The organism is Actinacidiphila sp. bgisy160 (genome assembly GCF_057707815.1).
Genome location: NZ_JBYIQW010000023.1, coordinates 1 through 54750 on the forward strand (window position 1 = coordinate 1; position 54750 = coordinate 54750).

Annotated in this window: 55 protein-coding genes and 6 pseudogenes (1 of these 61 only partly in view); 36 read left to right on the forward strand and 25 right to left on the reverse strand. The window is 73.3% G+C overall.

Annotated elements, in window-relative coordinates; genetic code table 11:
• Positions 1–101 precede the first annotated feature (101 nt).
• Positions 102–551, reverse strand: a complete 450-nt coding sequence (locus AC3EUJ_RS19260; protein ID WP_431962914.1) for a lamin tail domain-containing protein — start codon at positions 549–551, stop codon at positions 102–104.
• Positions 552–877: 326 nt separating this feature from the next.
• On the opposite strand from AC3EUJ_RS19260, the gene AC3EUJ_RS19265 reads away from it, so the two are divergent.
• Positions 878–1741 (forward strand): class I SAM-dependent methyltransferase, encoded by an 864-nt coding sequence (locus AC3EUJ_RS19265; protein WP_431962916.1) that lies wholly within the window; start codon positions 878–880, stop codon positions 1739–1741.
• Between the two features lie 105 nt (positions 1742–1846).
• Here AC3EUJ_RS19265 and AC3EUJ_RS19270 read toward each other — a convergent pair.
• Positions 1847–2293, reverse strand: a pseudogene (locus AC3EUJ_RS19270) (TIGR03086 family metal-binding protein); the annotation flags it as partial.
• A 209-nt stretch (positions 2294–2502) separates the two neighbouring features.
• Between AC3EUJ_RS19270 and AC3EUJ_RS19275 the strand changes: the two are divergent.
• Entirely contained in the window at positions 2503–4938 is a 2436-nt protein-coding gene (locus tag AC3EUJ_RS19275; RefSeq protein WP_431962918.1) for a SpoIIE family protein phosphatase, read from the forward strand.
• Positions 4939–5010: 72 nt separating this feature from the next.
• A complete protein-coding gene (locus AC3EUJ_RS19280; RefSeq protein ID WP_431962920.1) occupies positions 5011–5235 on the forward strand; it encodes a hypothetical protein in 225 nt (74 codons plus the stop codon).
• 20 nt (positions 5236–5255) lie between these two features.
• On the opposite strand, the gene AC3EUJ_RS19285 is transcribed toward AC3EUJ_RS19280, so the two are convergent.
• From AC3EUJ_RS19285 to AC3EUJ_RS19295, 3 genes are all read right to left on the reverse strand, one after another.
• The gene (locus AC3EUJ_RS19285) at positions 5256–7370 is read right to left on the reverse strand and encodes a protein kinase domain-containing protein (RefSeq protein WP_431962922.1); all 2115 of its coding nucleotides are present in this window, start codon (positions 7368–7370) and stop codon (positions 5256–5258) included.
• A 116-nt stretch (positions 7371–7486) separates the two neighbouring features.
• Positions 7487–8569: a PP2C family protein-serine/threonine phosphatase gene (locus AC3EUJ_RS19290; RefSeq protein WP_431963105.1), complete on the reverse strand. Its 1083-nt coding sequence runs from the start codon at positions 8567–8569 to the stop codon at positions 7487–7489.
• A gap of 152 nt (positions 8570–8721) precedes the next feature.
• On the reverse strand, positions 8722–9480 hold the full coding sequence (locus AC3EUJ_RS19295; protein WP_431962924.1) for an IclR family transcriptional regulator: 759 nt from the start codon (positions 9478–9480) through the stop codon (positions 8722–8724).
• A 938-nt stretch (positions 9481–10418) separates the two neighbouring features.
• Here AC3EUJ_RS19295 and AC3EUJ_RS19300 point away from each other — a divergent pair.
• Both AC3EUJ_RS19300 and AC3EUJ_RS19305 read left to right on the forward strand, forming a co-directional pair.
• Positions 10419–11156, forward strand: a complete 738-nt coding sequence (locus AC3EUJ_RS19300) for a dienelactone hydrolase family protein (RefSeq protein ID WP_431962926.1) — start codon at positions 10419–10421, stop codon at positions 11154–11156.
• Positions 11156–11446, forward strand: coding sequence for a DUF6295 family protein (locus tag AC3EUJ_RS19305; RefSeq protein WP_431962928.1), 291 nt, complete (start codon positions 11156–11158; stop codon positions 11444–11446). Before AC3EUJ_RS19300 ends, AC3EUJ_RS19305 begins: the two co-directional genes overlap by 1 nt.
• A gap of 12 nt (positions 11447–11458) precedes the next feature.
• Here the strand turns inward: AC3EUJ_RS19305 and AC3EUJ_RS19310 are convergent, their stop codons facing one another.
• Positions 11459–12652 carry a damage-control phosphatase ARMT1 family protein gene (locus AC3EUJ_RS19310; RefSeq protein WP_431962930.1) on the reverse strand — a complete coding sequence of 398 codons (1194 nt, stop codon included), beginning with the start codon at positions 12650–12652 and terminating at the stop codon, positions 11459–11461.
• Positions 12653–13281: 629 nt separating this feature from the next.
• On the opposite strand from AC3EUJ_RS19310, the gene AC3EUJ_RS19315 reads away from it, so the two are divergent.
• From AC3EUJ_RS19315 to AC3EUJ_RS19345, 7 genes and pseudogenes are all read left to right on the forward strand, one after another.
• Positions 13282–13737 (forward strand): hypothetical protein, encoded by a 456-nt coding sequence (locus tag AC3EUJ_RS19315; RefSeq protein WP_431962932.1) that lies wholly within the window; start codon positions 13282–13284, stop codon positions 13735–13737.
• A 361-nt stretch (positions 13738–14098) separates the two neighbouring features.
• Positions 14099–14844 (forward strand): annotated as a pseudogene (ku, locus tag AC3EUJ_RS19320) (non-homologous end joining protein Ku).
• 11 nt (positions 14845–14855) lie between these two features.
• The gene (locus AC3EUJ_RS19325) at positions 14856–15413 is read left to right on the forward strand and encodes a DNA polymerase ligase N-terminal domain-containing protein (RefSeq protein ID WP_431962934.1); all 558 of its coding nucleotides are present in this window, start codon (positions 14856–14858) and stop codon (positions 15411–15413) included.
• 169 nt (positions 15414–15582) lie between these two features.
• The gene (locus AC3EUJ_RS19330; RefSeq protein WP_431962936.1) at positions 15583–16074 is read left to right on the forward strand and encodes a GNAT family N-acetyltransferase; all 492 of its coding nucleotides are present in this window, start codon (positions 15583–15585) and stop codon (positions 16072–16074) included.
• 149 nt (positions 16075–16223) lie between these two features.
• Positions 16224–16526, forward strand: a pseudogene (locus AC3EUJ_RS19335) (sugar hydrolase); the annotation flags it as partial.
• Positions 16527–16542: 16 nt separating this feature from the next.
• Entirely contained in the window at positions 16543–16692 is a 150-nt protein-coding gene (locus AC3EUJ_RS19340) for a beta-1,3-glucanase family protein (RefSeq protein WP_431962938.1), read from the forward strand.
• A gap of 101 nt (positions 16693–16793) precedes the next feature.
• Positions 16794–17360, forward strand: coding sequence for a cysteine hydrolase family protein (locus AC3EUJ_RS19345; protein WP_431962940.1), 567 nt, complete (start codon positions 16794–16796; stop codon positions 17358–17360).
• 240 nt (positions 17361–17600) lie between these two features.
• Here the strand turns inward: AC3EUJ_RS19345 and AC3EUJ_RS19350 are convergent.
• Both AC3EUJ_RS19350 and AC3EUJ_RS19355 read right to left on the reverse strand, forming a co-directional pair.
• Positions 17601–17772 (reverse strand): annotated as a pseudogene (locus AC3EUJ_RS19350) (XdhC/CoxI family protein); the annotation flags it as partial.
• A gap of 37 nt (positions 17773–17809) precedes the next feature.
• Entirely contained in the window at positions 17810–17944 is a 135-nt protein-coding gene (locus AC3EUJ_RS19355) for a hypothetical protein (protein ID WP_431962942.1), read from the reverse strand.
• 238 nt (positions 17945–18182) lie between these two features.
• Here AC3EUJ_RS19355 and AC3EUJ_RS19360 point away from each other — a divergent pair, with 238 nt between their 5' ends.
• The 5 genes and pseudogenes from AC3EUJ_RS19360 to AC3EUJ_RS19380 form a co-directional block, all read left to right on the forward strand.
• A complete protein-coding gene (locus AC3EUJ_RS19360; protein ID WP_431962944.1) occupies positions 18183–19073 on the forward strand; it encodes an FAD binding domain-containing protein in 891 nt (296 codons plus the stop codon).
• A 48-nt stretch (positions 19074–19121) separates the two neighbouring features.
• Positions 19122–19679: pseudogene (locus AC3EUJ_RS19365) on the forward strand (zinc-binding dehydrogenase); the annotation flags it as partial.
• A 147-nt stretch (positions 19680–19826) separates the two neighbouring features.
• Positions 19827–20132 carry a carbohydrate kinase family protein gene (locus AC3EUJ_RS19370; RefSeq protein ID WP_431962946.1) on the forward strand — a complete coding sequence of 102 codons (306 nt, stop codon included), beginning with the start codon at positions 19827–19829 and terminating at the stop codon, positions 20130–20132.
• A 134-nt stretch (positions 20133–20266) separates the two neighbouring features.
• A complete protein-coding gene (locus tag AC3EUJ_RS19375) occupies positions 20267–20638 on the forward strand; it encodes an ASCH domain-containing protein (RefSeq protein ID WP_431962948.1) in 372 nt (123 codons plus the stop codon).
• 176 nt (positions 20639–20814) lie between these two features.
• Positions 20815–20967: pseudogene (locus AC3EUJ_RS19380) on the forward strand (hypothetical protein); the annotation flags it as partial.
• 209 nt (positions 20968–21176) lie between these two features.
• On the opposite strand, the gene AC3EUJ_RS19385 reads toward AC3EUJ_RS19380, so the two are convergent.
• Together AC3EUJ_RS19385 and AC3EUJ_RS19390 are read right to left on the reverse strand one after the other, a co-directional pair.
• Positions 21177–21335 (reverse strand): hypothetical protein, encoded by a 159-nt coding sequence (locus tag AC3EUJ_RS19385; RefSeq protein WP_431962950.1) that lies wholly within the window; start codon positions 21333–21335, stop codon positions 21177–21179.
• 226 nt (positions 21336–21561) lie between these two features.
• Positions 21562–22761: a PP2C family protein-serine/threonine phosphatase gene (locus AC3EUJ_RS19390; protein ID WP_431962952.1), complete on the reverse strand. Its 1200-nt coding sequence runs from the start codon at positions 22759–22761 to the stop codon at positions 21562–21564.
• A gap of 295 nt (positions 22762–23056) precedes the next feature.
• Between AC3EUJ_RS19390 and AC3EUJ_RS19395 the strand changes: the two genes are divergently transcribed.
• The gene (locus AC3EUJ_RS19395; protein ID WP_431962954.1) at positions 23057–23290 is read left to right on the forward strand and encodes a hypothetical protein; all 234 of its coding nucleotides are present in this window, start codon (positions 23057–23059) and stop codon (positions 23288–23290) included.
• Between the two features lie 363 nt (positions 23291–23653).
• Positions 23654–23776 carry a type B 50S ribosomal protein L36 gene (ykgO, locus tag AC3EUJ_RS19400; RefSeq protein WP_018562490.1) on the forward strand — a complete coding sequence of 41 codons (123 nt, stop codon included), beginning with the start codon at positions 23654–23656 and terminating at the stop codon, positions 23774–23776.
• On the opposite strand, the gene AC3EUJ_RS19405 is transcribed toward ykgO, so the two are convergent.
• Positions 23757–25991 (reverse strand): SpoIIE family protein phosphatase, encoded by a 2235-nt coding sequence (locus tag AC3EUJ_RS19405; RefSeq protein WP_431962957.1) that lies wholly within the window; start codon positions 25989–25991, stop codon positions 23757–23759. The two genes, ykgO and AC3EUJ_RS19405, sit on opposite strands and share 20 nt — an antisense overlap.
• A 236-nt stretch (positions 25992–26227) precedes the next feature.
• Between AC3EUJ_RS19405 and AC3EUJ_RS19410 the strand changes: the two genes are divergently transcribed.
• The 3 genes from AC3EUJ_RS19410 (at position 26228) to AC3EUJ_RS19420 (ending at position 28976) form a co-directional block, all read left to right on the forward strand.
• Entirely contained in the window at positions 26228–27091 is an 864-nt protein-coding gene (locus tag AC3EUJ_RS19410; protein WP_431962959.1) for a chitosanase, read from the forward strand.
• Positions 27092–27435: 344 nt separating this feature from the next.
• Positions 27436–28827 (forward strand): L-lactate MFS transporter, encoded by a 1392-nt coding sequence (locus AC3EUJ_RS19415; protein ID WP_431962961.1) that lies wholly within the window; start codon positions 27436–27438, stop codon positions 28825–28827.
• A complete protein-coding gene (locus AC3EUJ_RS19420) occupies positions 28824–28976 on the forward strand; it encodes an MFS transporter small subunit (RefSeq protein WP_431962963.1) in 153 nt (50 codons plus the stop codon). Before AC3EUJ_RS19415 ends, AC3EUJ_RS19420 begins: the two co-directional genes overlap by 4 nt.
• Before the next feature lie 323 nt (positions 28977–29299).
• Here the strand turns inward: AC3EUJ_RS19420 and AC3EUJ_RS19425 are convergent, their stop codons facing one another.
• On the reverse strand, positions 29300–29725 hold the full coding sequence (locus AC3EUJ_RS19425) for a hypothetical protein (protein WP_431962965.1): 426 nt from the start codon (positions 29723–29725) through the stop codon (positions 29300–29302).
• A gap of 160 nt (positions 29726–29885) precedes the next feature.
• Here AC3EUJ_RS19425 and AC3EUJ_RS19430 point away from each other — a divergent pair, with 160 nt between their 5' ends.
• The 3 genes from AC3EUJ_RS19430 to AC3EUJ_RS19440 all read left to right on the forward strand — a co-directional run bounded on the left by AC3EUJ_RS19430 (position 29886) and on the right by AC3EUJ_RS19440 (position 33500).
• Positions 29886–30242 (forward strand): DUF427 domain-containing protein, encoded by a 357-nt coding sequence (locus tag AC3EUJ_RS19430; RefSeq protein ID WP_431962967.1) that lies wholly within the window; start codon positions 29886–29888, stop codon positions 30240–30242.
• 145 nt (positions 30243–30387) lie between these two features.
• On the forward strand, positions 30388–32046 hold the full coding sequence (locus AC3EUJ_RS19435; RefSeq protein ID WP_431962969.1) for an NAD(P)/FAD-dependent oxidoreductase: 1659 nt from the start codon (positions 30388–30390) through the stop codon (positions 32044–32046).
• Positions 32043–33500 carry an ATP-binding protein gene (locus AC3EUJ_RS19440; protein WP_431962971.1) on the forward strand — a complete coding sequence of 486 codons (1458 nt, stop codon included), beginning with the start codon at positions 32043–32045 and terminating at the stop codon, positions 33498–33500. The genes AC3EUJ_RS19435 and AC3EUJ_RS19440 overlap by 4 nt, the downstream gene beginning before the upstream one ends.
• Positions 33501–33521: 21 nt before the next feature.
• Here AC3EUJ_RS19440 and AC3EUJ_RS19445 read toward each other — a convergent pair whose 3' ends face one another.
• From AC3EUJ_RS19445 to AC3EUJ_RS19460, 4 genes are all read right to left on the reverse strand, one after another.
• Complete coding sequence (locus tag AC3EUJ_RS19445) at positions 33522–33851, reverse strand: YkvA family protein (RefSeq protein WP_431962973.1); 330 nt, start codon at positions 33849–33851, stop codon at positions 33522–33524.
• Between the two features lie 93 nt (positions 33852–33944).
• A complete protein-coding gene (locus tag AC3EUJ_RS19450) occupies positions 33945–34397 on the reverse strand; it encodes a hypothetical protein (protein ID WP_431962975.1) in 453 nt (150 codons plus the stop codon).
• Positions 34398–34549: 152 nt separating this feature from the next.
• Entirely contained in the window at positions 34550–35746 is a 1197-nt protein-coding gene (locus tag AC3EUJ_RS19455; protein WP_431962977.1) for a low temperature requirement protein A, read from the reverse strand.
• 79 nt (positions 35747–35825) lie between these two features.
• Positions 35826–36695, reverse strand: coding sequence for a SigB/SigF/SigG family RNA polymerase sigma factor (locus tag AC3EUJ_RS19460; RefSeq protein WP_431962979.1), 870 nt, complete (start codon positions 36693–36695; stop codon positions 35826–35828).
• A gap of 186 nt (positions 36696–36881) precedes the next feature.
• On the opposite strand from AC3EUJ_RS19460, the gene AC3EUJ_RS19465 reads away from it, so the two are divergent.
• Complete coding sequence (locus AC3EUJ_RS19465; RefSeq protein ID WP_431962981.1) at positions 36882–37289, forward strand: ATP-binding protein; 408 nt, start codon at positions 36882–36884, stop codon at positions 37287–37289.
• A 383-nt stretch (positions 37290–37672) separates the two neighbouring features.
• Here AC3EUJ_RS19465 and AC3EUJ_RS19470 read toward each other — a convergent pair whose 3' ends face one another.
• Positions 37673–38176: a DUF6328 family protein gene (locus AC3EUJ_RS19470; protein WP_431962983.1), complete on the reverse strand. Its 504-nt coding sequence runs from the start codon at positions 38174–38176 to the stop codon at positions 37673–37675.
• Positions 38177–38332: 156 nt separating this feature from the next.
• A complete protein-coding gene (locus AC3EUJ_RS19475; protein WP_431963106.1) occupies positions 38333–38596 on the reverse strand; it encodes a GlsB/YeaQ/YmgE family stress response membrane protein in 264 nt (87 codons plus the stop codon).
• Between the two features lie 170 nt (positions 38597–38766).
• Between AC3EUJ_RS19475 and AC3EUJ_RS19480 the strand changes: the two genes are divergently transcribed.
• Positions 38767–39594, forward strand: coding sequence for a DUF1206 domain-containing protein (locus AC3EUJ_RS19480; protein ID WP_431962985.1), 828 nt, complete (start codon positions 38767–38769; stop codon positions 39592–39594).
• A 55-nt stretch (positions 39595–39649) separates the two neighbouring features.
• Here the strand turns inward: AC3EUJ_RS19480 and AC3EUJ_RS19485 are convergent, their stop codons facing one another.
• Both AC3EUJ_RS19485 and AC3EUJ_RS19490 read right to left on the reverse strand, forming a co-directional pair.
• The gene (locus tag AC3EUJ_RS19485) at positions 39650–39805 is read right to left on the reverse strand and encodes a hypothetical protein (RefSeq protein ID WP_431962987.1); all 156 of its coding nucleotides are present in this window, start codon (positions 39803–39805) and stop codon (positions 39650–39652) included.
• A gap of 46 nt (positions 39806–39851) precedes the next feature.
• Positions 39852–41087, reverse strand: a complete 1236-nt coding sequence (locus tag AC3EUJ_RS19490; RefSeq protein ID WP_431962989.1) for a PP2C family protein-serine/threonine phosphatase — start codon at positions 41085–41087, stop codon at positions 39852–39854.
• Between the two features lie 304 nt (positions 41088–41391).
• On the opposite strand from AC3EUJ_RS19490, the gene AC3EUJ_RS19495 reads away from it, so the two are divergent.
• Positions 41392–42168, forward strand: a complete 777-nt coding sequence (locus AC3EUJ_RS19495; protein WP_431962991.1) for a MerR family transcriptional regulator — start codon at positions 41392–41394, stop codon at positions 42166–42168.
• An 84-nt stretch (positions 42169–42252) separates the two neighbouring features.
• On the opposite strand, the gene AC3EUJ_RS19500 is transcribed toward AC3EUJ_RS19495, so the two are convergent.
• The 4 genes from AC3EUJ_RS19500 to AC3EUJ_RS19515 form a co-directional block, all read right to left on the reverse strand.
• On the reverse strand, positions 42253–44436 hold the full coding sequence (locus AC3EUJ_RS19500; RefSeq protein WP_431962993.1) for a 3-hydroxyacyl-CoA dehydrogenase NAD-binding domain-containing protein: 2184 nt from the start codon (positions 44434–44436) through the stop codon (positions 42253–42255).
• Between the two features lie 55 nt (positions 44437–44491).
• Positions 44492–45706, reverse strand: coding sequence for an acetyl-CoA C-acetyltransferase (locus tag AC3EUJ_RS19505; protein ID WP_431962995.1), 1215 nt, complete (start codon positions 45704–45706; stop codon positions 44492–44494).
• A 65-nt stretch (positions 45707–45771) separates the two neighbouring features.
• On the reverse strand, positions 45772–46914 hold the full coding sequence (locus AC3EUJ_RS19510) for an acyl-CoA dehydrogenase family protein (protein WP_431962997.1): 1143 nt from the start codon (positions 46912–46914) through the stop codon (positions 45772–45774).
• 30 nt (positions 46915–46944) lie between these two features.
• Positions 46945–48144, reverse strand: a complete 1200-nt coding sequence (locus AC3EUJ_RS19515; protein ID WP_431962999.1) for a CaiB/BaiF CoA transferase family protein — start codon at positions 48142–48144, stop codon at positions 46945–46947.
• A gap of 140 nt (positions 48145–48284) precedes the next feature.
• Between AC3EUJ_RS19515 and AC3EUJ_RS19520 the strand changes: the two genes are divergently transcribed.
• The 5 genes from AC3EUJ_RS19520 to tgmB all read left to right on the forward strand — a co-directional run bounded on the left by AC3EUJ_RS19520 (position 48285) and on the right by tgmB (position 51810).
• Positions 48285–49190 carry an amidohydrolase family protein gene (locus tag AC3EUJ_RS19520; protein ID WP_431963001.1) on the forward strand — a complete coding sequence of 302 codons (906 nt, stop codon included), beginning with the start codon at positions 48285–48287 and terminating at the stop codon, positions 49188–49190.
• Positions 49187–49741 carry a GNAT family N-acetyltransferase gene (locus AC3EUJ_RS19525; RefSeq protein WP_431963003.1) on the forward strand — a complete coding sequence of 185 codons (555 nt, stop codon included), beginning with the start codon at positions 49187–49189 and terminating at the stop codon, positions 49739–49741. The genes AC3EUJ_RS19520 and AC3EUJ_RS19525 overlap by 4 nt, the downstream gene beginning before the upstream one ends.
• An 80-nt stretch (positions 49742–49821) precedes the next feature.
• Complete coding sequence (locus AC3EUJ_RS19530) at positions 49822–50001, forward strand: hypothetical protein (protein WP_431963005.1); 180 nt, start codon at positions 49822–49824, stop codon at positions 49999–50001.
• Positions 50002–50647: 646 nt separating this feature from the next.
• Positions 50648–50839: a putative ATP-grasp-modified RiPP gene (gene tgmA, locus AC3EUJ_RS19535; RefSeq protein WP_018562451.1), complete on the forward strand. Its 192-nt coding sequence runs from the start codon at positions 50648–50650 to the stop codon at positions 50837–50839.
• 14 nt (positions 50840–50853) lie between these two features.
• Positions 50854–51810 carry an ATP-grasp ribosomal peptide maturase gene (gene tgmB / locus AC3EUJ_RS19540; RefSeq protein WP_431963007.1) on the forward strand — a complete coding sequence of 319 codons (957 nt, stop codon included), beginning with the start codon at positions 50854–50856 and terminating at the stop codon, positions 51808–51810.
• Here the strand turns inward: tgmB and AC3EUJ_RS19545 are convergent.
• Positions 51777–52997, reverse strand: coding sequence for a saccharopine dehydrogenase family protein (locus tag AC3EUJ_RS19545; RefSeq protein WP_431963009.1), 1221 nt, complete (start codon positions 52995–52997; stop codon positions 51777–51779). The genes tgmB and AC3EUJ_RS19545 overlap by 34 nt on opposite strands.
• A 117-nt stretch (positions 52998–53114) precedes the next feature.
• On the opposite strand from AC3EUJ_RS19545, the gene AC3EUJ_RS19550 reads away from it, so the two are divergent.
• The 3 genes from AC3EUJ_RS19550 to AC3EUJ_RS19560 form a co-directional block, all read left to right on the forward strand.
• Positions 53115–53825 (forward strand): TetR/AcrR family transcriptional regulator, encoded by a 711-nt coding sequence (locus AC3EUJ_RS19550; protein WP_431963011.1) that lies wholly within the window; start codon positions 53115–53117, stop codon positions 53823–53825.
• A gap of 43 nt (positions 53826–53868) precedes the next feature.
• Entirely contained in the window at positions 53869–54012 is a 144-nt protein-coding gene (locus AC3EUJ_RS19555) for a hypothetical protein (protein WP_431963013.1), read from the forward strand.
• 121 nt (positions 54013–54133) lie between these two features.
• Positions 54134–54750, forward strand: partial view of a uracil-DNA glycosylase gene (locus tag AC3EUJ_RS19560; RefSeq protein ID WP_431963015.1) — the 5' portion only. 145 nt of this gene lie beyond the right edge of the window; the window shows 617 of its 762 coding nt (coding positions 1–617); it begins with the start codon at positions 54134–54136; its stop codon lies beyond the right edge, outside the window.

Genomic DNA, 54750 nt, shown 5'->3' on the forward strand with positions numbered 1-54750 from the left:
CCCCCCCTCCCCCCCCCCCCCCCCCCACGCCGTCGTGGAGGTGACGGGGTGGGCCGTGCCGGCCACGGGGATGCGGCGGCACGGCCCGGATCCGGTGCCGGTCAGCGGCGGCCGCTCCAGGACTTCACGTCGACGACCCGGCGGTGGTCGTTGCGCAGGGTCGCGGTGTCACGGCGGTCCCAGACGGAGTTGCGGCGGTCCTGGAAGACGTCGTGCCGGCCGTCGCGGCCGAAGCCGGTGTGCACGCGGACCTTCGAGTGGCCGAAGAGCCGGACGTTGCCGAAGCGGTAGCGGTTGCCGTCACGGTCCGACAGGGTCCAGCCGCGCAGGTTGACCGAGCCGCGGCCGGTGTTCACCACTTCGATCCATTCGCCGCGGGCGAAGCGGCCGTGGCCGTCGCGGGTGTTGACGTCTCCGATGACCACCCGGGACCGGCCGTGGTCGCGGTGGTCGCGGTGGTCCGCCGCGGTGGCCGGCAGGGCGGCGGCGGCCACGACCGCTCCGGAGGCGAGGACGGTGGCGACGACACGACGGGTGATACGAGCAGACATGATGCCCCCTCAACAAATATGCGTTCCCGGTCCCTTCGGGCCGTTCCCGCGGTGCGGATGCTTCGGCGGTTGCCGATGACCCAACTCTGGCCCAGTGGGACGCGCACAACCGGAACAATCGCTTCGCGTTACAGAATGCGGACATATCCGTAACTGTTAGTTGTAAGCGACATCTGTCAATCTCGACTGACATATCGACTGGCTGCGTGATGCACCCATCCGCTGGGCGCCGCCGTACGGGCCTTTCGGCGTCACCCACACGAGTGCACTGATCGCCGGGCGGCCCCCGGCGGCCGGAGAAGGACCCCGTAACGGAGAATCGCGCCATGACGACACGCGACACGGACCACGGGGGCGGCCCGCAGGACGACCAGCGCTATCTGCTGGACAACCGCCGGGCCGAGGCGGGGACACGTTTCGAGGCCTTCGCCGAGCTCTTCGACCCGGTGACGTTCCGGCACGTCGACGCGCTCGGCATCGCAGCGGGGATGCGCTGCTGGGAGGTGGGTGCCGGGGGCACCTCGGTACCGCTCGGACTGGCCGCGCGGGTCGGCCCCGGCGGCACCGTGGTCGCCACCGACATCGACGTGTCGTGGACCCGTGACGCCGCGGGCGGCACGGTCGAGGTGCTGCGGCACGACGTCGCCGCCGACCCCGCGCCGCCGGGCGGGTTCGACCTCGTCCACGCCCGGCTGGTGCTGGTGCACGTCGCCGACCGGGCGGAGGCGCTGCGGCGCATGACCGGCGCGCTGCGCCCCGGCGGATGGCTGCTGCTGGAGGACGCCGATCCCGGGCTGCAGCCGCTGCTCTGCCCGGACGAGTCCGGACCGGAGCAGCGGCTCGCCAACCGCCTGCGCTCGGGCTTCCGTGCGCTGATGGCCGAGCGCGGCGCGGACCTGGCCTACGGGCGGACACTGCCGCGGCTGCTGCGCGAGGCCGGGCTGGAGGACGTAGGAGCCGACGCGTACTTCCCGATCACGTCACCGGCGTGCGCCGTCCTGGAGACGGCCACGGTGGGGCACATCAGGCAGCGGCTCGTGGCGGCCGGGCTGGCCACCGACGAGGAGGTCGAGCGCCATTTGGCGAACGTCGCCACCGGCATGCTCGACCTGGCCACGGCGCCCATGGTCTCCGCCTGGGGCCGCCGGCCGCTCAGCGCGGCGGGCTCCTGCCCGGACCCCGGCCGGTGAGCCCGGGCAGCCGGTCGTGCGCCGGCGCCGAGTCCGGGACCGGTACGGGCGGCCGAAGGGCCACGTGCCGTCGTCGGAGGCCGCCCGGAAAGCGGTGAGCAGGGCGAGCGCGGCCTCCGGGGCGGACTCGCCGGGGCGGTAGTCCAGCCCCGTCGCCCGGGCCAGGTCCCAGCCGTGGACCAGCAGCTCGTTCAGGGCGAAGCGGCCCGCGGCGTCCGCCGGCAGGGCGATCCCGCCGGCCCTCGTCTCGCCCTCCCACGCCCCGGGACCGTTCCAGTCCTCCGACACCTCGGTCAGCAGCACGGGCAGCGCGTCATACCAGGCGGGCGGGAGCTCGGGGAGAAAGCCGCCGGGATCGGTTTCCGTGGCCGGGCCGAAGTCCTTGCGGGCGGCGTCGTGGAAGCCGGCGCAGAGCCCGGCGATGTGGCCGATGAGGTGCGCCACCGTGCAGTGGGGACAGGGCTTGGGGGCGTCGAGGTGCTTGTCGCCGATCTGCTCCGGCAGCGGGCTCACGTCCCCGGCGGCCGGGCGGAGGCCGGGATGATGCGTCATGGGGATCCCCTGGTTCGCTTGCCGTCTCCATGAAGACCTGCACGGCGCCGCGAACTCGTCGGCGTACCCGGCGACGGCCGCCTCCGGCCGTGTCCCGGCAGGTCACGGCGGTGCCGCAGGCACCGCGTGCCTCGGATCTTGACGGCGGGCAGTATTGGTCTGTGGGAATCCTTGGGTGTGCCAGGGCCGGGTGGGCGTGACAGGTGGACATGCGCGGCACGCTGTTCGCCGACGCCCCTGACGGTGTCCCCCGGTCCAGAGGCGACGCCTTCGCCGTCGTGGACGCGCGGGGCACCGTGAGGAACTGGACTCCCGGCGCGGAACGGCTGCTGGGCTGGGCGGCCGCCGAGGCCCGCGGGCCGGTGTCCCGGCTGCTGTGGTCACGCCGCGACGGTGCCCGCGTCGCGGGCCTGGTGAGCCCGGAGCGCTCGGTCTTCCTGGGCCCGCTGCTGCTGCGGCACCGGGAGGGCCTGCCGGTCGGGGTGGTGCTGTGGGGACACCCTCTCGCGCCCGACCACTGGCTGCTGCAGGCGGAGGACGCCGAGGCGGTACGGAACGACGACCTGCTCGGCGCGCTGCTGCGCGGCCTGTTCACCGAGTCCCCGTTCATCATCGACGTCTTCGACACGGACCTGCGCTTCCTGGCCCGCAACGACTCCCGGATCCGCGCGACGGGCTTCCCCGACGACTTCGTCGGGCGCACCATGCGCGAGGTGGCACCGCCCGGGCTGCTGGACGCGGACGCCTTCGAGGCGCGCCAGCGGCTGGTGCTCGCCTCGGGCCGGGCGATGATCGGCAGCGAGGTGCACGGCCGCGACCCCCGCGACCCGGACCGGGACACGGTCTGGTCCGAGACGATCCTGCCCCTGCGCGGCGCGGACGGCGACGTGGTGGCCCTGGCCCACATGGTCTTCGACCTCACCACGGAGGCCCGGACCCGGGAACGGCTCGACCTGGTCAACGAGGCCAGCGCGCGGATCGGCAGCACCCTGGACGTGCTGCACACGGCGCAGGAGCTGACGGACGTGGCCGTGCCGCGGTTCGCCGACTTCAGTTACGTCGACCTGCTGGACTCCGTGCTGGGCGGCGAGGAGCCGCTGCCCGGGCCGGTCGCCGAGGCGGTGCCCCTGCGCCGTGCGGCGGCGACGATGGTGCCCGGTGGCCCGGCCCAGACCGTGGTCCCGCCGGGCGCGGTGGACGACTTCGCGTCCCAGCCCGGCACCCCGGCCGCCCGGGCGCTGGCCACCGGCAAGCCCGTCCTGCTGACGGGCGAGGAACTGCTGGTCGAGCTGGAGGCCGCCGATCCCGCCCGGGCGGAGCGGATCCGCGGCATCGACGTCCGGTCCTGGCTCCTGGTACCGATGTCCGCGCGGGGGGCGGCGCTGGGCGTGGTGCTCTTCGTGCGGTTCACCCGGGCCCATGCCTTCGAGGCGGACGACGTCCTGCTCGCCCAGGAGTTCGTCACGCGCGCCGCGGTCTGCATCGACAACGCGAGCCGCTACACCCGCGAACGGGCCACGGCGCTGGCGCTGCGGCGCAACCTCCTGCCGCGGCGGCTGCCCGCGGTGGCGACCGTGGAGGCCGCCTCACGCCACCTGTCCCGGGGCGGCCGGGCCGAGCCCGGCGGCACCTGGTTCGACGTCATCCCGCTCTCCGGCGCGCGTACCGCCCTGGTCATCGGCGAGGCGGGCGGGCACGGGCTGCAGTCGGCGGTGTCCATGGGCCGGCTGCGGACTGCGGTGCGCACGCTGGCGGACCTGGACATGACACCGGAGGAACTGCTCACGCATCTGAGCGACCAGGTCACGCGGTTCCACGAGGAGCAGGGCGGGCTCACTCCGGGAACCCCCGCACCGACCTGTCTCTACACGATCTTCGACCCGATCACCATGCGCTCCGCCATGGCGAGCGCCGGGCATGCCCTGCCGGCGCGGGTGAGCCCCGACGGCAAGGTCTCGGTGACCGGGACCCCGGCGACGCCCGCGCTGGGCACCGGCGGCGTGCCGTTCGAGTGCCAGGAGGTGACCCATGCCGACGGCGATCTCCTCGCCCTCTACACCGACGGCCTGCTCGCCCCGGAGTCCGGGGACGAGGCGGCACTCCGGCTCGGCGAGGCACTGGCGGGGGCCGGTCCCGGAAGCGGTCCCGGTGAGATCGCCGACGAGGCACTGCGCCGGCTGGTACCCGGGGGGCATCCCGGGGAGGACATGGCGCTCCTGGTCGCGCGGCTGCGCCGGCTGCCGCCGGACCGGTACGCCACCTGGGAACTGGTGAACGAGCCTGAGTCCGTCGGGCAGGCGCGTGGGATGGTCATCGCGAAACTGGCCGAGTGGGACCTGGCGGAGCTGGAGTTCACCACCGAGCTCCTGGTCAGCGAGCTCGTCACGAACGCGATCCGCTACGGCTCACCGCCGGTGCGGCTGCGGCTGATCCGTGACCGCCGGCTGATCTGCGAGGTCGGCGACGGCAGCAGCACCTCCCCGCACATCCGGCGCGCCCTGGAGACGGACGAGGGCGGACGCGGGCTCTATCTGGTCTCGCAGGTCGCGTCGCTGTGGGGCACGCGCTACCACCCCCGCGGCAAGACCATCTGGGCCGAGCAGCCGCTGCCCGCGACGCCGGGCGGGACGACGGAAGATGCCTGACCTCGTTGACACCACGGCGGCCGTACTCCCACCCTGGTGAATACGTTGCATATCGCACAAAAGGTTGAAGTTGTGACAAATACCCTGAAGAATCGCATAGTTCATCTGGCCGGCGCGACCTGTGCCGCCGCGCTGCTCGCCGCGACGGCGGGCGTGGCGGGCGCCCAGGCGGCTCCCCGGCCCGCGACGGCGACGGCGCACTCGCCGACCTCCGCACCACAGAAGGCCTGCACGGGCTACCACTACGACGACAACCACACGCGCATCTGGGAACCGCCGGGCTGCACCCCGCCGTGACCTGAGTCCGGACGAGCCCCTCAGAACGTGATCACCGACACCGACCCGGAGCCCCCGTTGGCCACGTAGACCTGCTGCCCGTTCGGCGAGACCGCCAGCCCCGCCGGGCGGGAGCCCACGGGGACGGTGCCGACCTCGCGCGTCGCGGTGTCGATGACGGACACCGAGTCCGAGGTCCCGTTGGCCACGTACACCCGGCGCCCGTCCGAGGCCACGGCGACCTGTGCCGGGGCGTGGCCGACGGGCACGGCCTCACCGACCGTGCGGTTGCTCGCGGTGTCGATCACCGACACGGTGCCGGATGTCCCGTTGGCGACGTAGAGGCGGCTCCCGTCGGAGGAGATCTCCACCCCGTCCGGCCCGTCACCGACCGGGATGGGGTCACCCACGGTGCGGTGCGCGGCCGTGTCGATCACCGACACCGAGTCCGAGCCGTAGTTGGCGACGTACGCCCGGCGCCCGTCCGGGGAGACCGCGACGCCCTGCGGGAACGCGCCGACGGGGATGGGGCCGCCCACGGTGCGGTGCGCGGCCGTGTCGATCACCGACACCGACTGGGAGCTGCCGTTGGCCACGTACACCCGGCGCCCGTCGGGGGACACCGCCACCCCCTCGGGGCCGTCGCCGACCGCGACAGGGCTGCCCACGGTGCGGTTCCTCGTGGCGTCGATCACCGACACGGAGGCGGAGTTGCTGCTGCTGACGTAGACCCGGCGGCCGTCCCCGGACACGGCGATGTCCTCCGGGGAGTCGACGGGGATGGGCCGGCCCTCCGTGTGGCTGGTGGCGGCGTCGATCACCGACACCGAGTCCGAGGTGAAGTTGGCGACGTAGCCCCGGCTACCGTTCGGGGACACGGCCAGCCCGTGCGGCGAGGTGCCGACCTTGACCGAGAGCACGGAGGCGGGCGCGGCCAGTCCTTGCCCCGGAGAGCCGGACCGCGCCAGGTACACGCCCGCGCCCACCGCCGCCAGGGCCACCAGCACCGCCCCGGCCAGGATCCCGGCCCTGCGGCGCCGGAGCCTCGGCGGGCCGGACGGCGGCGGGCCCTCGCCGGGCTTCCGCGGCAGCGGCCCCGGGGGCGGGCCGGGCAGATCCCGTTCCTCCCGCTCGGCCGGCGGCGGGAGTTCGGTCGTCGGGGCGGCCGACGCCAGGAGGCGCGGCGGCTTCGGCGCGGGCGGCGGCTCGGGCGGCGGCTCGGGCGGCGGGGGCCGCGCCGGGGCCGCGGGCTCCTCTGGAGGGGCCGGGTGGAGGTGGTACGGCTGGGCGGCGACGGCGGTCAGCCGCCGGACGGCCTCCTCCCCGCCCATCCGGTCCGCGGGGTCCTTGGCGAGCAGTCCCACGAGGACCGGCGTCAGCCGGGTCTCCCTGCGCGGCGGGGTGGGCGGCTCGAAGAGCAGGGCGCTCAGGGTGGTCAGGGCGGTCTCGCGGTCGAAGGGGCCGTTGCCCTCCAGCGCGTAGTACAGGGTCGCGCCGAGCGAGAACAGGTCGCCCGCCACGGTGGGCGGCTGGTTGTTGGCCCGCTCCGGGGCCATGAAGCGCGGGGTGCCGAGGATCTCCAGCGTCGCGGTGAGGCGGGCCTCGCCCGAGGAGGGCTCCAGGGCGATGCCGTAGTCGGTGAGCATCACACGGCCGCCGCCCTCGGTGGGGCCGGAGGGTCGCGAGCCGGGATGGGTCAGCAGGATGTTGGCCGGTTTGACGTCCCGGTGCAGGATGCCCAGGCGGTGGCCCTCCAGGAGGGCGTCGAGCACGGCCAGCCCGATCCGGGCGACCTCCGCGGGTGGCAGCGGCCCGCGCTCGCGCACCACCGCCTCAAGGTCCATGGCGCCGGGGACGAACTCCATGACGATCCACGGGAGGCCGTCCTCCTCCACGATGTCGTGGACGGTGACGACGTGTGGGTGGTTTCGCAGCCGGGCGGCGTGCCGGGCCTCGCCGCGGGCCCTGGCGATGCGGGAGCTCACCTCGCGTTCGGGGACACCGGGCGGCAGGACGATCTCCTTGACCGCGACCTCGCAGGCCAGTTCCTGGTCATAGGCGAGCCACACCCGACCCATGCCGCCGGCGCCGAGCCGGCGCAGAAGCCGGTAGCGGCCGGTGACCACGCGCCCGACGTCCTCGTGCGCTCCTGCCATGGCACTTCCTCGGCGAGCGATGAAAGCCCCCCTCCTCCACGTATCGCATATCGCCTGAAGTGCAGCAAATCGCCGAAAAGGCGCGCCACTCGTGCGCCTTTCCGCCGGCCGGAGGCTCAGCCGGCCCGGGTCCCCCGCATGCCGCCGGTCAGGGCGGGGACGGGCAGCTCGGTGACGGGTGCGGCGCTGGAGGTGCTGCGCAGCAGGAGCAGCGCGGCGTCGTCGTGCAGCCTGCCCCCGACGTGGTCGAGCAGGTCGTCGTGGAGCGCCGCCAGGGTGCGCGCGGGGTCGTCCGTCAGGTGGCGCGTGACGCGCTCCTCCAGGGGGTAGAAGCGGCGGCCGTGGTCGCGGGCCTCGACGACGCCGTCGGTGTAGAGCAGCAGCTGGTCGCCCTCGGAGAAGGGCAGCACCTGGAGCACCGGCTCCTCCCCCGCGAGGGCGCGCAGCCCCAGCGGCGGGACGGGCCCGGAGGACTCCACGGCGACGACGTCGCCCCCGCGCAGCAGCAGCGGCTGGGCGTGACCGCAGTTGACGACCTCCATGCGGCCCGGGCGCGGGTGCCCGACGACGACGGCGGTGACGAAGTCGTCCGGCCCGAGGTTGCGGGCCAGGCTGCGCTCGATCCGGTCGACGACGTCGAGCAGGTCGGGCTCGTCGTAGGCGGCCTCGCGGAACACGCCCAGCACCAGGGCGGCGGTGCTCACCGCCGGCAGGCCCTTGCCGCGGACGTCGCCCACGATCAGCCGCACCCCGTACGGCGTGGGCACCAGGGCGTACAGGTCGCCGCCGATCCGGGCCTCGGCCGCTGCGGCGCTGTAGCGCACGGCAACCTGGAAGGGGCCGACGGTCTCCGGCACGGGCAGCAGCAGCGCGTGCTGCGCGGCCTCGGCGACCGACCGGACGGCCGCGAGCACGCGCTCGCGGCGCGTGCGGACCGCGGCGCCCAGCCCGCTCGCCAGGGTGACCGCGGTCAGCGCGGCCAGACCGATGGCCAGCTTGTCGCCGGGCGTGCCCTTGTACGCGCCGAGGACGGCGGCCAGCGCCACGGCGAGCACGCCGACCCGCAGCACGCGCCAGGGGCCCGCGATGGCGGCGGCGAGCGCCGGGCCGACGGCGAGCAGCGGCAGCCAGTCCGGACCGCTGCCACTGACGAAGGCCACGAGGGCCACCGCGCAGATGATGAGAACGGGCGCGCCCATGGCGAAGCGCCACGTGGTCCGGCCGCAGTGCCGCTGGTCCGGGGCTTGACTCATGCTCGTCCGCAATCCCTGCCTGTGCGAGGCGTCACACCGCCGCTGTCCGTTTCCCACCAGTTAATGGGTGTGTGGACCCAGGACACAAGGCGGGAATTTCAGATAGTGAGCGACAGGCCCCGGGTCACGCGGCTCGCAGTCGTGAGCAGGCTGACGCGCACCTCCTCCAGAACGGCGACCCGGTCCGCGCGGAGCGACACACCGATCGAGCCCAGGGTGGTGCCGCTGTAGACCGGCACCGCGACGCAGACCGTGCCGAGGGCGTACTCCTCCAGGTCCATGACAGCGGGGGGCGCGGACACGTTCTCCAGGCGCCGCAGCAACTCCGCGCGGTGGGTGATCGTGCGTGGGGTCAGATCGGCCAGTGCGTGACGGGAGAGGTAGTCGTTGCGGGACTCCTCGTCCAGCTCGCGCAGCACGCACTTGCCGAGCGCCGTGGCGTGTCCCGCCTCCTCGAAGCCCACCCACAGGTCGACCCGCGGGGTCCTGGGACCGTCGACGATGTCCGCCACGCGGATCTCGCCGTCCTCGTAGAAGGTCAGGTAGGCGGCGGCCGACAGATCGTCGCGCAGTGCCGCCAGCGCCGGCCTGACGCGGCTGAGCGGCATCTGCGGCCGGCTCGCGGAGTGCAGGGCCTCGAGCTTCTCGCCGAGGGCGAAACCGCCGTCGTCGAGCTTGCGAACGTAGCCGTCATGGGTGAGGGTCCGCAGCAGGTGATAGGCGGTGGCGAGCGGCAGGCCGGTCTCGCGCGCCAGCTGCTTCGCCGGCACGCCGCCCTCGTGTGCGCCCACCGCTTCCAGCAGGCGGAAGGCCCGCTGGACGGACGTGATGAGTGTCGGCCCGCCCTGAGCAGCCATGCCTCCAGCCTGCGCCCCCCGCCCGGCCACGGCAAGCGCCGGATGGCAGCACCCGCCGCACCTCTCGTACCGCTTTGCGCGGACGCCTGCCGGCACGACGGCGCTACGCCGGGGGCAGGCCCCGATGGAGCTCATCGTCACGACGCGGGGGCGGGACGCCGGGGACGAGCCGCGCTCGTTTCACGAGTGGCTGCCCGGCGACACTATGTGCGGCGCAACGCCAAGGCCGCCCTCGACGGGGGGTGCGGCCCCGGCGACAGCCTTCGCGCACGGCGGCGTCACGGTCACCCTGTCCGGGCAGGGCGTCGAGACCGCCGCCCGCGTCCTGGAGGTCCTGCACACCCCGGCCGATGAGCCGAGCGGCCGCCGCCCCGTCCGGAACCATCGCGGTCCTGACCGGTATCAGCGCCTGTACGTACCGTGGGCGAACCTTGGCTCGGCCGGCCCGGGTCCGTCGCCGTTGAGCCCGGCACCTCGATGCCGTACGACGGGGCGTCGCCGATCTCGTCTGCGGCGGCGTCGGAGCGCCGATGCGTTCCGGAGGGCCGCTCGCGACCACGAAGTCCCGTCCCGCCTCCCGCAGGGCCGCGGCGGTGTCCATGGCGCGGCCCAGACCCTCGAAGGCGGCGTCGGCGTCCGCGCCACAGTGGTTCTTGTGCGCCAGGTCGGCGACGGTGACGAACCAGCGCCGGCCCCAGGCGTCGGTCGCCGTCCAGTGGTGGTCGCCGAAGCCGGCGGGCTCGTACGCTCATGACGCCGCGTCAATCCCCCACGCGCGCAGCACGCCGGCCGGCTCCGCCTCGCCGACTCCCTCGGGGCGTGGCCTCATACGGCACCCCTGCGGAGGCGCTCCCCGACGGTCCAGGCGGGGCGGCGGCTGGGGAAGAGCGTGCCGCATAGAGTGCTGATCATCCGTCCACCCGGAAGGACCGACGTACATGTATGACGCACTTCTCGCCGAGACCGTGACCGTCACGGGCCACGGCGGCGACCGCATCGAGGCGTACTCCGCCCGCCCCATGGCCCCCGGTCCGTTCGGCGGTGTCGTGGTGGTCCACCACATGCCCGGCTACGACGGCCCCACCAAGGAGATCACCCGGCGCTTCGCCGCGGAGGGCTTCGCGGCCGTCTGCCCGAACCTCTACAGCCGTGAGGCGCCCGGCGCGTCGCCGGACGACGCGGCCGCGGCGGCGCGCGCGCAGGGCGGCGTGCCCGACGAGCGCTTCCTGGGGGACTCCGCGGGCGCCGCCGAGTACCTGCGGGGCCTGCCGTCGTCCAACGGCAGGGTCGGCGTGATCGGCTACTGCTCCGGCGGGCGCCAGGCCTTCCTCGCGCTGGCCTCGCTGGACATGCAGGCCGGCGTCGACTGCTACGGCGCCTTCGTCGCGGGCCGGCCGCCGGAGGGCTTCCCCCTCCAGGTCGAGCCGATCGTCCACCTGGCGAAGGACCTGCACGGCCCGCTGCTGGGGCTGTTCGGCGCGGAGGACGGCTACCCCTCCCCCGAGCACGTCGCCGAGCTGGAGGCGGAGCTGAAGGCGCAGGGCAAGCCGTACGAGTTCCACACCTACGAGAACGCGGGTCACGCCTTCTTCGCCGTGAACCGTCCGAGCTACCGCAACGAGGCGGCGGTCGACGGCTGGTCGAAGGTCCTGGCCTTCTTCAGGGAGCACCTCTGATGTGCACGTACCTCACCGAGAAGATCCGCATCGACGGCAGCGGCAAGGGCGCCCTGGGCTACTTCGGGCTGACCGAGGCCATGGTCTACGTCGACCACCCGCAGCACGCGCCGTACGAGCACACCGTCAACATCGACTTCCTCAACCCGGCGCTGGGGCCCTCGGCCCGGGTCGCCGTCGAACTCACCGAGGAGGCGGCGCTGGCCCTGGTCGACGCGATCCGCTCCGCGCTGGCGGCTGCCCCGCCGGGACTGGCCTCCCCAGGGCAGGCCGCCACGGCGGCACGCTGACGGCAGGGGCCGTCATCCCGGGACCGTGACCTGGATCAGGGCGTGCGTGCCGCTGATGCGCCACGCGGTGCCGTCGGCGTCCAGCCGGGCGACGGTCTCCGGGGCGAGCCCGGCGACGGTGTCGGACTTGAGGGTGCGAAGGGTGGCGACCGGACCCGGGAAGTAGGCGGTGACGTCCTCGAACGGCACCGTCGGGGGCCAGAGCCGGTCGTCCACCAGGCGGCGGTAGTTGAGGTCGCCCTTCATCACCGTCAGCCGTGCGGCCGCCAAGCGCTCCCGCAGGTCGTCAGGCATGTCGCGGTAGCCGAGCGGCGCGCAGGCGAAGGGGTGCGCGGTCAGGACGAGCCGGCCCTCGCGCAGGGCCGCGAGCAGCCGTCCGCCGATGCGTGCGGCCTCGCCGGGGGCGGCGGTCATCCGGCGCAGGCAGGACAGAACGTCCTGGGTGGTGGCGTCGGAGACGTAGTACGGGTGCGGTTTGACGAGCAGGTGGACCTCGGCGGCGCGTCCGCTCGCGAGGAGGTCGTCGACGAGGGCGAGGTCGGCCAGGACCTCGCGGGCGCTGTTGTCGGTGACCACGACGACTGTGCCGCCGTCCAGCAGGGACCACAACCGCTCCGACGCGTCAGCGACGAGCGTGCCGGCCGCCTCGGGGCCGGTCGCCTCGGCCACCATGGTGAAGCCGAGGTCGGCCTGGTTGCCCCACACGGCGGCCGCGAGCAGCGTGTGTTCCCGGTCGGCGGGGGCGAGCGCGGGCAGCCCGTCCATCGCGGCGAGGTCGGCGGCGAAGCCGGGACCGTCCAGCTCGGCGTCCTTGAACGGCGCGAACAGGTCCACGCCGTGCCACGCCCCGGCGGCGAGGTACCCGGCGGGGTCGAGCAGCCGACGGTAGAAATACGACTCCGCCCACAGGAAGGGCAGTTCGGGCCACGGCCGCCCGAAGCGCCCCGCGCCCCACTCCTCCCACGCCGCCCGGTCCGGCGCGTCCCGCGGCAACGGGGCGACCGTGCCGGAGCGCGACTCCTCCAGCAGCGCCGCGAAGTCCCGGCGGCGCTCAGGGCCGTAGGGGACGGCGTCCAGGATGCGGCGGATCAGCATCGGGTGCCGCTCCTGGAAGACGCTCCGGGCGAAGGACCCGGGCTCGTCACAGGTGATCGGCGGGGCCTGCGGAAGCGCGGGCCGAGGGAGGCCTTCGGGGTGTCCACCCATGCGTCGTCGTCCTCCAGCGGTCGGGGCGGGGGCAGCGGTCGCGGGCATTCTCACAGGAAGCGGAGGGGAAGTGGGGGCACCCGGGCCGTACGGTGGCACGCCGCACGCGGAGTTCCCGTCCGGCGCGGCTTCGGGCACGCTGTCCACGGCGGAGGGCCGGGCGGCAGGACGGCCGGGAGCGACGGGGAGGGCGCATGGCAGGGGTACGCACCGGGGCGGAAGGCGACGAGGTGCCGGTGACGGCCGTGCTCAGGAATGTGGGGCCCCGGGCGACCGACGTCGTCGCCGGCTGACCGGTCTTGGCGCCGCGCACTGCCGGGCCCTCACGGGCCGGACCCCAGTCGTCGTACTGCGGAACGTGCCGGAGGGGCACGCCGCGTCGGCCGGCGCCGCGCTGCGCGCCGCAGGGGCCACCGCCGATGTCGGAGATCCCGAGCGGACGCCGGACCTCGACCGGCCCTCGCCCAGGGACGGGAGCGGCCACTGCCGCCGGAGGTCTTACGGCTGCTGAAGGACGTGGGGGCTCCGCCGCGGCTCGCGGCCCATCTGCGGCTCGTGCACGACGTGGCGTGCGAACTGCTCGCGTGGGCCCGGGAGTACAGCCGTCCCTGGTCGTGGACCGTGGAGCCGTGCGCTTCGGCGCGGCCACTCATGACATCGGCAAGGCACTGCACGTCGCCGAGTTGTCCGCGCCGGGCAGCGCTCACGAGAGGGCGGGCCGCGCGCAGCTGCTGGCGCAGGGCGTCACGCCGCGCCTCGCGCGCTTCGCCGCCACGCACGGTTCGTGGACGGACGCGGCCGTCACCATGGAGGACCTGCTGGTGAGCGTGGCCGACAAGGTCTGGAAGGGCAAACGCGTCACGGAGCTGGAGGACCTGGCGTCGACCACCTGGCCGGGGCGCGTGGGCGGCCAGTGGCACGACGGCGTGGTCTGGCACAAGATCCGGTACCGGTACGGGCGGCACGCGGTCCAGGTGAAGGTGACGTTCCTCGAGGGCGAGGGCTTCCCCGTCGTCTACTGGCGCACGTACTGGTGGAACCCGGACGCGATCCGGGTCGTGAGCTTGAACGGACCTGTCGGTTGACAGCAGCCGACAGGCCCCGGACGCCGTCTTCCTCAGTAGTGGTCCGAGAAGGAGTGTCCGCAGCGTCCGCATTCAAACCCTTCGCCAACGAACATGATGCAGCTGCACTTGTAGCACGCGCCGTAGCCCTGGCGTAGTGGTTGCGGCATGAGGGAAGTGAGGGAGTTGCGGCGAGGTTTTGCGTGGGGGCGAAGCCTCTGCCTCTCGGCTGACAAAGTGGACATGTCAACATCGAAGCACGTCCTCACCTTGGTCGCACTTTGATCGGTCCCCGGCCGTGGCCAGCCGGGTTCACCCGGGACGTCACTGGCCCGGAGCAGCACCTCGCACGGTGTACCGCCCCGGGTTCCACGCTGTCGTTATGCGCGCGATCTGGACCGGCTACGTCAGCTTCGGCCTGGTCAGCCTGCCCGTCCGCCTCTACTCGGCGACCGAGGAGCACGGCACGGGGTTCGATCGGGTTCATGCGCGCGATGGCTCCGGGATCAGGCACCGGAGGGTGTGTGAGAGTGAGGGCGTGGAGGTCCCGCAGTCGGAGATCGCGCGCGGGTGTGAGCGACCGGACGGCCGGACCGTCGCGCTCCTCGGGGAGGACCTGGCCGCGCTCCCCCCGACGAAGCGCACGGTTGAGGTCCTGGGGTTCATCGACGCGGGCGACGTCGACCCGGTGCTCTACTCCCGCCCGTACTGGGTCGGCGCGGCCGGGGAGCAGGGGCAGCGGCCGTATGCGTTGCGGTTGAGGCCCTGGCACGGCACGACAGCGTGGCGGTCGCCAAGGTCACCTTGCGCACCCGGCTGCGGCTGGCAGTGCTGAGGCCACGGCTCGGGATGCTCGTGCTCCACACGCTGCTGTGGCCGGAGGAGATTCGCGAGCCCGGCGATCTGTCCTCGCCGGCGCCGGTGACGGAGCGGGAGCTGGAGCTTGCCGTGCTGCTGATGGACCAGCATGCCGGAAGGGAGATCGCCGAGCTCCACGACGAGTACGCGGCAGCGCTGAGGCAGCTGGTGGTGGCGAAGATGACGGGGGCGGGGCTGGAGGAGCCGGTGCCGGCCATGGACCTGATGGCGGCGCTGGAGGCGAGCATCCGCGAGGCCGGGGGGCGTTGACGCGCGCCTGCGTGTGCGCTGTGCGGGCACGCGATCGAGCGCCGCCTCATTCGTGGGATGCCGGGGTGTTCTTCGTGGTGCAGATCCACGACGCGAGCAGCATGCTCTTCGACTTCCGGCTCGTGGTGGACGGCGTGCTGAAGAGCTGGGCCGTCCCCAAGGGTCCGTCCGGCGATCCCCATCACAAGCGCCTCGCGGTACCGACCGGGGACCACCCGCTGGAGTACGCGGACTTCGAGGGCGTCATCACCTCCGGGGAGTACGGCGGCGGCACAGTCGTCGTCTGGGACGAGGGCGGCTACCGGCCGCTCACCCACGGCCCGTTGGCGGAGGCACTGGCACACGGTCACGCCTCGTTCCGGCCGAACGGCACGAAGCTGCGCGGTGGTTACTCCCTCACCCGCACCCACGGCGGCCCGGACGGCAACCGCGAGGCGTGGCTGCTGGTCAAGCGGGTCGACGAGCACGCCTGCGCCCACCACTCCACCGACCCCCGGCGCGCCCGCTCGGCCCGCTCGGGCCGGACGCTGCGGCAGGTGGCGGCCGGGTCGGAGCCGGAGCGGCCGTGACGGTCCGCGCGCCGGACGCCGTAGGGAGCACGGATACGCCCCCGCCGGGCCGGCTTCCCGGGGACGTGTGGGCGCGGCAGCGCCGTCGCAGGGGCCTGCTGCGGCACCGGGTGCGGCGGGCGACGGTGCGCAGGTAGGGTCGTCGGCCGGACGCGAGAGACGGGGGACGATGGAGCTGCTCCGGGCCGACGAGCCGGGCGGGCCCGAACCGGCGTACGCCCGCGCCGTGGCGGGCTGGACCGCCACCGCGCGCGAGGTCGCCCTGTGGTGCGGCCGGCAGGAGCACCCGGTGCCGGACGAGGTCGTCGCGGGCTGGCGGGACGCGGAGGACGTCGAGGCGTACCTGCTGTACGACGGGCGGGAGCTCGTGGGCTACGGCGAACTCTGGCTGGACGCCGAGGGGGACGAGGTCGAACTGGCCCGCGTCATCGTCGCACCCTCCGCCCGCGGCCGAGGCGTCGGGCGGCGCCTGATCGCCGAACTGACCGCCCGGGCCCGGCTGACCGGTCTGGCCGAGGTCTTCCTGCGCGTCCACCCCGACAACGCCGGCGCCCTGCGGTGCCACCTCGGGGCAGGGTTCCTCCCCGTGCCCGCGGAGCAGGCCGCGGAGTGGAACGTGCCGCAGCCGGTCGCGTACGTCTGGCTGCGGCACGCGGGCTGAGACGGCGCCGCCGGGCGGGGCCGGCTTTGTCCCCATCAACAATCCCGCAATGGATTGACATGCCCTCATCAGGGCTTGACGCTTGAGAGCGCTCTCACGAGCTTTACCGCCCTCGCGGCGCACCTCCGCACCACACAAGGAGGAAGCACGTGCACATCCCACGCAAGCGGTTCCCGGCCCTGTTCGCCGCGCTGCTGACGACGGTCGGCCTCACCGTCCTCGGCACCTCGTCCCCCCGCGCCGTGGCCGCCGTCCCCGCCACCATCCCGCTGACGTTCACCAACAACTCCGGCCGCAACGAGCCCGTCCACCTCTACGACCTGGGCACCGAGCTCGCAACCGGCCGCCAGGGCTGGGCCGACGCGGGCGGTACCTTCCACCCCTGGCCGGCCGGGGGCCACCCGCCGACCCCGGCACCCGACGCCTCGATCGCCGGACACGAGCGCGGCCGGCTTCTACCAGGACGCCGTGACCAACCACTACGCCCGTGAGATCCACGCGCGGATGGCCGACGGCAAGGCGTACGCCTTCGCCTTCGACGACGTCGGCAACCACGAGTCGCTGGTCAACGACCCCGGCCAGCAACAGGCGTACATCACGCTGGACCCGCTCGACTAGGGCAGCAAGGAACCCGGGCCGGGCCGTCCGGGCCCGATTGTCAGTGGCGCGGCCTAGGGTGGGGACGACACAGGAACCGTGACGAGAGACTGGAAGTCCCCATGACGACCCTTTCCGACCGTCCGAACTCCGCGCTGCTCGTCATTGACGTCCAGAACGGGGTGGTGACCGGATCCCACAACCGGGACGACGTCATCGCGAACATCAACACCCTGATCGGCAAGGCACGGGCCGAGGACGTGCCGGTGATCTGGGTGCAGCACTCGGACGAGGGCCTCCAGAAGGGCAGCGAGAGCTGGCAGTACGTGCCGGAGCTGGTGCGCGAGGAGTCGGAGCCGCTGATCCACAAGCTCTACGGCGACTCCTTCGAGGACACCGAGCTGGAGGCGGTGCTCGCCGACCGCCGCGTGGGCCGGCTCGTCGTCACGGGCGCCCAGACCGACGCCTGCATCCGCTCGACCCTGCACGGGGGGCTCGTCCGCGGCTACGACGTCACGCTCGTCGGCGACGCGCACACCACGGAGGACCTCAGCTCCTACGGGGCGCCCGGCCCGGAGCTGGTGATCGCGCACACCAACCTCTACTGGCAGCACCAGAGCGCTCCCGGGCGCCGCGGCGGCACCGTCGACACCGCGGAGGTCTCCTTCACGGCAGCCGACGCGGGGTGAGCCGCCCGGGCCGAAGCGCCCGCCCGTCGGACCGGTGCAGGCGACCGCGGACCGTGCGCTGTCCCCGACGTCGGCCTGCCCGAGGCCCTTCGTGAAGCCCGTTCCTCCCCGTGGGCCGTGAGGGCGGCTGCCGGGCGGCGCCTGGCAGCCGCCGCGGGAGCGCGGAGATGGGCGGGCCACTGCGAAGCCGGCACGTTTCCCCGATCCGCGTTGCCGTGTTCTCCCGCGGATCATGGCCCATCAGCGGTCGCCGGACCCCGCGTGGACCGCCGCAGCGTGGATCGGCCCCTCCGAGCCGCCGAGCGGGGACCCAGAGCCGCCGCGCCGCCCCGCGATGATCTGGGCGGCGATCGAGACGGCCGTCTCCTGGGGTGAGGGCGTCGAGGACGACCGGCGAGCTGAGGCGGGCGAGTCCGGCGTGAGTCCGCGAGCTCACGCATCGCGGCGCCTCAGACGAGCCAGACGACGAGCAGGACGACCGCGACGACCACCACGACCGCGACTGCGGCCGGCATGGCCCGCTTGAGCACAGCGCCCTTGGCGACACCCACGAGGTCGATCGGCTCGGGCTCCGCGGGTGACACCAAACGACTCGGTGGCGGCCTTGACCGATCCCGGTCGGGCCACGGCGACGAAGGCCCGCAACTGCGTGTGTCTCAGGGGGCCATTACATCTGTTCGAGCGTCAACTGCGTCAGTCAGGATTGACCATTCTCTGCAGTTGCCGTTGACCGACCTCGTCCGCGGCGCGAGTGTTCCCCCCACGTGCACCACCCCGCATCGACCCACACCGTCCACCGTCCGGGCAGGGAAGGAGGGTGCCGTGCAGGTACCCGCTTCGTTCGAGTACCAACGGGCGCAGAGCGTGGAGGAGGCCCTGGAACTGCTGGGGCGCTTCGGCGAGGAGGCCAGGGTCCTCGCGGGAGGGCACAGCCTGCTCCCCATGATGAAGCTGCGGCTGGCCGGGCCGGAGGTGCTGGTCGACATCAACGACCTCACCGAGCTCGACCACATCGACGAGACCGGCGGCGAGCTGCGGGTCGGCGCCCTCACCCGGCACCGCACGCTGCTGGAGTCGCCTCTGGTCGGCCGGTACTTCCCGATCATCCACGACGCCGAGCGGGTCATCGCCGACCCGCCGGTGCGCAACCGAGGCACCCTCGGCGGCTCGCTGTGCCAGGCCGACCCGTCCGAGGACCTGTCGGCGGTGTGCGCGGCGCTGCACGCGGTCGCCGTGATCCGCGGCGCGGACGGCGAACGCAGCGTCACCATGGCCGACTTCCACCGCGGCCCGTACGAGACGGCGGTCGGCGCCGGGGAGATGCTCACCGAGGTACGCTTCCCCGTCCGGCCGGACTCCGGCAGCGCGTACGAGAAGCTCGAGTGCAAGGCCGGCGACTGGACGCTGGCGGCGGCCGCCGTGGCGCTCTCCCTCGACGACGGGCGCATGAGGCACGTCGGCGTGGGTCTGGCGGCGGTCGGCGCCGACGGGCTGCACGCGGAGGCGGTGCAGGAGCTCCTGGAGGGCCGCGAGCCGTCGCCGGAGCTCTTCGAGGAGGCCGGGCGCGTGGCGTCGGCGAGCTGCTCGCCCGTCACCGACCACCGCGGAACGGCCGATTACAAGCGGCATCTGGCCGGAGACCTGACCAAGAGGACCCTGCGACGCGCCGTCGCGCGGGCCGGCGCCCCCGCCGCTGCGGTGAGGGAGGGATGACGGACGCGCGGATCACGGTGAACGCCAACGGCGAGGACCACACCCGTGATGTCGTGCGCCGTACGCGGCTACGACGTGCCGCGCAGCCGGCTCGGCGCCCACGTGCTGATCTACGGCTCCGGAACGACGGGCCTGATGATGCTGGAGCTCGCCGAGCGCACGGGGGCGGCGAGCGTGGACGTCGTCGACGTCAACCCCGAACGGCTCGCCACCGCACGGCTGCTGGGCTGCGACCGCACGGCCGCCTCGGCGCAGGAGATCGTCCGCCCCCGCGGCTGGGAGGTCGTCGTGGACGCCACCGGCAACGCCGCCGCGATCCAGGACGGGCTGCGAAGGGTCGGCAGGGGCGGCACCTTCCTGCAGTTCGGCGTCGCCGACTACGCCGCCCGCGCGGTCATCGAGCCGTACCGGATCGACAACGAGGAGATCACCATCACGGGCTCCATGGCGGTCCCGCACAGCTACGAGCGGGCCGCCGAGCTCTTCGCCGCCGGGGTGCTGGACCCCGGGGTGTTCATCAGCGACCGCTTCCCGCTCACCGACTACCCGCAGGCCATCGAGCGCTTCACGGCGGGCATCGGCCGCAAGATCCTGGTGCGGCCGTGACGACGCCCGCCACTCTGGTCGCCGGCGAGACGCTGACCGACGTGGTCGCCGGGCCGGGCGGGACCGCGTCGAACGGCCGGTGGCCCTCGCCGACGTGGCGAAGGCCGGCAGGAGGACCTCGGCCGGCTCCACCCCGGACGCGATCCCGTGGAGGTCGCCGCCGACTGGGCGCGCCGCGGTCCGCGCCTGGTCGTCCTCACCCGGGGCGCGGAAGGCTCCGACGCCCACTGGGCCTCGGGCGGACGGCACCGGGTCCCCGCCCACCCGGTGCGCGTCGTCGACACGATCGGCGCCGGTGACGCCTTCATGGCGGGCCTGCTCGCCGGTCTCCTCTCCGCCGGACTGCTCGGCACGGGGGGGCCCGCAGGCGACTGCGCGCGGCCGCGGACGGCGGTCCCGTGCCGGCCGCGGTGGCCGGCGCCCCGGCGCTCGCCGCGCGGGTCGCGGCTCTGACCTGCGGGCGGGCGGGCGTGGACCCGCCGTTCCTGGCGGAGGTGGCGCCCGTCGTGTGATGATCCGGCGGACGGCACTCCCACGCACCGAGGGGCGATACGACGATGTGGCCGCGGGTCGACGGAATGCGCTCCATGGAGCTCGGCACACCCGACGCGCTGCGGGACGAGCTCAACTCCCTGGTCCTGGCGGGCAAGAAGACCGCCACGACCGGGCTGCTGTCCGAGTACGTCGAGGAGACCGAGGGTCTGGAGTTCGTCGGCGAGCGGCTGGCCCTGCTGGACCGGGAGAGCCACTGCGTCGGCGTCATCGAGATCACGGGCGTGGAGGTGACGGCTTTCGTGGACGTGACGTGGGAGCACGCCGCCGCCGAGGGCGAGGGGGACGCCTCCCTCGCCGACTGGCGGGCCGGGCACCGCCGTTTCTGGGAGCGTGCGGGCACTCCTGTCGCGGACACGACGCCCGTGGTGTGCCTGGAGTTCCGGCTCGTCACCGCGGGCGGCTGACCGTGCGGATCCGCATCGAGGCGCGCGACCTGCCCTGCCGCGCCTTCGGCGACCCGCCCCGCGGAACTCCCGGACCCCCGGCCCGGTGACGCCGAGGAGGCGACGGGGGACCTCGACTGCCGGATCCGTGAGGCCCCGGGCGGGCTCGACGTCACGGGCCCTACGTCCAGGGCGGCCCCGGCGCCCGCTTCGTCCACCTGTCCTGGGCACCGTGGACCGCCCGGGCGACTTCACGATGTTCCGCCGCGCCACGCTCATGCTCGACGGCTTCGAGCCCCGCACGCTGCGGGAGGCCGCCCGCACCGGGACGCTCGTCGGGCTGGGCCTGACCGATGCCGGGTCGGCCCGCTGCGCGCTGCCGTACGGCCGCCGCTCATCACGTGGTCGGCGCCCGCGCCGCACGCCGCCGACCGACGACGCGCGCTTGAGCGGAACCACCACCCCACCGGTGGGCGCGCCCGCGGTCCGCACGACCGCTTCCGCTTTCCCACCGGCGCCGGGCAGTGGTCCCGCTCCGTCACACGGGGGCTCGGGTCCCTCAGTCCTCTCCCCTGACGATGTTCCAGTCCTTGCCGCTGTCGGGCTCCCGCTGCGGCGGATTGCCCCGGCCCTCCTTCACGACAGCGGGCCGGCACGTGCGTATCTGCTGGTCGCGGGGAATGCGGGTACTGGTCGGGTGGCCGTTGCGTGTGTCCACGGCTGGGCGCCTCCTCAGGTCTACGACACCGCATACCCATTCGAACGTGATTTACACGACATAACATTCCTGATCATGACATGCTTTCCGCATCGATCCACGTCGCAGCGGGGGGGCGTCGCGCTGCGCGGTGGCCACGGTACGGACCGTGCCGACCAGGGCGTGGGCGCGCGGTCACGCTGTGCGGCTGCCCAAGGCGCGCGGCGGAAACCCCGGGCGCCCCGATTCAGCGCGTGGGATGCCACTCGGCGAGCAGGACGGTGGCATCGTCGTCGAGACGCCCGTGCCGGTGCGCCAGGATGGCGTGGACGAGCCGCCGCAGGACCTCCGGCGCGGGATCTCCGAGCGCGGTGGCGTGCACGACGTACTCGGTGAGGCGCCGCTCGCCGAACTCGTCGCCGCCCTCGACGCGGCACTCGGTCACACCGTCGGTGTGGATCAGGATCCGGTCACCGGGCTCCAGGCTCGTGGAGTGGACGGAACGCGGCCGGGCGCCGTACTCGGGACCGAGTCCGAGGGGCAGGTCCGGGTCGCGTTCCAGGGCGCCGGTGACGACGTGCCGGGCGCGGATCAGCCGGGGCGGGGGGTGCCCGCAGTTCGCCCACGCGAACTGGCCGCTGCGGACGTCGAGGTCGGCGAAGACCGCGGTGGCGAGCCGGTCCGGGATCCACTCGGCCAGGGTCTCGTCCACGGTCTTGACGATCTCGCCCAGGTCGGCGCCGGCCCGCCTGGCCGCCCGGCAGCCGGCCAGCGCGACGGCCGCCGCGAGTCCCGAGGCGAGGTCGTGGCCCATCGCGTCGACCACCGTCAGGTGCAGGTGGTCGTCCTGCAGGCTGTGGTCGAAGGCGTCGCCGCCGATCTCGTAGGCCGGTTCCAGCACCGCGCTGGAGGTCACCTCGGCGGTGCCGAGGGTCCGCGGCGGGAGGAAGGCCCACACCAGTTCCGCGGCGGCGCTCATCGGCCGGCTGCGGACGAGCCGCAGCATGTCGTCACTGAACCCCGTCTTGGAGACGATCGTCAGGGTCGTGACGTCGGCGAGCGCGCGGCAACGGGCGAGCAGTTCCGGGTCGATCCGGTGGGCGACGACCTCCATGACGCCGATCCGCTCCACGCCGTCGACGAGCGGGAACCACATCGTGATCCGGTCGCCCCGCTCGCTCAGGCGCAGCGAGACCGTCCGGTAGGCGGCGCCGGCGGGCGTGCCGTCGACGGCCACGGCGCGGCGGGCGGGTGCGGCCGGAGCGCCGGGCAGCGGGACGAGCCTGGACTGCTGGACGTCGGCGAGGAGGACCGTGACGTCGTCCAGGCCCACCTCGTGGGCGGCACGTGCGAGGGCGGCGCCCCAGTCCTGTGGGGCGACCTCGTGCGAACGCTGCAGGAGCCCGCTCAGCAGGGTGCCGAAGCCGGAGTCGTCCACCGTCACCATCACCTATCGGTGCGCCGTCCCCGTCGCGGGGCCGGAACGTGTGGCACCTGCCCCGGACGCCACGACCGAAACGTCGCACCGGCCCTGGCCTGCGGCTCCGCCCGGCGGCGCGGCGGCGCGGCGGCGCGGGGCTCCACGGATCGCCTACAGGCGCCGGTTCCCCAGAACGTCATATTCCAGCAAATCGAGTGCTATACGGGCGTGCCGCACCTTAACGGACACGGCCCAGGCCCGACGCTTCTGGTGTCCCACCCGTGCGGGTGCCCACGGCACCCGCGGAGACAGGAGTCGATCCATGCGCGTTTCCCGTTTCGTGGCCGCGGTCGGTGTGGCCGTGGCCGTCGTCCTGGGCGGTGCGGCGGGCGCCGGTGCCGTCACGCCGGAGTCCGTCCGCGCCCACGGCACGCACGCCACGCACGGCGACCACGGCCGCGGCCACCACAGCCACCACGGCAAGCGTCACCACCACCGCTGGCACGGGCACCGCCTGCACCGTCACCACCATGTTTTCCACCACCACCGCCGCTGACCCGCGGCCCGATCCAGACGGACCCCCCCGGGGGCGCCGCTCCGCGAACGCGGAGGGCGCCCCCGGGCGCGTGCGGGCCCGCAGGCTCAGGCGGTCTGCGCGCCGCGCAGCGCGGCGTACGGCCCGCCGCCCCCCGCGGATCCCGGCGTACGAGGTCCCGGAGCCGCAGGTCGCGGGCATCGCGGAGTCCGGATTCGAGTCGCCCGGATTCGGGTCGCCGGGCTTCGAGTCGCCCGCGTCCCCCGGCCCGGACTTCACCGGTCCCGGTCCGCTGGGCGGCACGGACCCGGACGACGGGGAAGAAACCGTGCCCTCCCCGCGTTGGCATGGGCGGATCAAGAACCGCCTGAAAGGAGGCGAGCGGTGAAGGTACGTGCCTCGCTGCGTTCCCTCAAGAACGCCCCCGGCTCGCAGATCGTCCGCCGCCGCGGCCGCGTCTACGTGATCAACAAGAGGGACCCCCGCTTCAAGGCCCGCCAGGGCTGACCCGCGGATCACGAAGGGCGCCGCGCGCCGTCTCACCACGGCGCGCGGCGCCCCGTTCGCGTCCGGGTGACCGGGGCGGCGCCAGGGAGCGCAACAGCAACAGCGCGATGTCGTCGCTGCGCCGCCGGCGCTCGGCGGTAAGGGCGAGCACGCCGTCGGCGACCCGGTCCAGCGAGAGCTCACCGGCCGCCGAAAGGTAGTCCGAGAGGCCGGCCAACTCGGCGTCGACGTCCGTCCCCGGGCACTCGACCAGCCCGTCGGTGTAGAGCATGAGGACCGACCCTGACGGGAACGGGAACTCGACGGTGCGGTAGACCGCCTCCGCGTCGATGCCCAGCAGCGGTCCCTGGGCGAGGTCGAGCGTCCGCACACGGCCGCCCGGGTCCCGCAGCAGGGGGTGCGGGTGGCCGGCCCCCGCCGCCATCGCCCGCTGCCCGTCCGGGTCGAGGTGCAGGTACAGGCAGCTGGCGAGCAGATCCACGGCCAGATCGACCAGCAGCCGGTTCGTGCACTCCATGACCTGGCCGGGGGACTGACCGACGGCGGAGTACGCCCGCACCGCAGTACGGACCTGGCCCATCAGACCGGCCGCGGCGACGTTGTGCCCCTGCACGTCGCCGATCACGGCGGCCGGCCGGTCCCCCACGCGGAGCAGGTCGTAGAAGTCGCCGCCGATGTCCATGCCCTCGGTGCCCGCCAGGTACCGCGCCGCCGCCTCCAGGCCCGGGAACGCCGGCAGGGTCCGCGGGAGCAGCGCGGACTGCAGGCCGTGGGCCAGCCGGTGCTTGGCGTCGTAGAGCCGCGCCCGCTCCAGGGCCTGGGCGATCAGCCCGCCGAGGCTGGTCAGCAGGGCCCGCTCGTCGGCCCCGAAGCGGTGCGGTTCCGGATACCCGAGAACGCAGGTGCCGACGGCGCGACCGGAGGCGATCAGTGGGAGGTAGGCCCACGCCGCCATGCCGTCACAGACCGGCGGGCGGTCGGGGAAGCGCTCCCGCATCTCCCGCTCGGACTCCATGAACGCCGGCGCACCGCCGGCGAGCACCTGGGCGACGGGCGTCGGCACGGACATCGCCATGCCGTCGTAGCGGTCGAGGATCGACGGATCGCGGTAGCCCCGGTGGCCGAGCACGCGCATCCTCCCGGCCTCCGGGGTGACCACGGCCACCACCCGGCTGCCGACGGCGGGCATGATCTCGTCGGCGACCAGGTCGATCACGTCCTGCACGCTGACGGCCTCGGTGAGCGCCCCGGACAGGTTCACGAGGTGGGAGACGGCCACCAGGCCGATCGCGGGCTGCGCCGGACCCCGCGCCGCGAGAGACGCGGGGTCCCGCGCCACCGGGCCGCGGGCCGATGAGATGAGCACGCTGACGCCGTTGCTGCTGGGATGGAGCTGGAAGGTGAGCCAGTCGCCCGGCGGGCGCAACGCGGTGAACGAGGTGGCCTGTCTGCTGATCAGCGCCGCGCGGTGCCGCTCCTGGTGCACCGAGTCGTCGAGCCAGGGCAGCGTCCGCCACAACGGCTGCCCGAGCAGCTTGCGCACCGGTACGCCCAGCCGGCGGGAGGCCGCCCCGTTGGCGTAGGTGACCCGTCCGTCCAGGTCGAGGGAGCACAGCCCCTCCGGCAGCCGGCCCACCATGCGCACCGCCTCGACCCCCGAGGAGACCCTGGTGACCGGGGCGCCGATCGTCACGTCCTGCCCGCGCCGGACCGGCCGGCCCGCGGCCGCCTCGTACTCCAGACTCCGGGCGAGCCGGCCGCAGGCCGCCTCCAGGTGCTCGCGCTCCCAGTCGGACAGCTCGGGCGGATGGGCGCCCGGCCAGGTGACGAATACGGAGCCGTAGACGGCGTCGGCGGTCGCGACGGGCAGTGCGGCGAGGGTGAACGGGTACGGCAGGACGAGCGCTATCCGCGGGTACCGGCGCGCCATCTCCTCCTCGCTGCCGACCCAGACCAGCCTGCGTTCCCGCACCGCCTCCACCACGGGGATCGGGGCGCCCAGCCCGACTCGCTCCCAGGGCGCGGCGAAGGCGCGGGGCAGGCCGGCCATCACGGCCATCTCCAGCACCGGCTCGCCGGGCGCGAGGAGGTAGATCCCGCCCGTGTGCGCCCGCACGCCGTCCATCATCGCGAACAGCGCCGGTGCCAGCAGGCCTTTGCCCGTCCGCTCCCCGGCGTCGGGACGGGACGAAGCGGGAGGGGACCCGTCCGGCACGGGTATCACCTCCTCCGCCTCTTCCCGTCCAGACTGCATCGGCGCCGCGTGGCGCGCATGCGGGGGACGCACTGGCGGACACGGCCGGGCGTCCAGGGGGCGCCGTCAACTCCCTTGAACCTGCGGTCAGATGACTTGCGGCGCTTTTGTTCGAACCTCTTGGCGTTCGCCTGGCTCGGTGCTTCAATGTGACGCTGTTAGGAAGGTTTCCTAACTTCCGACCCACGGAGTCACCCGTGCAGATCCCCCCACACCGTCATGCACGCACCCTCCCCCGCCGACGTGCCGTCCTCTACGCCACCGCCGCGCTGACCGCGGGCGTCCTGGCCGTCGGCGCCGGCACCCTCGCCTCGGCCGCGCCGGGACGGCCGGCCGCCGCGGCGGCCGGGGCCGGGCTCGACGACCCCCGCAAGAAGGACATCGCCATGCAGCTGGTGTCCAGCGCCGAGAACTCCTCCCTGGACTGGAAGGCCCAGTACAAGTACATCGAGGACATCGGCGACGGCCGCGGCTACACCGCGGGCATCATCGGCTTCTGTTCCGGGACCGGGGACATGCTCGAGCTCGTCGAGCTGTACACCGACCGCAGGCCCGGCAACCCGCTCGCCCGCTACCTGCCGGCACTGCGCCGGGTCAACGGGACCGACTCGCACAGCGGCCTCGGCTCCGGCTTCGAGAGCGCCTGGCGCAGCGCCGCCGCGGACGCGGCGTTCCAGCAGGCGCAGAACGACGAGCGCGACCGCGTCTACTTCGACCCCGCGGTCAGGCAGGCCAAGGCCGACGGACTGCGTGCGCTCGGCCAGTTCGCGTACTACGACGCGATCGTCATGCACGGCCCGGGCGAGGACGAGGTCAGCTTCGGCGGCATCCGCAGGACCGCCCTGTCCCAGGCCAGGACCCCCGCGCAGGGAGGCGACGAGACGGCGTACATCGACGCCTTCCTCGACGCGCGCACGGCGGCGATGAAGACCGAGGAGGCGCACAGCGACACCAGCCGGGTCGACACGGAGCAGCGCGTCTTCCTCGACACCGGCAACCTCGACCTCGACCCCCCGCTCAAGTGGAAGGTCTACGGGGACGGTTACACCATCGACCAGTGACCTCCCCACACACCGCCGCGGGCGGCCTCCCCGACCGGGGCCGCCCGCAGCGGCGCCGGGCCCGGGCCAGTTCCGGGCTGTCGACGCCGTACATGCCCGCCAGGTCGACGTCCGGGACCGGGCCCGTGTACATGCGCGCGGCGGACGAGGCCCGGCCAAGCCCCCTACGCACCCGCCCGTGAACCCCCGCCGTTCCGGCGCGGCGCCGCCGACGGCGGGACGGATGCCGCGCGGCCCTCGAACACACCTGCCCCAAGGCAAGTTCATCGCCCGGCGCCCCTACCCAGGGATGAATGAAAGTTGTACGGTCCCCGGGGTCATGTCCCCTCAGGGAGGTACTCGCCATGGCGTCAATGGGCGTACCCGACGTCCTCACCCGTGCCCGCACCGTCGCACCGCCGGGCTGGAGCCGCTGGCTGGTACCGCCGGCCGCGCTCTCCATCCACCTCGCCATCGGGCAGGCGTACGCCTGGAGCGTCTTCAAGCCTCCGCTGGAGTCCTCGCTCGGGCTGAGCGGCACCCAGTCGGCGCTGCCGTTCCAGCTGGCGATCGTCATGCTCGGGCTGTCGGCCGCGTTCGGCGGCACGCTCGTCGAGCGCAACGGCCCGCGGTGGGCCATGTGCGTGTCGGCCCTCTGCTTCTCCTCCGGCTTCCTCATCTCGGCCCTCGGCGCCGCCACGCGCCAGTACTGGCTGATCGTCCTCGGCTACGGCCTCGTCGGCGGCATAGGCCTCGGCATCGGCTACATCTCGCCGGTCTCCACGCTGATCAAGTGGTTCCCCGACCGGCCCGGGCTCGCCACCGGCATCGCCATCATGGGCTTCGGCGGCGGCGCGCTCATCGCGTCGCCCTGGTCGACGGAGCTGCTCTCCTCCTTCGGCGCGGACTCCTCCGGCATCTCGCAGACCTTCCTGGTGATGGGCCTGGTCTACGCGGCCTTCATGACCTTCGGGGTGCTGCTGGTCAGGGTCCCCCCGGACGACTGGCGGCCCGCCGGCTGGAACCCGGAGGCCGACGCCGTGCGCCCGCTCGTGACCACCGGCCAGGTGTCGGCACGCAACGCGCTGCGCACCCCGCAGTTCTGGTGCCTGTGGGTGGTGCTCTGCATGAACGTGACGGCGGGCATCGGCATCCTGGAGAAGGCCGCACCGATGATCACCGACTTCTTCGCGAACACCTCCACCCCGGTGTCGGTCACGGCCGCCGCCGGTTTCGTCGGGCTGCTGTCGCTCGGCAACATGCTCGGCCGGATCGGCTGGTCCGCCACCTCCGACCTGGTCGGGCGGAAGAACATCTACCGCCTCTACCTCGGTGCGGGAGCGCTGTTGTACCTGCTCATCGCCCTGGCCGGAGACGACTCCAAGCCGCTGTTCATCATCGCGGCCGCCGTCATCCTGTCCTTCTACGGCGGCGGGTTCTCCACCGTGCCCGCCTACCTCAAGGACCTCTTCGGGACGTACGAGGTGGGCGCCATCCACGGGCGGCTGCTGACCGCCTGGTCCACGGCGGGCGTGCTCGGGCCGCTGATCGTGAACGCGATCGCCGACCACGAGAAGTCGGCGGGACGGACGGGTCCCGACCTCTACTCCACATCCTTCGTCATCATGATGGTGCTGCTGGTCGTCGGTCTCGTCGCCAACGAGCTGGTACGCCCGGTCCATCCGCGCCACCATGACGGACCGTCCGCCGGGCCCAAGGCCACGACCGGACCCGAGTCGGAAGGAGCCGTCCGATGACCGCCCCGAACCCCGCACCCGCCGCCGACGCCTCCACCGGGAGCGGCCGGCTGCCGCTGATGGCCGTCGCCTGGCTGTGGGTCGGCGCGCCCTTCGCCTACGGTGTCTACGAACTCGGCCTGAAGCTCAAGCAGTTGTTCACCGGCTGACCGGCGCCGCCGGCGCTCGCCAGGGGCCGCCCCGTCCACTGGGACAGGGCGGCCCCATCGCGCGCCGCCCACCACCCGCGCACGGCGGCCGGGAAAGGCGCCACGGTGTGCGCCGTCGTGGATCTTCCGGAGCGCCACCGGGCCGAAGTCCTCGTCCCGCGGACCGCGTTCGCCGGGACGGACACGGTGGCGCTGCGGGTGTGGGCGTGGCGGACGACGGCGATCGGTCTCCCCCGGCGCCCGGGGTCACCGTCCTGGGCACCTGGGACGACCGTCAGGGGCCGGCCCGCCTGGAGCGCCACCGGCCGGCCGCCACGCCCGGGTCATGAGGTCGGCACGGCGTACCAGCGGCCGTCCCGCTGGTGGACCAGGTGGTGGGCGGCGAGGCTGTCGATGTGCCGCGCGATGGTCGCGGGCTGGTAGCCGACGCTGGCGCTCAGGTCGTCGATGGTCGTCCCGTCCCTTCCGGCCGCGCGCAACTGCTGGAGGGTCTTGAGCGCCGTACGGGCGAGGCCGGACTCCTCGGGGCGGGGCTCGGCGGGCGCCGGCACGGGAGCCGCGGCAGGAGCCGGGACCGGGACCGGCGCCGTTGACGCGGCCGGGGCGGGAACGGGGACGGGTGCCTGAGTGCCTGACGGGATGGGCGGGGCCGGGGTGGCCGGACCGGCGGCGCGTACGGGGGCGACGGGCCTCGGCGTGCGATTGACCGTGCGGTGCTTGCGGCCCTTCTGGTGGCGGCGGGTGCTCATCGGGCGGTCCTCCTTCGCTGTGATCTTGAAGGGCCAACGGGGCACCGCCGCCGGAGTCACGCAGATGCGTGCATGCGGGGGACCCGGGGGCGCCCGGGGAATGTGCGGCGGCGCCGCCACCGTTGCACCGGATCCGGACGGAACCGAGGAAGGGAAGCCCATGCCCCCCACGGACAGCCGCCGCGGTCACCGCGTCGACGCGGTACCCGGCACACAGCACGTGACCGTCACGATCGACGGCAAGGTCGTGGCCGAGACCCGGCGGCCGGTACTGGTCCACGAGACCGGTCTGCCGGTGCGCTACTACATCCCGCCGCAGGACGTGGACCTCGCGCTCTTCCGCGCCAGCGACACCAACACCACCTGCCCCTACAAGGGCGTCGCCTCCTACTGGTCGTACGCCGGCCACAAGGACGTCGCCTGGGTCTACGAGGAGCCGCTCGCGTCGGTGCCCGAGATCACGGGCCATCTCTCCTTCTACGACACCGTGGCCGTCGTCGCGGTCGAGGACGCCTGACCGGACGGACGGTACGCGTCGGCGCACCGTCCGTCACCACGTGCGGGGACAGCGCCAGGGCATGTGCCGGTGCCCCACGCCGCACTTGAAGCACGACTGTTCGGTTTGCTGCGCACGACGGCCCCCTTGGAGCAATGATGGTCACATGGCGAATCCGACGATCCTGACCGTCGACGACGATCCCGCAGTCTCCCGTGCCGTGGCCCGGGACATTCGCCGAAGGTACGGCGACCGCTACCGGGTGGTGCGCGCCACCTCGGGGGACGAGGCCCTGAGCGCGCTGCGGGAGATCAAGCTGCGAGGGGAACAACTCGCGGTGATGCTCGCCGACTACCGCATGCCGAAGATGAACGGGGTGGAGTTCCTCGAGGCGGCGATGGACCTCTTCCCACTCGCCCGCCGTGTGCTGCTCACGGCGTACGCCGACACCAGCGCGGCCATCGACGCGATCAACATCATCGACCTCGACCACTACCTGCTGAAGCCGTGGAGCCCGCCGGAGGAGAACCTCTACCCGGTGATCGACACCCTGCTGGACGCGTGGATCGCCACGCCGGACCCGACGGCGTCCCAGACGCGCGTGGTGGGCCACCGCTGGTCGGCGCCCTCCTTCAAGGTGCGTGACTTCCTCACCCGCAACCTGGTGCCCTACCGCTGGCTGCCCGCCGAGGAGCCCGAGGCCGAGCAGTTGCTGACCGCGGCCGGGCTGACCTCCGCCGACGTGCCGCTGGTGGTGACCGACGACGGGACGGCGCTGGTGCGGCCCACGGAAGCCGAACTCGCCGCCCACGTGGGGCTGAGCACCGTCCCGGCCTCCGACTTCTACGACCTGGTGGTGGTCGGCGGCGGCCCCGCCGGCCTGGGCGCGGCGGTGTACGGCGCATCCGAGGGCCTGCGCACCGTGCTGGTGGAGCGCCGCGCGACCGGCGGCCAGGCGGGGCAGAGCAGCCGCATCGAGAACTACCTCGGCTTCCCGGACGGCGTCTCCGGCGCCCAGCTGACCGACCGGGCCCGCCGCCAGGCAACGAAGTTCGGGGCGGAGATCCTCAGCACCCGGGAGGTGGTCGCGCTGGAGGCGGCGGGCACCGGACGAGTGCTGACCTTCGGCGACGGCAGTTCCATCGCCGCGCACACGGTGGTGCTGGCGACCGGCGTGGCCTACCGGCGGCTGGACGCGCCGGGGCTGGCGGAGTTCACCGGGGCCGGGGTCTTCTACGGCTCGGCGATGACCGAGGCCATGAACTGCGCGGGCCAGGAGGTCTACATCGTCGGCGGGGCCAACTCGGCCGGACAGGCGGCCGTCTACTTCTCCCGCAACGCGCGCAGGGTGCACCTGCTGATCCGCGGCGCGGACCTGCACCGTTCGATGTCGCAGTACCTGATCGACCAGATCGCGGCCATCGACAACATCGAGGTCCGCCCCTGCACCGAGGTCGTCGGCGGCAAGGGCGCCGACCACCTGGAGCAGCTGCTGCTCCGCGACGCGAAGACCGGCACGGTGACCACCGTGGACGCCTCGTTCCTGTTCATCTTCATCGGCGCCGAGCCCCGCACGGACTGGCTGGAGGGCGTCGTGGAGCGGGACCGGCGCGGCTTCGTGATCACCGGCCCCGATCTGATCGCCGGCGGCAAGCGGCCCGCGGGCTGGCCGCTCCCCCGTGACCCGTACCACCTGGAGGCCAGCGTGCCGGGCGTCTTCGCCGCCGGTGACGTGCGGGCCGAGTCGGTCAAGCGGGTGGCCTCCGCGGTCGGCGAGGGCGCGATGGCCGTATCCCTGGTGCACCGATATCTGGAGGCGCAGTGACCACGACGGACCGGCTGGGACCGGAGCAGCTTCGGACCCTGTTCCTGTTCGAGTCGCTCGGTGAGAAGGAACTGGCCTGGCTGGGCGAACAGGGCCGGGTGGAGCGGGTCCCGGCGAACAGTCCGGTCTACGCCGAGGGCGACCCGGCGACCTGCTTCTACGTGCTGCTGAGCGGCACGGTGTCGCTGGGCAGGCTCGTGCGCGGCGACGTGGTGGAGGTCAACCGCACCGACCAGCGGGGCGTGTACGCCGGGGCGACGCAGGCGTACCTCGGGGACCGGGTGGAGCAGATCTACCCCAACTCGCTGAAGGCGGTCACCGACTGCGAGTTCTTCGTGGTCCCGGCCGACGATTTCGCCGGGGCGATGCGCCGCTGGTTCCCGATGGCGGTGCACCTGCTGGAGGGGCTGTTCTTCGGCTACCGCAAGCAGAACACGATCGTCGGGGAACGCGAGCGGCTGCTGGCGCTGGGCTCGCTGTCCGCCGGTCTCACCCACGAGCTGAACAACCCCGCCGCCGCCGCGGTGCGGGCCACCTCGGCGCTGCGCGACCGCGTGGCCGGCATGCGGCACAAGCTGGCGATGATCGCGGACGGCCGGCTCGACACCCGGCAGCTGCACGAGCTGGTCGAGTTGCAGGACGCCGCGATCAAACGCATGGCGTCGGCGCCCGAGCGGTCGGCGCTGGGGGCGGCCGACGCCGAGGACGAGCTGACGGACTGGCTCGACGACCACGGCGTGGCCGGCTCCTGGGAACTGTCCTCGACACTGGTCGCGGGCGGTGTCGACGCCGAGTGGCTGGACTCCGTGGGCGACGCGGTCGGCGAGGACCGGCTGGAGGCGGCGATCCGCTGGCTCACGTACACCCTCGACACCGAACTGCTCATGGGCGAGATCGATGACGCCGTCACCCGGATCTCCGGACTGGTGGGGGCCGCGAAGCAGTACTCGCAGCTCGACCGGGCCCCGCAGCAGACGGTGGACGTGCACGCGCTGCTCGACGCGACGCTCACCATGCTCCAGGCGAAGATTCCCGGCGGGGTGCGGGTCGTCAAGGAGTACGACCGCAGCCTGCCGCAGATCCAGGCGTACGGCGCCGAGCTCAACCAGGTGTGGACCAACCTCATCGTCAACGCCCTGGACGCCATGGAGGGTTCGGGCACCCTGACGCTGCGCACCTTCTGGGACGGCCCCGACCGCCTGGTGGTGGAGGTGGGCGACACCGGACCCGGCATCCCTCCGGAGATCCGGCCACGGATCTTCGAACCGTTCTTCACCACCAAGCCGGTGGGCGAGGGCACCGGACTGGGCCTGGACATCTCGTACCGCATCGTGGTCAACAAGCACCACGGCGACATCCGTGTCGAGGCGCGCCCCGGCGACACACGCTTCACCGTGTGCCTGCCGGTCGCCCAGCCCGAGACGCAGCCGGGGGACGCGGAGCAGACGGGCTGAGCCTTCCACCGGACCGCCGGTTCAGGCCACCGGGCTCTTGGGAAGGGTCCGGGCGCGGTCGCGGCCGACGGGCAGCTGTCCGTCGGCCGCGCTCTTGAGCGAGCGCAGGGCCAGCAGCAGCACACCGATGTCGTCGATGAGGATCGGGTCGGGCAGCAGGTCAACGGGGCACACCAGGTAGATCACCGCGGCCCAGAACGCCAGCTTGCCCGAGCGCGGCACGTCGGCGCTGCGCAGCAGAGTGCGGATCCGCGCCATCTTCACCACAAGCACCACGGCCACCGCGAGCATCACCACCACGGCCAGCGCGGCGATCACGAGGGCCGCTGTCGACCAGTCACCCAGGTCCATGTCTGCCTCCCTCGCTCCCGTGTACCCGACGGGCGTGTGCGGAAACGGTACCCGAACCGGACAGGGGGCGAGCACAGCCCGTGCGGCCCGCCGTCATGCGCCGGCTCGCGGCGTGCCTTCGGCTGCCGGACGGTGCCGGCGGATGAAGGCGGTCAGCCTGCCGTAGGCGTCCCGCAGTTCGTGGCGGGCGTAGTCCTCGCGAACGTCGATGAGGGCGCCGTGGGAGGCGGTGGGGTCGACCGTGAAGCGGTCGTGCCAGCCACCCCCGGAGGCGATGATCACGGCGGCGTCGACCCCGTCGAACTGGTCGGCGGTGATGTCGACACGCAGTCCGTTCTTCTCGATCCACGCGTGGGAGGCGCGGTTCTCCCATGCGCTGACATAGGTCCACACGCCCTGCCCGTTCTCGTACAGGTACTGGCCGAGCAGGATCGAGGCGTCCCCGCAGGAGCCGTGCGGGAAACGCTCCAGGGAAACCAGGCCCGGGTCGGGGCAGTCGAGGATCGCCTGCCGGAATCCGAGGACCAGTGTGCGAAGTTCGGACACCCGCGGAGTCTAACCCGTGAAGATCATCGGCGGGACCCGTGGAACCGGCCCTTCCGCCGGACACGGATCCGGCCGCCCGCGGGGCGGGGACCCGTGGGGGGGATGCCGCTGACAGCTGCCGGAACCGGTACCCGAGCCACCCGCCGCCGTTCTCAGGCGGCAGGCGGGCGGCGGGAGTGCAGTACTTCGCCCACGGCGACCGCCGCCGCCATGGCGACACCCGCCACCGGCACCGCCGCGCTCCCGCAGAAGGTGCTCGCCAGCACCAGCACGGCGCAGACCGGCAGCACCGCGTGCTCGGCGAACCCGCGCTTGGCGCTGCGGGAGTGGATCAGCCAGACCGTCAGCAGGAAGAGCGCGGTCGGCAGTGTGGCGGCGGCCGCGGCGGCCGGCTGCGAGATGTGCGCCTGGTGCACGGCCTGTTCCACCACCACCTCCAGCCCCGCGCCGATGGCGGCGGCCGAGCCGAAGACGAGGTAGTGCCCGTAGCCCCACAGGAACGCCCGCGCGTTGCTGGTGAGGTGCTGGTGGATGGGAATGGCGAAGTAGATCCAGTAGGCGGAGAAGACGATGAGCAGTCCCCCGAGCGCGATGGGCAGCAGCTCGCCGAGTACGGAGAACTCGTCGACGGCGGACTGCACGGCCACCGTCGCGGCGGCCACCGACTCACCGAGCACGATGATCGTGAAGAGGCCGTAACGCTCCGAGATGTGGTGCGGGTGCCAGGTGGTGCGGTGCGCCCGCTCGGCCCAGGCGGGCACCGCCAGTTCCGCGACGGCCAGGATCAGGAACCCCCAGTTCCACAGCCCGCCGACGGGCTGGAGCAGCAGGACGACCCACCCCACCTGGACGACGACCAGACCGCCCGCGTAGCTCAGCGCCGTGGTCCGTGCCGGTCCGGAGGCGTTGCGGGCCGCGCGCAGCCACTGGAAGGCGAGCGCGACGCGCATGATGATGTAGCCGGCCACGGCGATCGAGAAGTCGCCGGCGTCGAAGGCGCGCGGGACCCCGGCCGCCAGCACCAGGACGCCGGCGATCTGGACGAAGGTGGCGATGCGGTACGGCACGTCGTCGGTGTCGAAGGCCGAGGCGAACCAGGTGAAGTTCAGCCACGCCAGCCAGATCGCGAAGAAGACCAGGCAGTAGCCGAGGACCCCGTGCCCCGGACGGCCCTCGGCGACCGCGTGCACCAGCCGGGCGCCGGCCTGGGCCACCGCCACCACGAAACACAGGTCGAAGAGCAGCTCCAGCGGGGTGGCGACCCGGTGCGGCTCGTGCGGGTCGCGGGCCGTCATCGGGACCAGCGGACGGAAGCGGCGTTCCGGCGGGACGTGGACGTGATCGGTCATCCGCGCATCGTAGGCGGTGCTCGCGTGCCCGCGCCCGAGGGGACCGGGCGCGGGCACGTGGCGGGTGACGGGGCGGAGGTCAACCGGTGCAGCCGTCCTGGAGCAGTCCGGCCCGCAGCCGGGCCAGGGTGCGCGAGAGCAGCCGCGAGACGTGCATCTGCGTGCAGCCCATGATCTCGCCGATCTGAGCCTGCGTCAGTTCCTCCACGTACCGCAGATGGAGCAGCCGCCGGTCGCGTTCGCCCAGCTCCACGACGAGCGGTGCGAGGGAGCCGAGGTCCTCGACGAGTTCCATGGCGGGGTCGACCGCACCGATGAAGTCGGCGAGCACCGTCTCCCCGTCGTCGCCGTCGTCGCCGTTCATGGCGGCGTCGAGGGAGGACGCGGTGTAGCCGTTGGAGGCCACCTGGGCCTCGACGACCTCGGCCTCGGAGACGTCCATCAGCGCCGCGAGCTCGCTCACCTTCGGTGCGCGGCCCAGCCGGGAGGACAGCTCGTCCCTGGCGCGGGCCAGCTCCACCCGGCGCTCCTGCAGGCGGCGCGGCACGTGCACGGCCCAGGTCGTGTCGCGGAAGAACCGCTTGATCTCACCGACGATGTACGGCACCGCGAAGGTGGTGAACTCCACCTCGCGCGAGATGTCGAACCGGTCGATGGCCTTGATCAGCCCGATCGTGCCGACCTGGACGATGTCCTCCATCTCGTCGCTGCGGTCGCGGAACCGCCTGGCCGCGAAGCGCACGAGCGACATGTTCATCTCGATCAGGGTGTTGCGGGCGTACTGGTATTCGTGCGTGCCCTCCTCGAGCACCGTCAGGCGCTCGAGGAAGAGCTTCGACAGGCGGCGCGCGCTCGCGGGGGCCACGCTGCTCGGGTCGGTGATCCGCGGCAGTACGTCGACCCCGGGGCTCTCGACCCCGGTGCTTGTCCCGCTCACGTGGGCGATCACGGCTCCTCCTCGCACCTCTGCACCTCTATGTCGTGTTCCCGTACGTTGCCTTCCGGGTACCCCCTCCTCCGCGAAGCATTCCCCGCGCTCCCGGAAGAGCGACGTGAATCGCGCCAAAGGCAGCGTAGGACCGGCCAGTCAGGGCAGACCAGAGGAGGACCGATGATGCCTACGGGGTGATCGCGCGTGTACAGCATTGACCTGGACGCGGAGGGCGGGGGGATCGTGCGCTCCGCCGCTGCGGACCGGCCGCTGCCCGCCACCGTCGGCGAGGCACGCGACTTCGCCCGCGCCCGGCTCGCGGGCGTCGACCCGGAGCGCGTCGAGGACTGCCTGCTGGTGGTCTCCGAGCTGGTCACCAACGCCTTCCGGTACGGCGGCGGACTGGCGGCCCTCGACGTGGTGGTGGCCCCCGACGCGATCCGCCTGTCCGTCCAGGACCACAACGACCGACTGCCCGCCTCGCCCGAGCCCTCCGACCGCTTCCTGCCCGGCGGCTACGGCCTGCGGCTGGCGCGTCGGCTGGCCCGGGACATCCAGGTGACGCCGCTGCGGGCGGGCGGCAAGGTCATCCATGTGCACCTGCCGCTCTGACGGGGCGCGCCTCCCGACGTCGCACGTACGGAAGGGCGGGCGTCAACATCGGGCGGTCGTCGTCCTGATCGCGCTCGCCGCGGTCGTCACGACGCGGCGCGGCAGCGGCACGGGAGCGCTCAGGCGCCGTTTCGGACCGCAGTACGAACGCACGCCCGGCACGAGGGCGACACGGAGGCGGCGCACAGGGAGTTGCGGGAGCGCGTCGACCGGCACGGCGGTCTTCCCCCCGGGCCGCTGAGCGCACGTCAGGCCGAGGAGTGCCGCGTCGAACGGGCCACGCTGCAGGAGCGGTTCGTGGACTCCCCCGCGCGGACGGTGCGGGACGCGTGGGAAACCCGAGGGGCTCCCGGCCATGGCGCTCGCGCGGACCGGGCGGGGGCTCAGTCGTGCGTGTGGCGGTACCGGGCCCAGAACGGCAGCCCGTACCAGCAGACCAGGTACCAGACCAGGACGGCGACGACGAGCCACGGCACATAGGTGTCGTGCGTGGCGGCCCGCAGCACCAGGAGCAGCGACGAGGCCATCGTCGCCAGCAGCAGCACGAGTCCGACGAAGGTGAGCCGGGAGGCCCAGCGCACGGCCTGCGGTTTGATACGGCGGCCGGAGACGATCCGGTGGAACGAGACCGGGCCGATCAGCGCCCCGGTCGCACAGGCGCCGAGCACCACCGTGACGATGTAGATCGTGTGGTCGGTCGTCCCGAGCCGCTGGTAGTGCGGTGTGAAGACGACCGTCAGCAGGAAGCCGAAGAGGATCTGGACGCCCGTCTGGGCGACCCGTACCTCCTGGATGAGCTCGCTCCACTTCCGGTCGGCGCGCTCGTCCTCGGTCTCGTCGCGCCCGTCTCGCGGGCCGGTCCGGCCGTCCGCGTCGTCACTGGACATGGCACCCTCCCACTGCTCGGTCCTGCGCGTCATAGGTGACTTACCATCAGCAACCCAACCGCGCGCGGCGTGCGGCCATGCCGAGGACGGCGACCGGGCCGGTCGCCGTCCGCACCCGGTCCGGCCGCCCGGGCGGGGCCGGCCGGACCGCGGTGCTCACCGCCTCGACCTGCTCCGCGACAACAGGCTCACTCCGACGGCAGCGAGGCCGATCTGTATCAGCCACTCGATCCAGTCGACGCCGTCGGTGTCGGCGACGCCGAACCCATGGGCGATCGCGCTGCCGACGAAGGCCGCCACGATGCCGACGACGATCGTCCACAGCACGCCGATCGGCTGCCGCCCCGGCGCCACCAGGCGCCCCAGCACACCAATGATCAGGCCGATCACGATGGCACTGATGATGCTCGAGATCTCCATCTCCACCTCAACCCCAACTCGTCCGGCCCTCTGCCGGAAGTGTGTTCGCACCACGCGGATACCCCCGGCCGGACGCTCCACGCAGCCGCGCACCACGGGCGGCACCGGGTGTGTTCCGCCCGCGGCGGGGCACCCGGTGGACCGGAGGCAGTCGGGGCAGGGAGGCGGCAGTGGACACGACGGTGGGTGCGGGGGCGGTACGGCCCGGGGCGCGGGGGAGGAAGGCGATCCGCGCCGGGGCACGGGCGGGCCTCGCGGCGCGCGGGGTCGTCTACGTCCTGCTCGGCGTGCTGGCCCTGCGGGTCGCCTTCGACGGGTCCTCGGAACAGGCCGACCGGGGCGGCGCGATCGCCCGGCTGGCGGACCGGCCCTTCGGCGGGTTCCTGGTCTGGGCCCTGGCGGTCGGGTTCGCCGGGATGACGCTGTGGCGGTCGTCGGAGGCGGCGTTCGGTGCGGCGGGACCGGACGGGGGCAAGGCCGGCAAGCGGCTCATGTCCGCGGCCCGCGCGGTGTTCTACGCCTTCGTGACGTACTCCGTGGTGACCTTCGCGGTGAACGGCTCCGCCGGGGGCGGGTCGAGCGACGAGACCTCCAAGGACCTCACCGCGCGCGCCCTGGACTGGCCCATGGGCCGCTGGCTGGTGGGGGCGGCGGGCCTGGCCCTGGCGGGGGCGGGGGTGTGGATCGCGGCACGGGCGTTGCTGCGCCGCTTCCGCAAGCACCTGCGGACCGGCGCGATGTCGGCGCGGGTCCGCAGGGTGGTCGACTTCCTCGGGGTGGCCGGAGGGGCCAGCCGGGGCGTGGTGTTCGCCGCCGCGGGCTGCTTCGCCGTCGTCGCGGCGGTGCGCTCCGACCCGGACCGGGCGAGAGGACTGGACGACACGCTACGGACGTTCCGGGGCAGCCCCGCCGGGCCGTGGATGCTGGCGGTGATCGCGGCGGGCCTGGCGCTGTTCGGGGTGTTCTCCTGGGCGATGGCGCGCTGGCGGCGGGTCTGAGCGGCGGCGGACGGCGGCGGGCCACGGGGCGCGGGCCGCGGCCACCGGTCGCGGTTCAGCGGCCCGGGAGCTTCACCACCGTCACGAAGAAGTCGTCGATCTGCCGGACCACCTCGATGAACCGGTCGAAGTCGCCCCGGTCGACGAGGTGGTCGGAGACCTCCGTCGTGCGGCGCCGCTGGGTGAAACCGACGCCCGCGGCCACGGTCATGAAACCCGCGGCGCGGCGACGACCGGCACGATCCGGCCCTGGACGGTCAGCCGCACGGGCGGCGGTCAGGCGAGGCGCTCCATGTGAGGTGGACCACGGCCAGGTCGTCGTCCAGGCCGCCGTGGTCGGCGGCCAGGGCCTCGGCACGCGCGATCAGGGTGTCGACGAACTCCGAGGCGGGCAGTGTGGCGTGCTGCCTGGCCAGGGCGAGCAGGCCCTCCTCGCCGAGCCGTCCCTGGTCGGTGCGGCCCTCGAACAGGCCGTCCGTGAAGAGCGTCAGCGACTGGCCGGGGCGCAGTTCCAGCCGGCCTTCGGGCCACTCGCCCATGCCGGGCACCACGCCCAGGGCGGGTCCCCGGGGCGGCTCGGTGTACTCGACGGCGCCCCCCGGGGTCAGGCTGAGCAGTCCGTGGTGACCCGCCCGCCAGACCCGGGCGGTACGGCGGTCGGGGGCGAGGGTGAGGATGGTGGCGGTGGCGAAGATCTCGGGTGCGGCGCGTTCGGCCACCAGCACCTGCTCCAGCAGGGCGAGTTGCCGGGCGCCCTCGACGCCGGTCAGGACGAGGGTGCGCCAGGCGATGCGCAGTCCGACACCGAGTGCGGCCTCGTCGGGCCCGTGCCCGGAGACGTCCCCGATGAGGGTGTGGACCACGCCTTCCGCGGTCTCCACGACGTCGTAGAAGTCACCGCCGAGCAGGGAGTCCGCCCGGCCGGGACGGTAACGGGGCGTGACCGTCACGTCCTTGGTGCGCAACATGGGCAGCGGAAGCAGTCCGCGCTCCAGGCGGGCGTTCTCCTGGGCCCGCATCTGGCTGGCCCGCAGGGCGACGGCCGCCCGTTCGGCCTGCTTGCGTTCGACCGCGTAGCGCAGCGCGCGGCCGAGGAGTTCGCCCTCCACGCGCCCCTTGACCAGGTAGTCCTGGGCCCCGGCGGAGAGCGCGGCCAGGCCGGTGCGTTCCTCGGCGAGACCGGTCAGCACCACGACGGCGGCGCGGTCGGTGAGCGACAGGGCCCGGCCGAGGGCGTCGAGGCCCTGGCCGTCGGGCAGGTGCAGGTCGAGCAGGACGCAGTCGGCGGGGCGGGCGGCCAGTTCGGTGCCGGCCTCGGCCAGGGTCCGCACCCAGCGCAGTTCTACGGGCACCCCGCTGTCGGCGACCAGCTCCTCGACGAGCAGGGCGTCGCCCGCGTCGTCCTCGACGAGGAGGACGGACAGCCGGCCGCGCCGGCCGTCGCCCTGTCTGGGGATGGCGCCCTCGGGGGGCGTCAGCGTGTTGCCTTCCACATCGTCTCCCCACCCCTGTGGTGCCCCGGGTGGGACGATGGGATCGTACGCGAACGTCACCCTGGCCGGGAGCACTTCGGGACAGTGCCGATCATCTTCGACCATTGCCGTTCGGCAACAGTAGTCGAACGCATCTATCGCACGGAGGGCGGCCCGCCGGCAGGCTTCCCCGGCCTCGGTCGCGCCGCGGGAAGCGCGGGCCGGTCCGGCCGCCGTCGGCGACCGCGCGGCCCCGGCTCCGGATCGCGACCGGTCATACTGGTGTCATGACCAGCGCGGCGAGGCAGAGAGCGAGATCCGGCGCATGACGCAGTCCCCCGCCCGGCAGACCGCGCCGGCGGCCGAGGAGCCGCGCCTGACGGTGGACGAGCTCGCGGCACGGTCCGGTACGACGGTCCGCACGATCCGCTTCTACAGCGCCAAGGGCCTGCTGCCACCGCCGGAACTCGGCACCCGCCGCGTCGGTCTGTACGGGCCGGACCACCTGGCCCGGCTGGCACTGATCGAGGAGCTGCAGCGACAGGGACTGACGCTGGCCGCGATCGGCCGCTACCTCGACCAACTGCCCGCCGACATCACCCCCGAGGACCTCGCGCTGCACCGCGCCCTGGTGGCGACGTGGATGCCGGACGCCGCGGAGGAGCTGGCCCGCGACAAGCTGGAGCAGCGCGCGGGCCGGCCGCTGAGCGGCCATGACCTGGACCGGCTCGCGGCCATGGGCGTCCTGCACCCCACCGCGGACCCCGGTGTGCTGCTGGTGAATCCGGCGCTGCTGCACCTGGGCGTGCGCCTGCTGGACGTGCCGATCCCGCTGGAGACGCTGCTCGCCACCCGGGAGATCGTGCTGAAGCACGCCCGCGCGGTCGCCCACGAGCTGCACCGGCTCTTCCAGCAGGAGGTGTGGCAGCCGTACGTGGCCGGGCGCCCGGCCCCGGAGGAGCGGGCGAGGATGCGCAGGCTCACCGACGACCTGCAGCCGATGGTCGTCCAGGCCCTCGTCACCGCCTTCCAGCGGTCGCTCGCCGAGGAACTGCGCTCCACGGCCGCCGGGCTCGGCGACCGGGGGCGCGGCGCGGACTGAGACGACGGTGCCCCGGCCGCCGGCGCGGGGGCCGCGGCACCGTCGTCCCGGCCGATGGCCGGGCGTCCTGGCCGGCCGTACGGGTCAGCCGTCGGTGAAGGTCTCGCCCCGTTCGGCCTTCCGCAGCAGCAGCTCCGGTGCCGCGAAGCGCTCGCCGTAGGCGGCCCTCAGCTCCTCGGCGCGGGCGAGGAAGCCGGCCGGGCCGCCGGGGTAACCGTTGACGTACTGCAGGACGCCGCCGGTCCAGGCGGGGAAGCCGATGCCCAGGATGGAGCCGATATTGGCGTCGGCGACGGAGGTGAGGACCCTCTCCTCCAGGCAGCGGACGGTGCCCAGGGCCTCGACGAAGAGCATGCGCTCCTTGAGGTCCTCGAAGGGGACGCCCGCCGCCTCCGGCTTGGTGAAGTGCTCGCGCAGTCCGGGCCACAGGCCCGCGCGCTTGCCGTCCGCGTACTCGTAGAAGCCCGCGCCGCCGCTGCGTCCGGGGCGGCCGAACTCCTCGACCATGCGGTCGATGACGACGTCGGCGGGGTGCGGTCGCCAGGTGCCGCCGGCCTCCTCCACCGCGCGCCGCGACTCCTCGCGGATCTTGCGGGGCAGGGTGAGCGTCAGCTCGTCCATCAGGGAGAGCACCTTGGCGGGGTAGCCGGCCTGGGCGGCGGCCTGCTCGACGGTGGCGGGGTCGATGCCCTCGCCGACCATCGCGACGCCCTCGTTGATGAAGTGCCCGATGACGCGCGAGGTGAAGAAGCCGCGCGAATCGTTGACGACGATCGGGGTCTTGCGGATCTGGCGGACCAGGTCGAAGGCACGGGCGAGCGCCTCGTCGCCGGTGCCGGCGCCCTTGATGATCTCGACCAGCGGCATCTTGTCGACCGGCGAGAAGAAGTGCAGGCCGATGAAGTCCTCACGGCGCTGCACGCCCTCGGCGAGCAGCGTGATGGGCAGGGTGGAGGTGTTGGAGCACAGCAGGGCGTCGGGGGCGACGACGCCCTCGGCCTCCTGGAAGACCTTGTGCTTCAGGGCCGGGTCCTCGAAGACCGCCTCGATGACGGCGTCGCAGCCCGCCAGGTCCTGCGGGTCGGCGGTGGGGTGGATCCGGCCGAGCAGCTCGTCGCGCTTCTCCTGGGTGGTACGACCCCTGGCCAGGGCCTTGTCCAGGAGTCCCGTGGAGTACGCCTTGCCGCGCTCGGCGGCCTCGGCGGTGACGTCCTTCAGGACGACCTCGATGCCGGCCTTGGCGCACGCGTAGGCGATGCCCGCGCCCATCATGCCGGCGCCGAGCACGGCCACCTTGGTGACGGTGCGGGCCGGGACGTCCTTGGGGCGGCTGGCGCCGGAGTTGACGGCCTGCATGTCGAAGAAGAAGGCCTGGATCATGTTCTTCGCGATCGGGCCGGTCACCAGCTCGGTGAAGTAGCGGGCCTCGATCTCGAACGCGGTCTCGATGTCGACCTGGGCGCTCTCGACGGCGGCGGCGAGGATGTTGCGCTGCGCCGGGTAGGGGGCGCCGGCGAGCTGCTTGCGCAGATTGGCCGGGAAGGCGGGCAGGTTGGCGGCGAACGCCGGGGTGCTGGGGGTGCCGCCGGGGATGCGGTAGCCCTTGGCGTCCCAGGGCTGCGCGGACTCGGGGTGGGCGTCGATGAAGGCGCGGGCCTTGGCGAGCATGTCGTCGTGGTCGCCGGCGACCTCGTGGATCAGGCCGTTCTCCAAGGCGCCCTTCGGGTCGTACTGCGTGCCCTGGAGGAGCACCTTCAACAGGGCGTCGGTGATGCCGAGCAGCCGCACGGTGCGGACCACCCCGCCGCCGCCGGGGAGCAGGCCGAGCGTCGCCTCGGGCAGGCCGATCTTGGAGCCGCGCGCGTCGAGGGCGACACGGTGGTGACAGGCGAGCGCGATCTCGTAACCGCCGCCGAGGGCCGCGCCGTTGATCGCGGCGACGACCGGCCTGCCGAGGGCCTCGATGCGGCGCAGGTCGCGCTTGATCGCCATGCCGGCCTCGAAGATCTGCGGAGCGTCCTCGGGGCCCGCCTTGATCATGTCCTTGAGGTCGCCGCCGGCGAAGAAGGTCTTCTTGGCGGAGGTGACGATGACGCCGCGGACGGATTCGCGCTCGGCCTCCAGGCGGTCGGCGACGGCCCGCAGGGACTCCCTGAAGGCCTGGTTCATGGTGTTCGCGGACTGGTTGGGGTCGTCCAGGACGAGGGTGACGACCCCGGTCTCGTCCTGTTCCCAGCGAATGGTGGTGTTCGTCGGAAGAGCGTTCATGTTCGGTCGGCTCCGTTGCGGGATGAAGCGGGACGGGGACTGTCGGCGAGGCCGGTCAGAGACGCTCGACGACGGTGGCGATGCCCATACCGCCGCCGACGCACAGCGTGGCGAGTCCGTACCGCTGGTCGCGGCGCTCCAGTTCGTCGATCAGGGTGCCCAGGATCATGGCGCCGGTGGCGCCGAGGGGGTGGCCGAGCGCGATGGCTCCGCCGTTGACGTTGACCTTGTCGTGGCTCAGGCCCATCTCGCGCATGAAGCGCAGGACGACGGCGGCGAAGGCCTCGTTGATCTCGACGAGGTCGATGTCGTCGACGGACAGCCCGGCCTTGGCGAGCGCCTTGCGGGAGGCGGGGGCGGGACCGGTGAGCATGATGGTGGGGTCCGAGCCGGAGACCGCGGCGGCGACGATGCGGGCACGCGGGGTCAGGCCGAAGCGCTCGCCCGTCTCACGGTTGCCGATGGCGACCAGGGCGGCGCCGTCCACGATGCCGGAGGAATTGCCGGCGTGGTGGACGTGGTCGATCCTCTCGATCCAGTGGTACTTCTGCAGCGCGACGGCGTCAAAACCGCCCGCTTCGCCGATCGTGGCGAAGGACGGCTTGAGCCCGGCCAGGCTCTCCGCGGTGGTGCCGGGCCGGATGTGCTCGTCGCGGTCGAGGACGACCAGGCCGTTGCGGTCGACGACGGGGACGACGGAGCGGTCGAAGCGGCCCTCCTTCCACGCCTCGACGGCGCGGGCCTGCGACTCGGCGGCGTAGGAGTCCACGTCGTGGCGGCTGAAGCCCTCGATGGTGGCGATGAGGTCGGCGCCCACACCCTGGGGCACGAAGCCCGTGGTGTAGCTGGTCATCGGGTCCATGGCCCAGGCGCCGCCGTCGGAGCCCATGGGGACGCGGGACATCGACTCGACGCCGCCGGCGAGCACCAGGTCCTCCCAGCCGGAACGGACCTTGGCGGCGGCCATGTTGACGGCCTCCAGGCCGGAGGCGCAGAAGCGGTTCTCCTGGACGCCCGCCACGGTCTCGGGCAGCCCGGCGGCGATGGCGGCGGTCCTGGCGATGTCGGAACCCTGATCGCCGATCGGGGTCACGACGCCGAGCACGATGTCGTCGATCGCGGCCGGGTCGAGACCCGGCAGGCGGCGGCGGAGTTCGTCGATGAGCCCGGTGACCAGGTCGATGGGCTTGGTGCCGTGCAGGGAGCCGTTGGCCTTGCCGCGCCCGCGCGGGGTGCGGATGGCCTCGTAGACGTAGGCGTCGGTGCTCAACGTCGGGTGCCTTTCGATGAGGGTGCCGGTGTGGGTGACGGGCAGGGAGGGGCGGGCCGGGGGGTTCAGCCGAGCAGCGAACGGCCGATGATCTCCTTCATGATCTCCGTGGTGCCGCCGTAGATGGTCTGGACGCGTCCGTCGGTGAAGGCCTTCGCGATCGGGAGCTCGCTCATGTAGCCGTAGCCTCCGTGCAGTTGCAGGCAGCGGTCGGTGACCCGCTTCTGCAGTTCCGTCGCCCACCATTTGGCCATCGACGCGTGCACCGCGTCGAGCCGCCCCGCCATGTGCTCGCCGACACAGCGGTCGACGAAGGTGCGCGTGACGGCGCACTCGGTGGCCATTTCGGCGATCTCGAACCGTATGTGCTGGAGCCGGGAGAGCGGCCGGCCGAAGGCCTCGCGTTCCTTGACATACGTGGTGGTGAGGTCCAGCAGGTGCTCGGCGGCGGCCGCCGCGGCGACGGCGATGGCCAGCCGCTCCTGGGCGAGGTTGGCCATGAGGTGGAGGAAGGCCTGGTTCTCGGTGCCCAGCAGGTTCTCCTTGGGCACCCGTACGTCGTGGAAGAAGAGCTCGGCGGTGTCCTGGGCCTTCTGGCCGATCTTGTCGAGGTTGCGGCCGCGTTCGAAGCCGGGCATGCCGCGCTCCACCACGAGCAGGCTCAGCCCGCGCGCACCGCCTTCGGGGGTGGTGCGTGCGACGACCACGACGAGGTCGGCGAGGATTCCGTTGGAGATGAAGGTCTTGGAGCCGTTGAGGACCCAGGCGTCGCCCGCGTCGGTGGCGGTGGTGCGGACGCCCTGCAGGTCGGAGCCCGCGCCTGGCTCGGTCATGGCGATGGCGGTGATGGTCTCGCCGCTGCAGAACCCGGGCAGCCAGCGCCGCTTCTGCTCCTCGGTGGCCAGTCCGGTCAGGTACGGGCCGACGATGTCGTTGTGCAGGCCCAGGGCGAGTCCGTGCGCCCCGGCCCGGGCGAACTCCTCGGCCAGCACCACCGCGTAGCGGAAGTCGTCGCTGCCCCCGCCGCCGTACTCCTCGGGCACCGCGGGGCCGAGCAGGCCCTGGCGGCCGGCGGCGAGCCAGGCCTCCCGGTCGACGATGCCTGCCTTCTCCCAGCGCTCGTGGTGCGGCAGCACCTCTTTGGCGAGGAAGGTCCTGACGGTCTCCCGGAACGCCTCGTGCCCGGCCGTGAAGAGGTCACGCTGCATGCTGGTGCCTGCCTTCCGCCGGTGGCCCGGCTACGGGAGCCGGTCCCCGGTCCGATCGACGAGGGTGGTGGTGGGCATCGCGGCCCCGGGGGCGAGCGCCGGCAGGTCCCAGTCGCGGGCGACCTCCGCGGTGTGCGCCCCGGGCAGGGCCGGCGGCCGCCGCAGCGCGCCGGGGGTGGCGGAGAAACGCGGGGCGGGAGCGGGCTGGGTGATGCCGCCGGTGCCGGCGAAGGTGCCGCGGGCGGCCAGGTGGGGGTGGGTCGCGGCCTCGGTCAGCGACAGCACCGGCGCCGTGCAGGCGTCACTGCCTTCGAAGATCTCGGTCCACTCCTGGCGGGTACGGGACTTGAAGCGGGCCGCGATCAGGGTGCGCAGCTCGTCCCAGCGTCCGAGGTCGCCCCGGTCGGGGGCGTCGTCGGGAAGGCCCAGCAGCCGGGCGAACTCCGCGTAGAAGGCGGGTTCCAGTGCGCCGACCGCCATCCAGCCGCCGTCGGCGGTCTCGTAGACGGCGTAGTAGGGGCACCCGCCGTCCAGCAGGTTGGCGCCGCGCCGGTCCTGCCAGCCCCCGGCGGCCACCATGCCGCGGATCATCGCGCCGAGGTGGGCGACGCCGTCGACGATGGCCGCGTCGACGACCTGGCCGGTGCCGGTGGCGCGGGCGTGGTGCAGGGCCGCGAGGACTCCGGTGACCAGGTAGAGGGAGCCCCCGGCGTAGTCGCCGAGCAGGTTGGCCGGGATCGCCGGCGGCCCGTCGCCGGAGCCGATCATCCCCAGGGCCCCGGCGACGGCGATGTAGCCGATGTCGTGCCCGGCGCGCGGGGCGAGCGGCCCGTCCTGGCCCCAGCCGGTCATCCGGCCGTAGACGAGACGGGGGTTGCGGGCGTGGCAGTCGGCCGGGCCGACGCCGAGACGTTCGGCGACGCCGGGGCGGTTGCCCTCCAGCAGGATGTCGGCACGGGCGGCGAGGTCCAGGACCAGCCGGGCGCCCTCCTCGCTCTTGAGGTCGGCGACCACGGAGCGCTTGTTGCGGTTGGTGACGTCGTGCGCCGGGTCGATGCCGAGCCGCGAGCCGCCGGGCCGGTCGACGCGGACGACGTCGGCACCGAGGTCGCCGAGCAGCATGGCGGCGAACGGGGCCGGGCCGATGCCGGCCAGCTCGACCACGCGCACACCGGCGAGCGGACCGCCGGTGGAGGCCGCTTCCCCAGGTCGCGTTCCCGCCTCGGTCATCGAGGGCCTCCGGCTTCGCAACAGGCATGACAGTATTGCTGTAACACTGGTGATGCTATGGATGTGCGATGCCGTTGACAAGGGCCGCAGCCCCGGCGGGCCGCGGTTCGTGTGAGGATCACCGCCATGGAGGAGACACAGTGGCAGAGGTGACGGACGTGGCGCCGCCGGACGACGCCGTACGGGTGAGGGCGCTCTGGCGTGGGCTGGGCCTGCGGGGGATCGTGGACGTGCACACGCACTTCATGCCGGACCGGGTGATGGCCAAGGTCTGGTCGTACTTCGACTCCGCAGGCCCGCTCACGCGCCGCCCGTGGCCCATCGCGTACCGCACCCACGAGGAAGAGCGGGTGGCCACGCTGCGGGCGTTCGGCGTCCGCGCCTTCACCTCGATGCTCTACCCCCACAAGCCCGCCATGGCCGCCTGGCTGAACTCCTGGGCAGCGGACTTCGCCGCCCGGACGCCGGACTGCCTGCGGACGGCGACCTTCTTCCCCGAGCCGGAGGCGCCCGGCTACGTCCGGCAGGCGCTGGAGGCGGGCGCCCGGGTCTTCAAGTGCCATGTCCAGGTCGGGGCATTCGACCCCAACGACCCGCTCCTCGACCCCGTCTGGGGGCTGCTCGCGGACAGCGGCGTCCCCGTCGTCACACACTGCGGGTCGGGGCCCGTCCCCGGCCGCCACACCGGCCCCGTCCCGATCGCGCGGCTGCTGGCCCGGCACCCCCGGCTCCGGCTGGTCGTCGCCCACATGGGCATGCCCGAGTACGGGGCGTTCCTGGACCTGGCCGAACGGTACGGGGGCGTGCACCTGGACACGACGATGGCGTTCACGGACTTCAGCGAGGCCGAGGCACCCTTCCCGCCGCCGGAGCGCAAGCGGCTGGCCGACCTCGGGGAGCGCGTGTTGTTCGGCAGCGACTTCCCCAACATCCCGTACACCTACCTGCACGCCCTGGAGGCACTGACCCGGCTGGAGCTGGGCGACGCGTGGACGCGGGGCGTCCTGCACGGCAACGCCGTCCGCCTCTTCGGGATCCCGCGGTGACGCCGCCCGTACGGCCCGCCGGCCCCGAGGCGATCACCACGCCGCGGCTGGTGCTCGAACCGCTGCTCGTGGAGCACGCGGAGGAGATGGCCGCCGTGCTCTCCGACCCCGGGCTCCACGCGTTCACCGGCGGTACGCCGTACGACGCGCCTGGCCTGCGCACCCGCTACGCCCGTCTGGTCGCCGGCTCCGGGGACCCCGCGGTCTCCTGGTGGAACTGGGTGATCCGGCTCCCCGAGGAGGACCGCCTCACGGGCACCGTGCAGGCGACGGTGGCGTGGGACACCCCGGACGGCGTGGTCGCGGAGGTCGCCTGGGTGGTCGGCAGTCCCTGGCAGGGCCGGGGCATCGCCGGCGAGGCGGCCGTCGCTCTCGTCGGCCGACTCGCCGCGCTCCCCGTGGACCGCGTCATCGCCCACGTCCACCCCGGTCACCGGGCGTCCGCGGCCGTCGCCGCGGCCGCGGGCCTCACCCCCACGTCGATCGTCGTGGACGGCGAGACCCGCTGGCAGCGCGACATCACAGCGCCCGGCGGCGAAAAGGGCCGCTGACACCGCCGGGGCCACTGGCCGCGGTCGAGCCGGCCACCGGCGCTGCCGCGCTGTTCGACCTTCCGGTCGGGCGCGTCGAGGTGGCGGGCCTGCTCGACGTCGTCGGCGCCTCCTCCGGTACGACGACACCGACGGGCCGCCACACGCGGCTGCCGCGCTGGTTCCCGGAGCTGGACGCGGAGGCGGCGCGGGTCCGTTGCCCGCCGAAGGCGCCGGCCCAGGTCCGCGACACCGGGTGGACCCGGCACACCCGCGACTGATGGTGCCGGTCAGCCACGCCCTCCAACACGGCTGCGCATCGGCAGAGTTGACGGACCGACACCGCCGCCTCGCCGACGACCACGACTGCGTGACGGCACCGAACGTCGTCGGGATGTCCCAGTACGCGGAGGACAGGCCGATGACCACCGCGCCGTACACCTCGGCGGGCGCCCGCATCCACAGCATGAGCGACCAGCGCGACGGCTGCGCCTGCCGGCCCGCGGAAGGGAAGGTGAGCGCGCCTGCCCGTACGCCACGGGCCACCGGTCCTTCGCGCACCGGCACCGGGACCTGCTCGCCGCCAACCACGGTAAGCGCGCGGGCGGTTCGGGGGCGGAGCGGCCGGGAAACGACCCCCGGGCGCCGGCGCTGGAGGAGGAGCGCGGGAGGCGAGCTCCGTGACGGTGCGCGACCCGCGCCGTACAGGGGGTATCCGAACACCAGTGGCCCCCGCCGGTACCTACGGCAGAGAGTCGTCATGTCACTCTGCGTAGTGAACCCAACGCACTTCAGGCACGTATAGTTACCTGCGTCACATCAACAACAGGGAACGGTTCGGGGCACCACGTGAGTCTCATACGTAGGGCCGCAGTTGGGCACTGGCGCTGGTTGCTGCCCGACGCGCAGGAGAAGTGAGGAGAAGCCATGCGACCGTTCGCGCTGATTCATGCCCGGCCGGCCACACCCGAAACATTTGTCGCGCCGTACACCTACGATTCCGCCCTACAGCTGAACGTGCTCCCCGACGGACGCCCCGTCATCACTGATCGCGCGCTGCTGCTCGCCACGGCCGCCACCGTCTCCACCGCGGGCTCCAAGACGCACTTCGACGACTGAACGCTCCGAACCCCATGACCGTCCTGATCCTCACCTCTCCCGAGGACGTGACTGCCGACCTGGTGGTGGCGGCACTGCACGACCGCGGGACGCCGGTGGTCCGCCTGGACCCTGCGGACCTGCCCGGCGAGGTGTCCATGTCGGCCGAGTACGTACGCGGTGACGTAAGCGGGTACCTGTCGGTCCAGGAGCGCATGGTGAGCATGGACAGCGTGCGCTCCATCTGGATCCGAAGACCCGGCACACCCGCCGCGGGCGCGGCGGAGCAGTCGGCGTGGCTGACCGCCGAGGCCGGCGGGGCACTGTACGGGGCGCTGCGCTGCGTGCGGGCCAGGTGGATGAACCACCCGGCCGCCGCGGCGCAGGCCCGTTACAAGCCGTGGCAGTTGTTCACCGCGCACCACTCGGGGTTCGCGGTCCCCGCCACGCTCATCACCACCTTCCCGCAGGCGGCACGGGAGTTCGCCGAGCAGCATCCGCGGCTGGTCGTCAAGTCGGTCTCCGGGACGCACCCGGGCGATCCGCCGATGGCGCTGCCGACCACGCTGGTCGACCCGGACGCCGACTTCTCCGCGGTGGCGGCCGGGCCGACCCTGCTGCAGCAGTACATACCCAAGGCCGCCGACATCCGGCTGACCTGCGTGGGGGCGGAACTCTTCGCGGCCCGCAAGAAGTCCGGTCCCGACCAGGTCGACGGCCGGTTCGGCAGCCCCGAGGACGCGGACTGGGAGCCCGTCGAGCCGCCGGTGCGCATCGCGCGCTCGGTCCGGGAGTACACGGCCGCGGCCGGACTCGCCTACGGCGCCTTCGACTTCGCCGAGGACGCCGACGGGACCTGGTGGTTCCTGGAGTGCAACCAGGGCGGGCAGTTCGGCTTCGTCGAGCTGGCGACGGGGCAGCCCATCACCGCGGCCATCGCCGGCTGGCTGGCCGGCTGTCAGGACTCCCGCACGCCCCACGGGGCGCCGTAGGCGGTCAGCAGGTCGAGGAAGGGACCCGGAGCGAAGGCCTCAGGGCCGAGGACGCCGCTGCCCGCCCAGGTGCCCGCGGCCATCAGCTCCAGGGCCACGACGGGGTTGACGGCCGTCTGCCAGACGACGGCCTGCGAGCCGTACTCCCGCATCGACCACTGGTTGTCGACGACGTGGTACAGGTACACCTCGCGCGCCCGGCCGTCCTTCGTGCCCTTGACCCACGTACCGGCGCAGGTCTTGCCGTGCATGCGCTCGCCCAGCGTCGCCGGGTCCGGCAGGCAGGCGGCCACGACGTCCCGCGGGCTGACCCGGACCGGTCCCGAGTCGCTGTTCACCTCGACGGGTTCGGTGCGGTCCAGGCCGAGCTGGTGGAGGGTCCTGAGGGTGCCGATGAACTCCTCGCCCAGGCCGTACTTGAAGGTGACGCGCCCCGCGTCGACCCAGCGCGGCATCAGCAGCACCTCCTCGTGCTCGACGTTCACGCAACTGACGGGGCCGATGCCCTCGGGGAAGTCGAAGACCTCGGGCTCGCTGAAGGGCGGGGTCGTGAACCAGCCGCGTCCGGCCTCGTAGACCACGGGCGGGTTGAGGCACTCCTCGATGGTGGTCCAGATGCTGAACGACGGTGCGAACTCGTAGCCGTCGACGGTGAGGTTGGCGCCGTCGCGCACCCCGATCTCCTCGATCGCGTCGAACAGCTCGTCAGCGGCGTAGCGGGCGAAGACGTCCGAGAGGCCCGGCTCCACGCCCATGCCGACCAGGGCCAGCCGTCCGGCCTTCTCCCACTCGGCGGCACGCTCGAACTGGGCGTCGCCAAGCTTGACCCCGCACTCCTCGTAGGGGCGCTCCGGGTGCGGACGGGACAGCGACATCGCCATGTCGAGGTAGTCGGCGCCGGCGGCGAGGGCGGCACCGAACAGGGGCATCACGAAGCGCGGGTCGGTGGCGTTGAGCAGGACGTCGCAGCGCCGCTCGGTGAGCAGCGCGGTGACCGCGGCCTCGTCGGAGGCGTCGACCCGGACGGTGGAGAACCGGCCGGTCCCGTCGTCCACGGCCGCGACGGCGGCCTCGGCGCGGGCGAGGTCCCAGTCGGCGACGATCACGGCCTCGAAGAACGAGCGACGGGCGGCGATCCGGGTGATCGCGGTACCCACACCGCCGGCTCCCACAAGCAGTACACGCATGGCTGACAAGTCTCCGTTCCGAGGCGGAGGCGCCTCTGCCCAGGGATGAAACGCCGCCCCCCGACGTATGGTCAATGGCGTTGGCATAAGCTCGGCTCGGCGTGAAGGGAGGGGCGGGTGCCCAAGGAGGTCGTCCAGGAGGCCGCGCGCCGGCGCCGCCGCCCCACCAGGAGCGGGGCGGTGCTCTCGCACCGGCTGATCGTCGACACCGCGCTGCGGATGCTGCGCGAGCACGGCCCGGCCGGGCTGACCGTCCGGCGGCTGGGCGCCGCGCTCGGCGCCGACCCGAGCGCGCTGTACCGCTACTTCCGCGGCATGGACGACCTCACGCTGGCCATCGCGGACGACCTGATGGGCCGGGCGATGGCGGGCTGGGAGTCCACCGGCGTCTGGCGCGCCGACCTGCGCGACCTGGGGCTGCGTATCCACACGGCGTACCTCGCCCACCCGCAGGCGGCGGTGCTGACCGCCAGCCGGGTCTCCGGCCGCGCCCACGAGACCGCGGCCGACGAGGCGGTCCTGGGCATCCTGCGCACCGCCGGGTTCCCCGACCCCGCGGCGGTGGCGATCTACCAGGCCTTCATCGACCAGGCCCTGGCCTTCGCCGCGCTGGACGCGGCGACCCTTGCCCTCCCCGAGGCGGCCCAGGCCGCCGACCGCGACGTGTGGCGGGAGACGTACGCGCGCCTCCCGGCGCGGACCCACCCGCACATCGCGGCCACCGCAGGCCTGCTGGTCGCCCGTATGAACCGCAGCGCCTACCCCACCGCCCTCGACATGCTCCTGGAAAGCGCCGCGGCCCGGCTGGCGGCGTCGCGGGAGGACTGAGGACGCGCGTCCCGTTCTCGTCGCCTGCGCATGCTTGGTCACGATGACCGTGGCGTTGCCCGGCCGGGCGCGCCGTCGGCACCGGATCCTGCCGGACGTCGGGGGCGAGGGGCTGCGCCCCGTCGACGCCGCGGACGAGGCGAGGCCGTCCGGTCCGGCGGCGGAGCCGGAGCCGGCCTGCGCCTGACCCGGCGTACGTCCCTCCGCGAGCCCCCGGCCCCGCCGCCCCCTGCGGCGGGGCCGGGGGCTCGGTAGCGTGGGGCGCGGCCCGTACGACCGCCGTAGGGGCCGCGAAGGGACGGCACCCGGTGCAGCAGGAATCGGCGGGCTTCCCCGCCCTCGCCGCGCCCGGGGCGGCGGACCTGGTCGCCCTCGACGAGCGGTTGACCGGCTGCCGGGCCTGTCCGCGGCTGGTCGCCTGGCGCGAGGAGACCGCCCGGGTCCGCCGCCGCGCCTACGCCGGGTGGGACTACTGGGCCCGTCCCGTGCCGGGCTTCGGCCCGCCGGACGCCGCGCTGGCCCTGGTCGGTCTGGCGCCCGCCGCGCACGGCGGCAACCGCACCGGCCGGATGTTCACCGGTGACCGCTCGGGCGACGTGCTGTTCGAGGCGCTGCACGCCGTCGGCCTGGCCTCCCAGCCCACGTCCACGGAACGCGGCGACGGCCTGGAGCTGTACGGGGTACGGGTGACCGCGCCCGTGCACTGCGCGCCGCCCGCCAACAAACCCACCACGCAGGAGCGGCTGACCTGCCGTCCGTGGCTGGTGCGCGAACTGGAGCTGCTGCGGCCCACGCTGCGCGCGGTCGTCGTTCTCGGCGCGTTCGGCTGGCAGGCGCTGCTGCCCGTACTCGGCGGCGCCGGGTACCGGCTGCCGCGGCCGCTGCCCCGGTTCGGGCACGGCGCGCACGTGGAGCTGGCGGCCCC

Bases quoted from the DNA above. Each gene is read 5' to 3' on its own strand.
- AC3EUJ_RS19260 (WP_431962914.1), bottom strand. From the start codon at position 551: ATGTCTGCTCGTATCACCCGTCGTGTCGTCGCCACCGTCCTCGCCTCC.
- AC3EUJ_RS19265 (WP_431962916.1), top strand. From the start codon at position 878: ATGACGACACGCGACACGGACCACGGGGGCGGCCCGCAGGACGACCAG.
- AC3EUJ_RS19275 (WP_431962918.1), top strand. From the start codon at position 2,503: ATGCGCGGCACGCTGTTCGCCGACGCCCCTGACGGTGTCCCCCGGTCC.
- AC3EUJ_RS19285 (WP_431962922.1), bottom strand. From the start codon at position 7,370: ATGGCAGGAGCGCACGAGGACGTCGGGCGCGTGGTCACCGGCCGCTAC.
- AC3EUJ_RS19290 (WP_431963105.1), bottom strand. From the start codon at position 8,569: ATGGGCGCGCCCGTTCTCATCATCTGCGCGGTGGCCCTCGTGGCCTTC.
- AC3EUJ_RS19295 (WP_431962924.1), bottom strand. From the start codon at position 9,480: ATGGCTGCTCAGGGCGGGCCGACACTCATCACGTCCGTCCAGCGGGCC.
- AC3EUJ_RS19300 (WP_431962926.1), top strand. From the start codon at position 10,419: ATGTATGACGCACTTCTCGCCGAGACCGTGACCGTCACGGGCCACGGC.
- AC3EUJ_RS19305 (WP_431962928.1), top strand. From the start codon at position 11,156: ATGTGCACGTACCTCACCGAGAAGATCCGCATCGACGGCAGCGGCAAG.
- AC3EUJ_RS19310 (WP_431962930.1), bottom strand. From the start codon at position 12,652: ATGGGTGGACACCCCGAAGGCCTCCCTCGGCCCGCGCTTCCGCAGGCC.
- AC3EUJ_RS19330 (WP_431962936.1), top strand. From the start codon at position 15,583: ATGGAGCTGCTCCGGGCCGACGAGCCGGGCGGGCCCGAACCGGCGTAC.
- AC3EUJ_RS19345 (WP_431962940.1), top strand. From the start codon at position 16,794: ATGACGACCCTTTCCGACCGTCCGAACTCCGCGCTGCTCGTCATTGAC.
- AC3EUJ_RS19375 (WP_431962948.1), top strand. From the start codon at position 20,267: ATGGAGCTCGGCACACCCGACGCGCTGCGGGACGAGCTCAACTCCCTG.
- AC3EUJ_RS19390 (WP_431962952.1), bottom strand. From the start codon at position 22,761: ATGGTGACGGTGGACGACTCCGGCTTCGGCACCCTGCTGAGCGGGCTC.
- AC3EUJ_RS19395 (WP_431962954.1), top strand. From the start codon at position 23,057: ATGCGCGTTTCCCGTTTCGTGGCCGCGGTCGGTGTGGCCGTGGCCGTC.
- AC3EUJ_RS19415 (WP_431962961.1), top strand. From the start codon at position 27,436: ATGGCGTCAATGGGCGTACCCGACGTCCTCACCCGTGCCCGCACCGTC.
- AC3EUJ_RS19420 (WP_431962963.1), top strand. From the start codon at position 28,824: ATGACCGCCCCGAACCCCGCACCCGCCGCCGACGCCTCCACCGGGAGC.
- AC3EUJ_RS19425 (WP_431962965.1), bottom strand. From the start codon at position 29,725: ATGAGCACCCGCCGCCACCAGAAGGGCCGCAAGCACCGCACGGTCAAT.
- AC3EUJ_RS19430 (WP_431962967.1), top strand. From the start codon at position 29,886: ATGCCCCCCACGGACAGCCGCCGCGGTCACCGCGTCGACGCGGTACCC.
- AC3EUJ_RS19435 (WP_431962969.1), top strand. From the start codon at position 30,388: ATGGCGAATCCGACGATCCTGACCGTCGACGACGATCCCGCAGTCTCC.
- AC3EUJ_RS19445 (WP_431962973.1), bottom strand. From the start codon at position 33,851: ATGGACCTGGGTGACTGGTCGACAGCGGCCCTCGTGATCGCCGCGCTG.
- AC3EUJ_RS19455 (WP_431962977.1), bottom strand. From the start codon at position 35,746: ATGACCGATCACGTCCACGTCCCGCCGGAACGCCGCTTCCGTCCGCTG.
- AC3EUJ_RS19470 (WP_431962983.1), bottom strand. From the start codon at position 38,176: ATGTCCAGTGACGACGCGGACGGCCGGACCGGCCCGCGAGACGGGCGC.
- AC3EUJ_RS19475 (WP_431963106.1), bottom strand. From the start codon at position 38,596: ATGGAGATCTCGAGCATCATCAGTGCCATCGTGATCGGCCTGATCATT.
- AC3EUJ_RS19485 (WP_431962987.1), bottom strand. From the start codon at position 39,805: ATGACCGTGGCCGCGGGCGTCGGTTTCACCCAGCGGCGCCGCACGACG.
- AC3EUJ_RS19495 (WP_431962991.1), top strand. From the start codon at position 41,392: ATGACGCAGTCCCCCGCCCGGCAGACCGCGCCGGCGGCCGAGGAGCCG.
- AC3EUJ_RS19500 (WP_431962993.1), bottom strand. From the start codon at position 44,436: ATGAACGCTCTTCCGACGAACACCACCATTCGCTGGGAACAGGACGAG.
- AC3EUJ_RS19510 (WP_431962997.1), bottom strand. From the start codon at position 46,914: ATGCAGCGTGACCTCTTCACGGCCGGGCACGAGGCGTTCCGGGAGACC.
- AC3EUJ_RS19515 (WP_431962999.1), bottom strand. From the start codon at position 48,144: ATGACCGAGGCGGGAACGCGACCTGGGGAAGCGGCCTCCACCGGCGGT.
- tgmA (WP_018562451.1), top strand. From the start codon at position 50,648: ATGCGACCGTTCGCGCTGATTCATGCCCGGCCGGCCACACCCGAAACA.
- tgmB (WP_431963007.1), top strand. From the start codon at position 50,854: ATGACCGTCCTGATCCTCACCTCTCCCGAGGACGTGACTGCCGACCTG.
- AC3EUJ_RS19545 (WP_431963009.1), bottom strand. From the start codon at position 52,997: ATGCGTGTACTGCTTGTGGGAGCCGGCGGTGTGGGTACCGCGATCACC.
- AC3EUJ_RS19555 (WP_431963013.1), top strand. From the start codon at position 53,869: ATGACCGTGGCGTTGCCCGGCCGGGCGCGCCGTCGGCACCGGATCCTG.